We start from the raw sequence: 57,038 nt of genomic DNA, 5'->3' as shown, positions 1-57,038 counted from the left end.
CCTGCCGGACATCACCGAGCTGTCGGTCCGCGTCGCCCTCGCCGAGTCCCGCAAGGACGCCAACGAGAACGACCTGCGCCTGCTCCAGGCCGTCCACCGGCTGCACGAGCAGAACCCGATGCTGGGCCTGCGCGGAGTACGCCTCGGCCTGGTCATCCCCGGTCTGTTCACCATGCAGGTCCGGGCCATCGCCGAGGCCGCGGCCGAGCGCAAGAACGCCAAGGGCGACCCGCGTGCCGAGATCATGATCCCGCTCGTCGGCACCGTCCAGGAGCTGGAGATCGTCCGCGACGAGGCCGACCAGGTCATCGCGGAGGTCGAGGCGGCGACGGGCGTCCGCCTGAAGCTGGCGATCGGCACCATGATCGAGCTGCCGCGTGCCGCGCTGACGGCGGACCAGATCGCGGAGGCGGCGGAGTTCTTCAGCTTCGGCACCAACGACCTGACCCAGACGGTGTGGGGCTTCTCCCGCGACGACGTCGAGGCCTCCTTCTTCACGGCCTACCTGGAGAAGGGCATCTTCGGAGTCTCCCCGTTCGAGACGATCGACAAGGACGGCGTCGGCTCCCTGGTGAAGGCGGCGGCCAAGGCGGGCCGCGAGACCCGCCCCGACCTGAAGCTCGGCGTCTGCGGCGAGCACGGCGGCGACCCCGAGTCGGTCCACTTCTTCCACGAGGTGGGTCTGGACTACGTCTCCTGCTCCCCGTTCCGCATCCCGGTCGCCCGCCTCGAGGCCGGCCGCGCGGCAACCCAGTCGGCGGGCAGCGACCACCGCTAGGCCCAGGCCTTACGGGTCTTCGAAGCTGGGCGGTGCGGGGGCCAACGGCCGGCCGTAGCCGTCACACCGGTCGCCGATTGGCGGATCCGGGCCAGAACCGACGGCGTCTGCCAGGCCACACCGGGGCCGCCGGTGGCCCGGAACTGCCACTTGCCGGCCCTGGACCACGGCCCAACTTCGAAGCCCCGCCTTACGGCCACCAGACCCCGGAGCCGTCGTCGGTCCCCGACCCTCAAGACCGATCGACGACGGCTCCGGCGCTCGAAAAAGAAGGGGCGGCACCCTGTGCGGGGGTGCCGCCCCTTCGCGCATCGTCTGCGGGGACGTCAGCCGACATCAGCCTGAGGTGATCGTCGTGCTCGTGTGGGTGTGCTCGCGTATCGTCCGCGAGGTGATTGATGCGACCGCGGCGGGCCGTGGCGACATCCAGGACGGCGTGCTCGCGGAGCTGATCGACATCTTCGGCATCGGAGAGGTGCGGGAGCGCAGATGCCTCGCTGACGGCTTGATGAATGCCAACTGGAGGCTCGACACCGCGGCCGGTCGGTTCGCTCTGAAGCGGGTCACGGATGTCTCGCTCGATCGGTTGCGACGGAATCTGGGGGTGCTGAGGGCTCTTGCCGCCGACGGTGTCCCGGTGAGTGCCCCCTTCCACACCCTGTCAGGGGCACTGGTGGCACAGGTCGACGGTGGCACCTGGTGTCTGTTTCCGTGGGTGACCGGCTCCCATGTCCGGGGCATTGATCTCAGCCTGCCCCAGGTGGCTTCGCTGGGCGCGCATCTGGGGCGCCTGCATCTGAGCCTGGGCCGCTCTTGCGACCAAGGCCTCCTGCCGGCTGTACCGGAGACGATCACAGCGGAGGTGACATCACCGGAGCGGGCGGTGGAGAAGGCCGAGCGGCTGTCGGCTGCCGTGCTCGACAAAGGAACCGGCAGCGAATTCGACAAGGCGACCGTCGCGGCTCTGGACCGCAGGCGGGCCTCGGTCTTCGAGCACGCCGATCGCCGTCCGCGATCTGTCCCACTCAAGGGCGGTCATGGATGGACGCATGGTGACGTTCAGTACCGGAACCTCCTTTGGGAGGGCGGGAACCTTGCCGCCGTCCTGGACTGGGACCGGGTCGATGTGCGTCCCTATGCGGAAGAGGTCGTACGGACGGCTCAGGTGCAGTTCGGGGTGTGCGGGGTGTTCGACCTCGCCCGGGTGTCGGCGTTCGTCGACGGCTACCGGTCGGTTGTGCCGTTGGAGCCGGCCGCGTTGGTGGACGGTGCCCGGCGGCTGTGGTGGAAGCGGATGACGGACTTCTGGCAGCTGGAGTTCCATTACGGCCGCGGCGATTTCTCCTTCGACGAGCTGTTCACCGCGGACGAGGCGCTTCTGCACTGGTGGTCGGAACGGTTGGATCAGGTCGAGGACGCGTTCTCCGCAGCGTAGATCCAGAGGCGGAGAGTGCAGAACGCAAGGATGCGCAGCCATCACTCAGTCCGGCCGCTCAACTCTGCCCAGGTGTAGCTGTCCATACTGTCGTGAGGGCCGATCCTGGAGAGCTCCGAGCCTTCGCGCCCCACAGCCACGATGAGCGGTCGTATCCCCCCGCGGCCTGTGGACGGGGACTTCCAGACCACGATGAGCCTGCCGTGCCCGGGCACCTCGATCCGTCGGTCGCCGAGCAGGAGGTGATCCACTTCGGCCGCCACCTGAAGTTCGTCGGACCCGACCCACGGGGCCGTCCCGATGCCGTCCGGATGACGATGCCGCAGCCGGTAGGCGCGGCTCAGACCACCTGCGCTCCCGCCGAGCTCGATCATGCCGACCTGTCCCGGCCGGCCCGCCGCCGGCCTCTCCGCAGGCAGGTCACCGTCCGACGTACTGCCACCGCCTGTGTACTGCCATTTCTCGCCGCAGCGCTCAATCAGTACGGTATGCGTCTCCGCCTTCGCGGACCCGGGACGCCAGACGAGCCAGACAGCGCCGACACCCGCGTCCCGGTCGAGGTCACCGGACACCAGGGTCAGCCAGCGGCGAGGCAACCAACCGGGCTGCGCCACCTCGCCGTTGACCACGCGTCGGACCACCCTCGGCAGAATGATCCCCATCCAGCGGTCGATCCTGCGTATCCGACGCAACTCCGCGCGAGTGGACATGTACACACGGTACCCAGCGGCGAAGCCCGCGGCGACAGGGTGCCGCCCCTTGGGTGCGCGTGATGTGGTGGTGGGTCAGATGGTGCCCTCCGTGTTGATCGGGCCGACCTGGAAGAGGTGGGAGCACGTCGTCCAGTGTGTGGGGACGAGGGTGGAGGTGTACGAGCCCGGTGGGTAGATCCGCAGATAGGTGCCGGTGCGCAGGCAGGGGCCGCCGACGGGACCGTTGGTGGTGCGGATGATCGCCGATGCGGAGTGGCCCGGGGCCAGCGTGACCGTGCCGTAGGGCGAGCCGGAGCGGGTGGCGGCCGGGCCGATCTGCTTGTGTGCGGTGTCGAGGACGCTGACGCCCGGGTAGCCGCGCAGGGCGCACTTGCTCGTACTGGTGTTGGTGAACCGGATGGGCTGGTAGAGCGAGCCGGCCGCGCCTTCCCCGCGGCCCATGGACAGGTACAGGTCCTTCACGGCACAGATACGGGTTCCGGCCGACGTCTGAGCCGTAGTTGTTGTCGTTGCCGTCGCGCTCTCCGCGACGCCCGCGGTCGCGAGGGCCGCCGCGGCGGCGGTCAGGGCGGCCGTCAGGCCGCGCCGGGAGAAGAGTCGGGTATGCAGAAACATGGCGCATCCGCCTCCATCGGGCGAATGGGAAGATGCAGGTCGCTATGTTGGATGCACCTTCGAGGGGAAAAGTTGTAGCGCGCGGTCGGACGGCACGGGGTCCGGGTCAGCTGCGGGGTCTCCCTCGGGCGGCTGCTCCGCCGAGGGCATGCGGACCACGGCGTCGAGGCCGCCCGTGGCTGCCGGACGCAGACTCACCTCTCCGCCGCCGGCGTGGGCCAGCCGCTGGACCAGCGAGAGCCCCAGGCCCGTACCGCCCTTGGGTGCGCCCGGGGCACGCCAGAACCGGTCGAAGGCGCGGGCGCGCTGTTCCGCCGTCATGCCCGGACCCTCGTCCGTGACGTGCAGGTCGACCCAGCACGGGCGGCTGTCGCGGAAGGGACGGTGCGCGGGGGTGCGGAGCCGTAGCTCCATGGTGACCGTGCTGCCGGCGGGAGAGGCTCGTAAGGCGTTGGACAGAAGGTTGTCCAGGATCTGTTCGACGGCCCCGGGCACGGCGAGTACCGGACCCACGCTGCCGGCGAACAGGACGAGCGAGACGTCCTCACGCTCGAACAGCGGCGCCCAGGTCCGGTGCCGCTCCGCGCAGACCGCGCCCACGTCGACCGGGCCCGCGACGGCCGAGTCCTCCTCCAGGCGGGCCATGGCCAGCAGGCCCTCGACCAGCCTCGCCATCCGGTCGGTCTCCGTGACGGCGGCGGCGAGGCTGGGCCGGGCACGCCGGGTGATGTCGGGCTCCAGGCTCTCCAGCCTGAGGCGCAGGGCCGCGAGCGGTGTCTTCAGCTGGTGCGAGGCCTCGCCGGCGAAGGCGCGCTGCGACGCCAGCAGATGTTCGAGGCGGGCGGCCGTGCTGTTGAAGGCCGCGGCAAGACTGCGGACCTCCGGCGGGCCCGAGGTGACCCGTACGCAGGTGGGCCGCGCGCCGTCGGCCAGCCGGTGCGTCGCCTCCTCCAGCCTGCGGATGGGACGGCCCGCCCAGCGCGCGAACGCGAACGCCACGGCCGCGACCGCGGTCAGGACCGCGAGGCCCGCGAGGGCCAGCGCCAGCCAGGCCCGGTGGACGCGGTCGTGCACCAACGCCGTCGGAAGGGTGATCTGCACGGCGCCCTGAGCCCGGTCCGCCTCCCGCGTACGGTGCCCGACCGGAGCCGCCACGGACAGATGGCGGACACCGCCGATCGTGGACGCGCGGACATCGGTGCCGGCCCGGCCGCTCAGCGCCGCGACGACCTCGGGACGGGTCGGCAGGGAGCGTTCCTCCAGGTCCGACAGACGGCGCGAGGCGGCCAGCAGATCACCGTCCGCGTCCAGGACGACCACCTCTCCGCCGATGCGCTCGGCGCAGTGCTCGGCCCGCTCGACCAGTTCCTCCCGGCGCCGGGCGGCGAGGGACAGTTCGGCATACGCGGCCACCGACGCCGCCTCGTCATGGGCCGAGTTGACGACCCGGTCCTTCTCGGCCCGCGAGTACACGAAGCCCAGGGGGACCTCCAGACACAGCAGGACCAGGCCCGCGAGGCTCAGATAACTCAGCAGCAGACGGCGGGTCATGACGCCGCGGCATCGGCAGGCCCGGCCTGGGGCCGACCCGGGCTGCGGACGGCGAGCCGGAAGCCGACACCGCGCAGCGTCTGGATCCACGCCGGGTCGCCCAACTTGCGGCGCAGGGTGGCGACATGCACGTCCAGCGTCTTGGTCGGGCCGTCGTAGTGTTCGTCCCAGACCCGGCTGAGGATCTGCTGCCGCGAGTAGACGGCGCCCGGGTCGTCGGAGAGCAGGGCCAGCAGTTCGAACTCCTTCGGCGTCAGCGTGACCGGCGCCTCGCCCACCCACACCTGCCGCGTCCGCCGGTCCACGACGAGGGGTCCCGGCTCGGGACCGTCCCATTCACCCTCGTACGGCTCGTACGGGGCCTCCTGCGGGGACGGATCGGACGGCGTCCGCAGATTGCGCCGGTGCACGGCCCGGATGCGGGCGACCAACTCCCGTACGCGGGCTCGGCATCGTCACGATCGCGCTCAGCGCCCTGTGGAAGAAGGTCCCCGGCCCGGTGAAGAAGATCCCGGCCGCGCTCGTCGCCGTCGGCATCGGCAGCGCGGTCGCCGCCCTGCCCGGCGTGGACGTGCGGACGCTCAGGGTCGGCAGCCTGACGGACGCCGTCAGCGTCCCGGGCCCTGAGCAGTTCGCGGGTCTCGCCGACGCCGGGATCATCACCGCGATCCTCACCTTCACGGTCATCGCCTCGGCGGAGAGTCTGTTCACCGCCGCCGCCGTGGACCGCATGCACAACGGCCCGCGCACTCGCTACAACACCGAGCTCATCGCCCAGGGCGCCGGAAACACGATCGCCGGCATCCTCGGGGCGCTGCCCATCACGGCGGTCGTGGCCCGCAGCTCGGCGAACGTACAGGCGGGGGCCAGGACGCGCCTGTCCCGCACCCTGCACGGCCTGTGGCTGCTCGGCTTCGCCCTGCTGCTGCCCCAGGTCCTCGCGCTGATCCCGATCTCGGTGCTCGCCGGGGTGCTCGTGCACAGCGGCTGGAAGCTGTTCGCGCCCGCGGAGTTCCCGAAGATGTGGCGCCAGGACCGGGGCGAGTTCGTCGTCATGGCGCTCACCACCGTCGTCATCATGGCCAGCGCGCTGCTGGAGGGGGTCCTCGTCGGCCTCGCCGCCGGGGTGGTGCTGGCCGCGCTGCGCATGTCCCAGGCCGTCGTACGGCACCAGGTCGAGGACGACACCGCCAAGGTCGTCGTGGCGGGCAACGCCACCTTCCTGAGGCTGCCGCGCCTGATCGACGCGCTGGAACAGGCCGCCGCCGCGGACCGGCCGCGCATCCGGCTCGACCTGCTCCAGGTCACCCACCTCGACCACGCCTGCCGCACCCAGATCGACGAGTTCGTGGCGCAGCGGCGGGCGGCGGGCAGACGGGTGGAACTGCTGATGCCGGACCCGACGGGGACGGCGGCGGCAGCGGCGGCAGTGGCGGGAGCGGTGGGAGCGGCGGCCGAGGAGCCCTCGTCCGGCCCGGGGCCCGTGGCGACCTCCAGGGCGGAACCGGTACCCGTACCAGGGCCCACGGCCGAGTGGTTCTACCTGGACACACGACCCGTCCCGAGTGCGGCCGAGCCGTGGCCGCCCCTAGGCTGAAGCCTTACGGCCAGGGGCGAGCAGCCGGTGCCGAGCGGTCGAGGAGGAGCCCTCATGACAGGCTGGAACGCGCACGACATCCCCGGCCTCACAGGCCGCACCGCCGTCGTCACCGGCGCCAACAGCGGGCTCGGGTATGTCACCGCGCGGGAGCTCGCTCGTAAGGGTGCCCGGGTGGTCCTCGCGTGCCGCAGCGAGGCGCGGGGGAGAGCGGCGGTGGACCGGCTCCTGGAGGAGGTGCCCGGCGCCGAGGCCCGGTTCGGGCGGCTGGACCTCGGGGACCTGGCGTCGGTGCGGGACTTCGCGGGCGGGCTGTCGTACGACCGTCTCGACCTGCTCGTCAACAACGCCGGGGTGATGGCGCCGCCGTACGGGACGACGGCGGACGGGTTCGAGACGCAGTTCGGGGTCAACCACCTCGGGCACTTCGCCCTCACCGGACTGCTGATGCCCGCGCTGCTCGCCGCGCCCGGCGCCCGCGTGGTGACCCTGGCGAGCGCGATGCACGCGCTCGCCAACATCGACATCCGTGATCTCAACAGCGAGCGCCGGTACCGGCGTTGGATCGCCTACGCCCGCTCCAAGACCGCCAACCTGCTCTTCACCCACGAGCTGGCGCGCAGGCTGGCGGCCACCGGCGCGGACGTGGTCGCGACCGCCGCCCACCCCGGATACGCCGCCACCAACCTCCAGACCGCGGGCCCCCGTGCCGAGGGACGCCGGGGTGCCGAACGGCTCATGGAACTCGCCAACCGCGTCTTCGCCCAGCCGGCGGAGACGGGCGCCCTGCCCACGCTGTACGCGGCCACGGCCCCCGGCGTCCGGCCCGACTCCTTCTTCGGCCCCTCGTTCGCGATGTGGCGCGGCGCCCCGGAACCGTCCTGGCGGGCGCCGTGGACACGCGACGACGAAGCGGCAACGCGGCTCTGGGACGCCTCGGCGCGGCTGACGGGCGTGTACTACGACGCCCTCAAGGGGTGACCCCCCTCACGTCAGGCCGCGTGCACCTCGTACGTCGCCACCCGTACCGTCTCGTCGTCCAGGCACCGCCCGGAGGTCAGGTCGAAGCGCTGCTTGAGCAGCGGGGAGGCGACGAACGGGCGGCCCTGGTGGGTGCCGGTCAGGCCACGGGAGAGGACCGCCGCGCCGCCGAACGGATCGCGGTTGTCGATCGCGTACACCCGGCCCTCGCGGTCCAGGAAGATCGCGGCCTGGCGCCCGTCGGGCAGCAGCGCCGCAACCCCGCGGCCCGGCGTCAGCGCGGTCAGATCACAGATGGTCAACCAGTCCTCGTCCAGCCGCAGCCGGATCTTCAGGGCGGTCGTCTCGGGTGCCAGGGTCATCGCTGGGCGCTTCCTTCCAGGGGACGGTGGCCGATGGTCAGCAGGGGGAGGTCGGGCTTCATCTGGTCGCGCTCGGGGACGAAGCCGACGACCGGGTCGGGGGTGTCGGGCGCGTTCACGAAGGACACGAACCGGGCGAGCTTGTCGGGGTCGTTGATGGTGGTCGCCCACTCGTCGGCGTAGTGCGCCACATGGTCCTTCATCAGGGACTCCAGCTCCTCGCAGATGCCGAGGGAGTCCTCCACGACCACGTCACGCACATGGTCCAGGCCGCCCGGGATCCGCTCCAGCCAGGTCGAGGTGCGCTCCAGACGGTCCGCGGTGCGGATGTAGAACATCAGGAACCGGTCGATCAGGCGGATCAGTTCGGTGTCCGACAGATCCTGGGCCAGCAGGTCCGCGTGGCGCGGGGTGGCGCCGCCGTTGCCGCCGACGTACAGGTTCCAGCCGTTGGAGGTGGCGATGACGCCGAAGTCCTTCGACTGGGCCTCCGCGCACTCGCGGGCGCAGCCGGAGACCGCCGACTTGAGCTTGTGGGGCGACCTGAGTCCCCGGTAGCGCAGCTCCAGGTCGATCGCCATGCGCACGGAGTCCTGGACGCCGTAGCGGCACCAGGTCTGGCCCACACAGGACTTCACCGTGCGCAGCGCCTTGCCGTACGCGTGCCCGGACTCGAAGCCCGCGTCCACCAACCGCGTCCAGATCAACGGGAGTTGCTCGACGCGCGCGCCGAACATGTCGATCCGCTGACCGCCCGTGATCTTCGTGTAGAGGCCGAAGTCGCGGGCGATCTCCCCGATCACGATGAGCCCCTCCGGGGTGATCTCACCGCCCGGGATGCGCGGGACGACCGAATACGAGCCGTTCTTCTGGAGGTTGGCGAGAAAGTGGTCGTTGCTGTCCTGCAGCGCCGCCTGCTCGCCGTCCAGGACATAGCCGCTCGCGCCGATCGTCGGGGCGAGGGACGCGATGATCGATCCCACCGCCGGCTTGCACACCTCGCAGCCGTCGCCGCCCCGGGCGCCCTCACGGCCGTAGCGGTCCAGCAGGCCCTGGTAGGTGTTGATGCGCAGCGCGAGGACGATCTCGTACAGCTCCTCGCGGGTCTGGGAGAAGCAGCCGCACAGGCCCTTGTCGACCTCGACGCCGCTCGCCTCCAGCTCGGCGGTGACCAGCTGGCCGAGCACCTTGACGCAACTGCCGCAGCCCGTACCGGCCTTGGTGCACTTCTTGACCTCGGGCACGGTGGTGCAGGAGTGCTCGGTCACCGCGCCGCGGATCGAGCCCTTCGACACGTTGTGGCAGGAGCAGATGATCGCCTCGTCGGGCAGGGCGGAGGGGCCGAGCTGCGCCGGGGCGCCCGCGCCGGCGGGCAGCACCAGCGACTCCGGCGAGACCGGCGGGACGGAGCCGGTGAAGGCGCGCAGTGTGCCGTACGCCTCCGCGTCACCGACCAGGATGCCGCCGAGCAGCGTGCCGTCCCGGCCGATGACCAGCTTCTTGTACAGGCCCGCGCGCGAGTCGGAGTAGACGACGTCCAGACAGTCCTCGGCCGTGCCGTGCGCGTCACCGAACGACGCCACGTCGACACCGAGAAGCTTGAGCTTGGTGGACAGGTCCGCGCCCGTGAACGCCGCCTCGTCCTTCGCGATGGTCGCCGCGGCCGTCTCCGCCTGCTCGTAACCGGGCGCCACCAGGCCGTACACCCGGCCGTCCGCCGCAAGGGCGCACTCGCCGATCGCGAACACATGCGGGTCGGTGACCGTACGGCACTGCTCGTCGACGGAGATGCCACCGCGCTCGCCGACCGCGAGGCCGCAGTCCCGGGCCAGCTGGTCGCGGGGACGGACTCCGGCGCTGAACACCACCAGGTCGGTGGCGAGTTCGGAGCCGTCCGACAGCTTCATGCCGGTGACCGCGCCGTCGGGGCCGACGGTGACCTCCTGCGTGCCCACACCGGTGTGCACGGCCAGGCCCATGTCCTCGATCGTGCGCAGCAGCGCCGCGCCACCGCCGTCGTCCACCTGCACCGGCATCAGGCGCGGCGCGAACTCCACGATGTGGCTGGTCAGTCCGAGGCCCTTCAGCGCGCCCGCGGCCTCCAGGCCGAGCAGGCCGCCGCCGACCACCGCACCCGTCGTCGCCCGCGACCTGGCGTACTCCTCGATCGCGAGCAGGTCCTCGATGGTCCGGTAGACGAAGCAGCCCTCGGCGTCCTTGCCCGGGACCGGCGGTACGAAGGGATAGGAGCCGGTGGCCAGTACGAGGGTGTCGTACTCGACGACCAGACCGGAGCGGGAGGTCACCCTGCGCGCCTCACGGTCGATCGTCTCCGCCGGGTCGCCCACGTGCAGTTCGATGCCGTGGTCCTTGATGAACTCCATGTCGGTCATGGACAGTTCGTCCGGGGTCTTGCCCGAGAAGTACGAGGTGAGCTGTACACGGTCGTACGCCGGACGCGGCTCCTCGCACAGCACGACCACGCGGTGCGTGGCGGTCAGGCCGCGCTCGGCGAGCGCTTCGAGGAAGCGCTGGCCGACCATGCCATGGCCGACGAGCACGATCGTGGGGTGGGACCGGTCCCCACCGAGTGCGGTCGTGGACATCAGGAGCCTCCATCGTTGGTGAGCAGGTGGAGCAGGGGGCCGCCGTCGGACGGGAGCGGCTCTGCTCCCTCCCAGGCGCGGGCGAGCGCGCCGACGGTGCCGAGTTCGCCGACGAGGACCCCGCCGACCAGGCGGTCGTCGCGGACGACGACCTTGCGGTACGTGCCCCGGGTGGCGTCCGTGAGCTGGACGACGTCGTCGCCGGGGCGTGGCTCGGTCTCGCCGAACGCGGCGATGTCGAAGGGGGAGTCGGGTCCGGTCAGGGTGAGCCGGGTCAGGGAACGGGTGCCGGTGTAGCGGGAGTCGACCCTCCCGGCCAGCAACTCGGCCAGCACATCCGCCTGTTCCAGCGCCGGAGCGGCCAGTCCGTAGACCGTGCCGTCGTGCTGGACGCAGTCGCCGATGGCGTGGATGTACGGGTCGGACGTACGGAGTTCGTCGTCGACGACGATGCCCTTGCGGACGTCGAGTCCCGCGTCCTGGGCCAGGCCGGCGCGCGGGTGGATGCCGCAGGCGAGGACGACCAGGTCGGCGTCGAGCGCGTACCCGTCGGCCATTTCCACCGAGCGGACCGCGCCGCCGACACAGCGCACGTCCCGCACCCGGCACTCGGTGTGCACCTCGACGCCGAGGTCCTTGAGGTGCCGCAGTACGAGCTTCGAGGCGTTCGGGTCGAGCTGGCGCTCCATGAGCCGCTCCGCCTGTTGGGCGAGGACCACCTGGGCACCGCGCACGGCGAGCGCGCGGGCCGCGGACACACCGAGCAGCCCGCCGCCGATGACGACCGCCCGCACACCCGGCCTTACCGCCTTGGAGAGTCCCAGGCAGTCGTCCATGGTGCGGAACGCGTGCACGCCCTCGGGGAGTTCGTGCCCGCCCGCGCTGAACAGCCCGCGCAGGGGCGGGAGCACCGGGTTGGAGCCGGTGGCCAGGACCAGCCGGTCGTATGCGATCACCGAGCCGTCCGCGCACTCGACGGTGCGCCGGGCGCGGTCGATGCCGGTGACCCGGGCGCGGGTCAGCTGAGCGGGCGCCGGGAGGGCGATCACCTCCGGGCTGTACCTGCCGGCCAGCACCTCGGCGAGCAGGACCCGGTTGTACGGGCGGTGCTCCTCCTCGCCGACGAGCAGCGCGGGCGTGCCGAGCTCACCGAGCCGGCGGGCGAGGCGTACGCCCGCGAGGCCGGCGCCGATCACCACCACACGCGTATTCGAGGTCATGCAACGCAGCGTGCGGTGCCGACGTTACCCGGCAGCATCACCGTTGTTTCCCGCGAGGAACGCTGCCCTCAGTGGGGGCGGGGGCGGGGTGTGAGGGTGCTGGGCGCGGGCCGGCGCGGGCTGTGAGGTGGGCGTGGCCGAATCGCTCGGCTGCTGAGCTGCTCAGCGGCTCCCGGTCAGGTGCGCGAACACGACCACGTTCGCCTGGTAGCCGGTGGCCTTCGAGTAGGTGCCGCCGCAGGTGATCACCCGTAGCTCGGGACGCTCGGCCGCGCCGTACACCTTCTCGTCCGGGAAGTTCCGCGCCTGGTAGACCTCGACCGCGTCCACCGTGAACACCGCGACACCCCCGTCGCGCCGGTCCACCTCGATGGTGGCGCCCCGCCTGAGGGCGCCGAGGTCGTAGAAGACGGCGGGTCCCTCGGTGTTGTCGACGTGCCCCGCGACGATCGCGGTGCCCCTCTCACCGGGGGCGGTGCCGGACTCGTACCAGCCGGCGAGGTTCTTCTGGCCGGCGGGCGGGACGTCGAGGCTGCCGGACTTCGTCAGGGCCAGACCCATCAGCGGTGCGTTCACATGGATGGCGGGGATGCGAATGCGGGTGGGCGGCGAGGGTGGCAGCGCGGCGGACGCGAGCCGCTCCTCGGCGGGGTCCGGGCGGCCTTCCGCGACGGACGGCTGGGGCGGGGCGTGCGTGCCGGCGCCGCCTCCCAGCAGGAACACCCCGGAGCCCAGGGCGACCACGGTGACGGCGGCTATCGCGGTGTCGCCGATCCTGCGCATACGAACCCCTCTCCCGGAACTGACCCCCTCCCCCTCCGGGCCGCGAGGGGCGTCGGACCCGGAGGGGGCGGGACTTGCGGTACCGGCGGACGGACAGCGGAGGGTGTCCGTCAGATCCCGTCGCCTCTCGCCCGGCGATGCAGGAGCCAGGTACCGCCCGCGGCGGCGACGGCCAGAGCCGCCACGCCCGCCGCGGTCTGCACGGGGTCGGGGCCCAACGCGCCGCCGACCCCCGTCTTCACACTTCCGCGCGGCTGCGCCCCTTCGTGCGCCGTGCTCAGCGCCACCATGAGGTCGCCCGCCACCTGCCGGCCGCCCACGGCGCACCGCGCGACGATCTCGTACGTCCCCGGCTGCGCGCTCGGCGGCACCCGGAACTGGCCGATCGCGTCGCCCTCGTGCGTGCTGGGCGCCAGCATGAACGCGCCCGCGCCCACCGCGCTCGCGTCACCCGCCGCCGTCCCCTTGTCGCCGCACGCCTTCGTGTTCACCGTGACCTGACTACCGGGGACCACGGTGGAGGGGTACACCTCCAGGCTCTCTGCGACCGAGGACACCCGGGACACCCGGACGCCACCGTGGGCGGGGGCGGCGGCGAGCCCCGCCGCGGCGACGGCGAGCGCGGTACCGGTCAGCATGCGGGCGGTGCGGCGCATGGTGCTCCCTCGAGTTCACGGGGGCACGCCCGCGGCACCCCCATGTGCCGCCGAGTCGGTCGCGTCCCTGCCCTTCCGAGGTAAGTGGCAGTCGCCCGGACCCGCTTCCTGACAAGGCGTCAGAAATGGGATGAACGGGTGTCTCGGGCTAGCCCCGCACGGGCTGCCGGGAGGGTGTTTCGGCAGGTCATGGGCGTGGGTGGGGTCGCCGAGGAAGAGAACACGAACGGCGCGGGCGGCGCGTGTGAACGGGTGACCGGGATACACCGGGCGTCCGGTGGGCCGCTGGGCGGCTAGTCGGGCAGCCGCATCGCCAGACCGTCGAGCACGATCTCCAGGGCGTAGACGAACTTGTCGTCGCGGACCCTGGCCGGGTCCGTGGTCGCCGCGACGGCGTCGGTGTAGGCACCGGAGAGATGGTCGTGGCCGGCCGCGGCCTGCTGGGCGGCGGGCAGCAGCCGGTTGATGAACTCGGCCTCGGTCTCGCCGGAGCGGGCGACCGTGGTGAGCCAGGCGGCCTCCGTGCTGCTCATGCCGATCGTGTACGACAGCACGGCGTCGATCGCCCCGCTGGGGTCGGGGAAGCCGATCGCCGTGAACAGCGCGGCGAGCCGCTCGGAGAAGGCCATCAGGTTGGGGCCGAGATAGGCGAGGCCGGCCTGGCCGAGGACCGAGGACAGCCAGGGGTGCCGCAGCGCGGTGGCGCGGAAGGAGGCCGCGGCCTCGGTGACCGCGGCCCGCCAGTCCGGGCTGTCGGAGGGCGGTACGTGGATCTCGGCGGCGACCTCGTCCACGGCCAGCTCCATCAGCTCGTCCTTGGTGGCGACGTGCCGGTAGAGGGAGGTCGCGCCGGCGTTCAGACGGGCGCCGAGCTTGCGCATGCTGAGCGCCTCGATGCCCTCCGCGTCGAGCATGGCGATCGCCTCGCGGACGATCGCGGCCCGGCTGAGTGCGGGCTGGTCGGGCTCGGACCGGTGCCGGGCCCAGACAGAGGGGATCGGGTTCGGCTTCGCCTTGGCTGCCATGGCGCTCCTCTGGGTGCTCAGGGACGTGTGTGCGTTCCTGCGTACGTCGTGCGCAACCAGCGTACAGCGAGCGGGGTTGCGCACACCATTCCGAGCTGCGTACAGTGTTCGCATCGTCCGGAACGCTGTACGCAACGCAGGAACAGTGTGCGCAGTCGCTTGATCCGTGTGCAGTCGGTGAAGCCCGAAAGGAAGAACCCCGATGGAAACCCGCAACCCACGTCGCTGGTGGATCCTCGTCGTGCTGTGCCTGAGCACGCTGGTCCTGGTGGTCGACAGCATGGCGCTGACCGTCGCGGTGCCCGCGATGACCGAGGACCTCGGCGCGAGCGCCCAGGACGTCCAGTGGATCCTCGACTCCTACATCCTCGTCTTCGCCGGTCTGCTGCTCACCTCGGGCAGCCTCGGTGACCGCTTCGGCCGCCGCAGGGTGATGCTGGCCGGCCTGCTGCTGTTCGGCGCGGCGTCACTGGCAGGCTCGTTCGCCGCCGACCCGGGACAGGTCGTCGCCGTGCGCGTGGCGATGGGGGTCGGCGGGGCGCTGATCATGCCGTCCACCCTCTCCATCCTCATCACGGTCTTCGACGAGGAGGAGCGCGGCAAGGCGATGGCGGCATGGGGCTCGGTGTCGATGCTCGGCCTGGTCGGCAGCCCGGTGCTGGGCGGTGTCCTGGTCGACCACTTCTCCTGGCACTCGATCTTCTTCCTCAACGTCCCGGTCGTCGTCCTGGCCGTCCTCGCCGGTGTGACCCTGATGCCGGAGTCGAAGGCGCCCTGGCAGAAGGCCGACCCGCTGGGTGCGGTGCTGTCCGCGGCCGGGATGACCGCGCTGGTCTGGTGGATCATCGAGATCCCGCAGCACGGCGCGCTCGAGGGCCGTTCCCTGATCAGCCTGACCATCGCGGTCCTCGCCCTCACCGCCTTCGTGATCTGGGAGAACCTGACCTCCTCCCCGATGGTCCCGCTGGTCCTCTTCAAGCACCGCAACTTCAGCGGAGGTTCGCTCTCCCTGGCCCTGGTCCAGATCGGCAACGGCGGCCTGCTGCTGGTCCTCACCCAGTACCTGCAGTTCGTCCTCGGCTACTCGGCCATCAAGGCGGGCCTGGCCTTCCTGCCGCTGGCCGTGACCGCGATCGTCGGCAACACCGCGGGCGTGAAGCTGGCCGCGAAGATCGGCAATCGCTTTGTGATCCTCACCGGCATGCTGATCATGGTGGTCTGCTTCGCCCTGCTCACCACGGTCGACGCCGGCTCCGGCTTCACCGTCCCGGCGATCGCCCTGGGCCTGCTCGGTCTCGGCGCCGGAGCGGCCATGCCGGCGGCGGTCGGCGCGCTGATGGCCACCATCCCGGCGGACAAGGCGGGCGTCGGCTCGGCCCTGAACGACACCGTCCAGCAGGCCGGCACCGCCCTCGGCATCGCGATCCTCGGCTCGCTGCTCTCCAGCGGCTACACGGACCGGATGCCCGCGGCCGCCCCCGACGAGGCCCGTCACTCCATCGCCGGCGCAGTCGCCGCGGCCCACCCGACCCTCCTCCGCCCGGCCCGCGAAGCCTTCACCTCCTCGATGTCCACCACCTTCACCCTGAGCGCCCTCGGAGTCCTCGCCGCGGCGATCCTGGCCACGGTGGTGATGCGGGACGACAAACAGGAACAGCCCGCAGAGTCCCCGAACCAGCAGCCGGAACTGGCCGCCTGACCCCACCCCACACGAGAAGGCCGATGCCCCGACGGGCACCGGCCTTCTCGTGGCAATGCCACGCAAGGCCGGCGCCCGTCATGGAGCGCCGCCTTCACCACGTCAGTTCACGTTGACCGCGCTCCACGCCGCCGCCACCGCGTTGTACTCCGTGCTGCCCGCGCCGTAGAGGTCCTTGGCCGCGTTCAGGGTGGCCGTGCGGGCGGCCTTGTAGTTGGTGGAGGACGTCATGTAGACCGTCAGCGCCCGGTACCAGATCTTGCCGAGCCTGTCCCGGCCGATGCCGGTCACCGTCGAGCCGTTGTACGTGGGCGAGTTGTAGCTGACGCCGTTGATGACCTTCGCGCCGCTGCCCTCCGCGAGGAGGTAGGCGAAGTGGTTGGCGACGCCGGACGAGTAGTGGACGTCGAGGTTGCCGACCGAGGAGCTCCAGTAGTCCGCGGAGTTGCCGTCCTTGGACGGCTGGTCCATGAAGCGCAGGGCGGGCTTGCCGAAGCCGGGACGGACGATCTCCTCGCCGATGAGGTAGTCGCCCTGGTCGGAGGGGTTGTTGGCGTACCACTCGACCAGGGTGCCCGTGATGTCGGAGGTGGCCTCGTTCAGGCCGCCGGACTCGCCCGAGTAGGTCAGCGCCGCCGTCTTGGACGTCACGCCGTGCGACATCTCGTGGCCCGCGACGTCCAGCGCCACCAGCGGGCCGAAGACCGAGCCGTCACCGTCGCCGTACGTCATGCAGAAGCAACTGTCGTCCCAGAAGGCGTTGTTGTAGTTGTTGCCGTAGTGGACGCGGTTGTACGAGCCCTTGCCGTCGTTCGCGATGCCGTTGCGGCCGTGGACGTTCTTGTAGTAGTCCCAGGTCTCGTTGGTGCCGTACTGCGCGTCCACCGCCGCCGAGGAGCGGTCGGTGTTCGCCCCCGTGCCCCAGTGGTTGTCGGCGTCCGTGAACAGCGTCGCGGGGGCGCGGACGAAGCAGATGCCGAAGATGCACAGGTCGGTCTTGTTGGCGGCGTCGCCGGTGTACGTGTTGCCGCGGGTCGGGTCCTTGAGCTGGTACGACGACCCCGACTGCGTCGTCTCCAGCGCCACCGTGCCGCTGTACAGCGACTTTCCGTCGCCCGTCGCCGTCTCGATGCTGTCCCAGGCGTCGATCTGGGCGCCGGTGCGGGCGTCGGTGAGCACCGTGCGGGCCACCGGGTTGCCGAGGGAGTCCTGGCCGACCGCGTCGGTGCGCCAGGCCAGCTTCGGGGTGCCGTGCAGCGCGTCGACGACCAGCTGCGGTTTGGCCTTGACCCGCTTCAGGCTGTCGCCGAGGTTCGCCGCACGCAGCGCGTTCACCGCGAGGTCGGCGGCCTTGGGGGCGGACAGCTTGGGGGTGATGGAGGAGAGGGAAATATGGCTCTTCGTGGCGCGGTTCGCGTTGCGGAACGTGCCGTTCGGGGTCAGATGGACCACGAAGTCACCGCCGAGAACCGGCAGTTGGCGGTAGGTGCGGTCGTAGCGGACGTGCTGGGTACCGTCCTTGTCGACGATCACGTCCCGGACGCTGGTGTCCTGCGAGGAGGTCAGGCCCAGGCTCGTGGCGTGCTGCAGGAGCGCCGAGGCCGCGTTCTCGATCGCGGTGGCCCGGGTCGGTCTGCCGTCGGCGTGGGCGGCGGGGGAGAGAGTGGCGGCCAGCAGGGTCGCCGTGGTGGCGGCTATGCCGGCCGTGGCGAGGCGGGATCCTCGGATGTGCCGTGTCCGACTCATCGGTCTCCTTGGGGAGGCGCCTGGAAGGCGTGGGGGTGGCACTGATGTCGACAGACGATTTAAAGGGCCATGACATGTCATGTCCATAGCGCCTTCAAGGAGATGTGTGAGAGGTCGGAGGGGATGCAGAATCGTTCCTGTGACCCTTCCGTTCTTCGTCTACGGCACCCTCCGCCCCGGCGAGCCCAACCACGACCTGTTCCTTCGCGGCCGTACGCGCTCCGAGGAACCCGGCCGGCTGACGGACGCGGTGCTGTACGACGGCCCCGGATATCCCTACGCCGTCGAGGAACCCGGGGGAGTCGTCCGCGGGGAACTCGTCACCGCGTTGCCCGAGGCGTACCCCGAACTGCTCACCGAGCTCGACCGGCTGGAGGAGTACGTTCCGGGCGACCCGCGCAGCCTTTACGAACGGGTCGACCGGAATGTCGTACGCGGCGACGGAACCACCGTGCGCGCCTGGGTGTACGTGGCCGCGCCGCATGTCGCCGCTCTCCTGTGCGCACGTGGCACGCGCATCGCGGACGGCGACTGGCTGAACCGGGTCCACTGAGGGCAAATCCCGTCCCTTGTCCGGGTATCACCCCTACACTCCAGGCCATGACGGGGCTTGACGGGGTGAACCTGGCGATCGCGGTCGCCGGTCTGCTGCTCACGGTGGCGGGCACGTACTTCGGATTCCACGAATACCGCCAGCGGCGATCGGGCGCCCGTTCCGGCGACGGTGGTGCCGGTGGCGGCGGAGCGTTTGAGCCACCCGAGCGGCAGGGTCCGTACGACGTCTTCGTGTCGTACGCGGACGGTGACGCGGAGGCGGCCGAGCTGCTGGCCGGGCGGCTGCGCGCGGCGGATCTGGAGGTGTTCCTGGTGCGCTGGGTCGCGCCGGGACTGGTCTTGCTCCTGGAGACCGAACGGGCGCTCACCGAGGCCCGGTTGGGGGTGCTGCTGTTCGGCTCCGGTACGACGGCCGACCAGCGCGCCCGGGACGAGTACGCCGCCCTGCTGCACCGCAAGTACGAGGGCGGCCTGCGGTTCGTACCGGCGCGGATCGCGGACGTCCCGCTTCCCCCGCTCGCCGCCATCCACCAGCCGCTCGACCTCACCCGGCCCGGCACCGCCCACTACGACCGCGAGGTCGCCCGCCTGGTCCGGGTCGTCCGCGCGCCTCGGCGCACGGCGGGGACCTGAGATGGTGGTCACCCGGCCGTGGCGACTGCCGCGCTGGACCGAGGTGCGTGAACTGCACACGGGACGGTGCGGGCGCGTCGTACTGGCTTGGCCCGCCTACGAATCCGGGAGCGAGGATGGTGAGCAGGCCGAGTCTCCGGCCGTGGCCCGTGCGACCGGCGCAGGTCTCGGGCCCGCGCGGCCGGCCGTGGTGCGGTACGTGCCCGCCCGGCCGCTGATCCACCGGCCGCGCGAGGCCGCGTTCCGGGCGGACGTCCGGCGGCTGGCCGGACTGCGGATCCCCGAGGCGGCCGTGCCGTACCGGTTCGTGCAGGCCCCCGCGTTCCGGACGGCGTACGAGCGCTCGGCCGTGGCCGCGGGCGGGGCGCTGATCAGTGACGCGGTCGAGGGCGTCACCCTCGCGTGCCTGCTGGACCGGCACGGCGTCCTGTCCGGACCCGCCGCGACGGTGCTCTTCCGGGACGTGCTGCGCGCGTTGGCGGCCGCACACGAGCGGGACACGGCCCACGGTGACCTGCGGCCCGGCAAGGTGATGGTCGGCGCCGACGGGGCGGTCACGGTGACCGGTCTGGGACTCGCGGCGCTCACCACCGGCGCCCCGGAACTGCGCGCCCCCGAGCTGTGGCAGGGCTCCGGGGACGCGACGCACGAGGCCGACGTGTACGCGGCCGCCTGCGTCCTCCACCGCTGTCTGACCGGCCGGCCACCGTTTCCCGTACCGCAGTTGTTCAGCCTGATGGCCCGGCACACCACGGCGCCGGTACCGCTGACGGGGATACCCCGCCCCCTGCGCGAACTGCTGGCCGCCGCCCTGACGAAGGACCCGGAACTGCGCCCGCGCGCCGCCGCCCTGCTGGCCGAGATGCGGCGGTCGAGAAAGACCGACTGGGAGGAGACGGGCAGGGTGGAGTTGGGTGCCCTCGCCGCACCGATGGTCGAGCCGCTGCCGCGCACCCCACCGCCGCAGCCCCCGCTACCGCGGCCACCGCTCCGGCCCACCCGACCCGCCGGGTCCACGGCGGCCCTCGGCCCGCCCTCGCGCCGCAAAGTCCCGTACGCAAAGGAACTGGGTTAGTACGACTTATTCAATGCCTGGGTGGAGGGGTTGGTTCCAGCCCTAGCCTGGTCCCCCTCGCAACCGGCGGCCCGGTCCGGTGGCCGTACGGCCCCAGGCAGCCGTGCCCAGGAGGTCCACGCTGTTGAACGACCGGTCGAGCGACGTGTTCCTCTCCTATGCCGCCGACGACGCCGCCTGGACCGAACGGCTGGCCGAGGAACTCGCCGCGCACGGACTGCGGCCCTTCTTCGCCGAGTGGAGCATCGAGCCGAGCGAGGTCGTCGTCCACCGCCTGGACGCCGAACTGCTCGCCTCCGCCCATGGCATCGCCGTGATCAGCCCGGCCTCCGCACGCTCCGGCCGCGCCATGGACGAGTACGCGGCGCTGGCCACCGCGTCCGGCGAGCGCGGGCTACGGTTCATCCCGGTGCTGCTCGGCCATGTCGCCGTACCGCCGTTCGCCGCCAACCGCGTCTGGCGGGACTTCAGCGACGTGACCGACGAGGAGTTCGCGGAGAAGGCCGCCGAACTCGCCGCCGTCGTCGCGGGCCGCCCCGCCGCACCCGGTGCCGCGGCCGCCCGGGACAACGAGGACGTCGCCAACCCCTCCCCGCCCCGCCCGCTCACCGCACCCGACCGCCCGTCCTTCGTCGTCTGCTACGCCCCCGCCGACGCCGTGTACGGCCGCGCGCTGGCCGGCCGGCTGCGCGAGGCCGGGCTGCCGGTCTGGTCGGTCGGCGATCTGCGGCCCGGGGACGCCCACTTCTGGACCATCCGGCAGCAACTGCGGCACGCCGTCGCCGTCGTCGTCGTGATGACGCCCCGGTCGCAGGACTCCGACGACATCACCCGCATGATCCTGGAAGGCCAGGTGCACGGGCGGCCGTTCGTCCCCGTCCTGCTCGACGGAGAGGTCAACTACCACCTCGCCGCCGCCTGGCACATCGACGCACGCGACGGCGCGCTGCCCGACGACACCCACCTCGACCTGCTGCGCCGGCTGCACGAGGACGCGGCCCGGGGCCGGCCGCCGCGGCTGCCCGAACCGCGCCGGGCACGCGGCGGGCGAGGTCCGTCCCCGGTGCGGCTGACGGCCTCCGCCGGTCTGGAACGGCTGCGCGCCCACCTCGCGGAGGACGAGTACGAGCACGCCGACCTGCTCACCACCCGGCTCGTCATGGAGTCGGCGGGCCGGCTCGGCGAGGGCTGGCTGAGCGCGCGGCACGCCGCCACCGTGCCCCGGGAACTGCTGGCCGGCATCGACGCGTTGTGGGCCCACCGCACCCACGGCCGACAGGGCTTTGGGCGCCAGCTCGCGCTCGCCCCCGCCGGGGGACCGCGGGGGCCACGCTTCCCCGAGCTGGGTGCCGCGCTGGGCTGGCGCGACACGGCCGAGGACGCCGTGCCCCGGCTCTACCGCGACTTCGCACGGCGGGTGGGACCGGGCGGACGGGCCGGCTTCTACCCCACGCTGCGTGACCCGGGTCACGAGAACGACCCGGACTGGTACGACCGTTGGAGTTCGACCGTGCTGGCGCTGCACGCGCGGCTACGGGAATGGGGGACCGACTCGTGATCATTCTGGTGCTCTTGATCCTGATCCTGCTGGCCGTCGCCGGGGCGGCGGCCCTCAGGGGGCGGGTCGTGGTGCCCGCCGACCACGTCGGGATCATCACCCGGCGCTATGTGGCACCGCATCCGGACCGCACGTTCAAGCAGGTCAACCCGGCCGACGCGCGCGGAGTCCTGGCCCGCACACTGCTCCCCGGGACCCACTGGATGTGGCCGGTGGTCAACTCGGTGGACCTCGTGCCCAGGGTGCATGTGCCGACGGACATGATCGGCGTGGTGACGGCCCTGGAGGGGCACAACCGGTCCGACCGCGGCAGGCTCGCCCGGCACGTGGACTGCGACGACTTCCAGGACGGCGAGAAGTTCCTGCTCGGCGACGGCAGGCGCAAGGGCGAACAGGGCGTCCAGGTCACGACCTTGAGCGGCGGTCAGTCGTACTACGTCAATCCCCGGCTGTTCCGCGTCGAGATGAGGCCGCGCACCTTTGTGCCGCCGGGCACGTTCGGCCTGGTCCAGGCGAAGGAGGGCGCCGTACGGCCGCCGGACCGGCGGTTCGGCCGGCACATCGAGTGCGACAGCTTCCAGGACGGGGAGGCCTTCCTCGCGGGCGGCGGCGAACAGGGCAGGCAGCTGGCCCTCCTCGGCGGCGGGGCGTACTACGACATCAATCCGGAGCTCTTCGACGTCGTCACGGTCGACAACGTGAGCGCCGCTCGCGACGGGCTGACCGAGGCCCATCTCCGGGAGATCTCCATCGGGGAGGACTACACCGGAGTGGTCATCACCCTGGACGGCGCCGAGCCCGGCCAGGACGTGGACGGCGCGGTGGCACCGAGGGTGCCGGGGCACAGCAGCTTCCGGCTGCCCTGGGTCTTCCTGGAGAAGGGCGGACAGCGGGGCGTCCAGGAGGAGACCCTGGGCAAGGGCACGACCTGCGCGCTCAACCCGTGGTTCGTACGGGTGATGGTGATCCCCACCCGGGTGCTGATCCTCAAGTGGCACGACAAGCGGGCGTCCGAGGCCGAGAACTACGACGCCGACCTCGGCCGGATCACCGTGAATGTCCAGGGCTTCGACCTGTCCGTGGACCTCTGGCAGAACCTGCAGATCCCGCCGGACGTGGCGCCCAGGCTGGTCAGCCGGTTCGGTGGCGTGAGCACCGCCGGACTGGGCGGACTGGTCGACGACCCCGCGCCGATGAAGCGGTTCGTGCGGGACGTCCTCGGCGCGGCGGTGGCCGGGTACTTCAACGAGATCGTCATGACCAACTCCGTGCTGGAGTTCCTCGCCAGCTACGAGCACGTCCGCAAGGACCTCACCGACCGGGTCAGGCACGCGCTGGAGAAGTGGGGCGTGGAGACGCTGGACACCAGCCTCGGCCGGTTCACGCCGACCGATCCGGCCCTGCTCGACACGCTCAAGGCCAAGTTCATCGAGGAGGGCCGGGGCGAAAAGCTCGGCGTGGCCGTCGAGAACGCCAAGCTGGACGACCTCATCGACGCCTACCGGGCGCGCGCGGAGTCCCGCCGCGCCGGCCTCGAACTGAAGGCCGAGGTGGAGGCGTTGGGCAAGGACAACGTGGCGATGATCCGCATCGTCCGCGAGTTCGCCGGCTTCGACGTCCCGCAGTACATCGGCGGTGGCGGCGACATCTCCGCCTACATCCAGACCCTGCCCCTGCCCGCGATGCAGGACCTCCTGGCCCGCCTGCGCCAGCTCCGCACCGACCAGCAACTGTCCTCGGGCCCGGGACGCCAGGAACTGACCATGGAGGACCAGGGCGGGCGGGAGCACGCGGACACCTCACCCCACCCGGACGACACGTTCTCCGGCATCGAAACGGCGGACCTGATCCCGACACAGGACGCAACGGGGATGGAGGCGGTGCCCGGGGACGACGACGGGGTGCCGGGGGCACGTGAGCCGGAGGATCTGCGTTGAGCGGTTGGACCGGGCGGGCAGTTGCGGGTGGAGTCCCACGAACGGCGGGAGGCGGCCGCGTTCGGTTCGTCCGTGCGGCGGGGTGACGCTGGCATGTAAGCCGGACGGCGTGTGCTGAGGCATCGAGCCGGTCGGCGGCGCGGCCGTCGTCGGGCCGGTCGAGCGGCGTGGAGATCGTGTCGGGGCGGGGACCGGTGGCACGCAAGCTCGACGAGGTGCGCAGAGCGGTTGGACTGGACCCGGCGGCGGTGCGTCCCGTGGTCGGCGCCGTGGGCCGGGGTCACGGCGGGCCCCGTGGCGAGACGGCGGCCACCGGGTTGCCCTCGGCCGCTCCGGGCCGGGTCCCGACCGCGGGCGGAGTCCCACGAACGGGCCGGGGCGGCCGCGTTCAGTTCGTCCGTGCGGCGGGGTGCCGGTGGCAGGTACGCCGGACGACGTGTGCCTGAGGCATCGAACGGGTCGGCGGCGTGGCCCTCGCCGGGCCTATGAGGCGGCGTGGAGATCGTGTCGGGGCGGGTAACGGTGGCACGCATGCTGAACGACGTGCGCTGAGACGTCGGGCCGTGCATTGCCGGCGGCCCGCGTGAGGTCAGGGCCTCACCGGCTCCACGCGTACCGCGCACGCCTTGAACTCCGGCATGCGGGAGGTGGGGTCGAGGGCCGGGTTGGTGAGGGTGTTGGCGCGGCCCTCGCCCGGCCAGTGGAAGGGCATGAAGACGGTGTCGGGGCGGATGGCGGTGGTGATGCGGGCGGGTGCCACGGCCCGGCCGCGCCGGGAGACCACCGCCAGCGGATCGCCCTCGGCCGCCCCGAGCCGGGCGGCCAGGCGCGGGTGCAGCTCCACGAACGGGCCGGGTGCGGCCGCGTTCAGCTCCGCGACCCGCCGCGTCTGCGCGCCCGACTGGTACTGCGACACCACGCGGCCGGTCGTCAGCAGCAGCGGATACTCCGCGTCCGGCTCCTCCGCACTCGCCCGATGCGTCACGGGTACGAACCGCGCCCGGCCGTCCTCGGTGGCGAAACGGTCGAGGAAGAGGCGGGGGGTTCCCGGGTGTACGTCGGGCAGGGCGGCGGGGGAGGCCGGCCCGGCTTCGGCGGCCTCGGCTTCGGGGGCCTCGGCGTCGCCGGCCGGATCCTCCGGCAGCGCGTCGAGCCGCGCGTCCTCGCCGTCGTCGGCGCCGGGGGCGGTCCGGCTGTCGGTGTCCGTCCGGCTGTCGCTGTCCGATCCGGCTTCGCCCTCGCCGGGGCCCGCAGGCCTTGCCGGACACGGCCAGAACACCCCGTTCTCCTCCGCCAGCCGCCGGTAGGTGATCCCCGAGTAGTCCGCCGGGCCGCCCGCGCTGGCCAGGCGCAGCTCCTCGAAGACCTCCTCCGGGTCCGTCGGGAAGCCCTTCTCCACGCCGAGGCGAGCGGCCAGGCCGTGCAGTACCTCCAGGTCGCTGCGGACGCCGACCGGCGGGGCGATCGCCTGCCGGCGCAGCAGCACCCTGCCCTCCAGACTGGTCGTCGTGCCCGTCTCCTCGGCCCACTGGGTGACCGGCAGGACGACGTCCGCCAGCTCCGCCGTCTCCGAGAGCACGACGTCCGCCACCGCGAGGAAGTCCAGCGAACGAAGCCGCTCCTCGACATGGGCCGCGCGCGGCGCCGACACCACCGGGTTGGACCCCATCAGCAGCAGCGTCCGGACGTCCGTGCCGAGCGCGTCCAGCAGCTCGTACGCACTGCGCCCCGGCCCGGGCAGCGAGTCGGGGTGCACGCCCCACACCTCGGCCACGTGCCGCCGCGCCGCCGGGTCGTCCAGCTTGCGGTAGCCGGGCAACTGGTCGGCCTTCTGGCCGTGTTCCCGCCCGCCCTGCCCGTTGCCCTGCCCGGTCAGACAGCCGTACCCGGACAGCGGACGGCCCGCGCGGCCGGTCGCCAGACACAGGTTGATCCACGCGCCCACCGTGTCCGTCCCCTTGGCCTGCTGCTCCGGCCCTCGCGCCGTCAGCACCATCGCCGACTCCGGCTCGCAGAACAGCCGCACCGCCTCCCGCAGCTGTGGCACGGACACCCCCGTGATCCGCTCCACGTACTCCGGCCAGTGCGCCATCGCCGCCGCCCGCGCCTCCTCCCAGCCGGACGTGCGCTCCTGGATGTACGCCTCGTCCGTACGGCCCTCCGCCACCACCAGGTGCAACAGACCGAGCGCCAGCGCCAGATCCGTCCCCGGACGCGGCGCCAGGTGCAGGTCCGCCTGCTCGGCGGTCCGCGTGCGGCGCGGGTCCACGACGATCAGCGTTCCGCCGTTCTCCCGCAACTCGCTGAAGAACCGCAGCGACGGCGGCATGGTCTCGGCGAGGTTGGAACCGACGAGGATCACGCACCCGGTCTTCGGGACGTCCTCCAGCGGGAACGGCAGCCCCCGGTCCAGACCGAACGCCTTCGTCCCGGCGGCCGCCGCCGACGACATGCAGAAGCGGCCGTTGTAGTCGATCTGCGAGGTGCCCAGCACCACCCGCGCGAACTTGCCGAGCGTGTACGCCTTCTCGTTCGTCAGCCCGCCCCCGCCGAACACCCCCAGCGCATCGGGGCCGTACCGCTCCCGCGCGGTCCCGAGCCGCTCGGCGATCAGGTCCAGCGCCTCCTCCCAGGAGGCGGGCACCAGCCGGCCGCCGGACCGCACCAGCGGCGAGGTCAGCCGCACCGCGGACGCCAGCACCGCCGGGGCCGTACGACCCTTGCCGCACAGTGCGCCCCTGTTCACCGGGAAGTCCGCGCGTTCGGTCACCTCGACGCCACCCTGCGGCAGGGGCGTGATGTTCATCCCGCACTGCAGGGCGCAGTACGGGCAGTGGGTGGGCGTCGAGGTGGTCTCCATGCCGACCAGCGTGCTTCGGGCGTGTTACGTCCCGTGACGGCTCCCTGTTACACGGCCGGGAAGCCGACCTCCCCGCCGGGCCGGGTGCGGCGTGAGGTACCGGTTTCCGTTCCTACTGCCGGTTCAGGGAACGGGTGACGCCCGCCGCGATCGTCGTCGCCAGCACCCAGCCGGTGGCGATCAGCAGATACGACAGCCACTGGTACCAGCCGCGCGGCGCGAACGCCGCCTCCTGGCCGAAGTCGATGATCGGCAGCAGCAGGTCGAGAGTGTAGAAGAGCGGGTTGAAGGCGGGCGCCTCGGAGGGCTTGAGCGCGGACGGATGATGCAGGGCGAACGCGAGCGTGCCCGTGCACAGCAGCAAGAGCAGCCAGCCCGCGGCCCGCATCGGGCGGAAGCCGTAGCCGACGGCCGCGTCCTGGAGGTAACCCCACAGCCGGGCGTACGGCGGCAGGGTGCGGCGGTGGCGACGGAACTTGGCCAGCTGGACGGTGCGCGCGGCGGCCTCGTCGCCCACCGTGCGGTACGCCGTGGTCAACTGCTCGTAGGGTTGGGGAAGATACCCGTCCGGCTCGCCTTCCAGCAGCGGAAGACGCTGCTCGGCCGGGAGGTGCGGGGTCAGGACGCGGTAGCTGAGCCCGTCGGTCTGGACCTGCCGGGGCCACACCTCGGGCGGCACATGCAACAGGTCGAACTGGGCACGGCGCAGATTGACCGCCCCTTCGATCGGCGCGGCCTCCCGCAGCCACAGCTCGCCGACGACACTGCTGCTGGCGCGCAGGGCCCTGCCGCCAGGGTTGGAAAGCCGGGCGTGGGCGAGATTGAGCTGACGGGGAATCCTGGCACCGCCCAGGTTGACCCGGCCACGGGTCCGCAGCCGCATGGCGTGCAGGTCGGTGCCGACCGTCAGCACCTCGGCGTGCAACGCGGTGTCTCCGGGGGCGTTCAGCTCCGCGTCGTTGAGGTTCACCTGATTGCGGACGACCGCCCCGTTCAAGTGCACCTTGCCGTGCGCGACCAGCCCGGGAGCCCACACGTCCGTGCCCACCTCGGCGTGGTTGAGCTGGAGCACGGGCTCCTCGGGAACCTCACCGGGCCTGCCGAGCCGCGCACCGTTGGCGAAGAACGCTCCGGCCAGCTTCGCCCCCTGGAGCCGTACCGGCCCCGTGACACGGCAGCAGGTGATCCGCACGACCCCTTCGGCGCGCAGACTCCCGGCCGTCAGCCCCGGCAGCAGCGAGTCGCTCAGGACCAGAGCGACGACCTGCGCCCCGTACAGATCGGGTGCCTCCTCGAAGTGGCAGAAACGCAGCCGGACGGGATGACCGACGGTGCCGTACTTGAGGTCCAGACACCCGGTGATCCGCGCGCCCGTCACCTTCAGACCGGCTATCCGCCCCTCCCGCACCGGCCCGTCCAGCAGCAGCTCCCGCAGCACCTCCGCCCGCAGGGTGCGCTCGGGACCCCACGAGGCGCCCTGCGCGGGGTCCTCGTCGTCGCCCTCCCGGAAGTCGACCCCCTCGCCGAGCGGGAAGGCGTCCCGGACGCGCCGCTCGGCCGGCGTCAGGTCCGTGATCTCCATGCTCAGCCCCGTGCCCCCGCCAGCGCCTTCGTGACCCCGTGCTCCCGTGGCCCCAGGAACGTCGGATCCGGCTCGAACACCGCGTCCAGCGCCGCCTTGCCCGCCGCGAAGATCTCGCGGGTGCCGCCGTAGTACCAGGTGACGTCATGCTTGGCGTCGACCCCGATGCCGTACGACTCGACCCCCGCCGCCTCGCACAGGGCGACCGCGCGGCGGATGTGGAAGCCCTGGCTGATCAGCACGGCCCGGTCGACGCCGAAGATCTTCTTCGCCCGGACACAGGAGTCCCAGGTGTCGAAGCCGGCGTAGTCGCTGACGATCCGGGCATCCGGCACCCCGTGCCTGGTGAGGTAGGTCCGCATCGCGTCGGGCTCGTCGTAGTCCTTGCGGCTGTTGTCCCCGGTGACCAGCACCACCTCGATACGGCCCGCGCGGTACAGCTTCGCCGCCGCGTCCAGCCGGTGCGCGAGGTACGGCGACGGCTTGCCGTCCCCCCACAGGCCCGCCCCGAAGACCATGGCGACCTCGGTACGGGGCGCGTCCGCCGTTGTCCGCAGCCGGTCGGCCGTGGACATGTACAGCCAGGTCATCGGCAGCAGCGCGAGGACGCACCCGGCCATGACCCCCTGCACCAGCCGCCGCCACCCGGCACGAGTGCGCGGCAGGCGTGGTCGACGGATCTTCATGCGGTCCCCCCAGCTCCCCGGTCCCCTTCGACCATGGAGGACGCATACCGCAGTGATCCGGTTCGTCTCACACCGCAGGGGCCCGTGCCGTGAACCCACGGAAAATACCTGTCACCGCGGCGCAACGGGGGTGCAATCTCCGGCCGCCAGGATCCTTCCATGACGGCGTCGAACCCTCCTCTCCCGCTCCACGGCGGGCGCCGCCCCGCGCCGCCCGCCCTCGTGCTGGTGGCGCACGGCAGCCGCGACCCGCGCGCGCTGGACACCGTCCGGCTGCTCATGGAGCGGGTACGGGGACTGCGCCCCGGCGTGCCGGTGCGCCTCGGGCACATCGAGCTCAACGAGCCCCTGCTTCCCGACACCCTCGCCGCCCTCGGTGACGCGCCCGCCGTGCTCGTACCGCTCCTGCTCAGCCGCGGCTACCACGTCAAGCGGGACATCCCCGAGATGGCGGCCGCCGCCGCGGCACGCACGCGCGTGGCCGCCCCGCTCGGCCCGCACCCGCTCCTCGTGGAGACCCTGTACGCCCGCCTCGTCGAGGCCGGCTGGCGCACCGGCGCCGACGACCCCGTGCGCCGCAGTGGAGCCGTCGTCCTGGCCGCGGCTGGTTCCCGCGACCCCGATTCCGCGGCCGACACCCGCCGGACCGCCCGCCTCCTCGCCGAGCGCCTGGGCGTGCCCGTGGTCCCCGCCTACGCCTCCGCCGCGACGCCGACCGTCGAAGCTGCCGTATGCTCCCTGACCGCCCGAGGCCGCCACCGCATAGCCGTGGCCTCCTGCTTCACGGCCCCGGGCCGCTTCGCGACCCAGTGCGCCGAAGCAGCCCCCTGGATCGCCTCGGCCCCCCTCGGCGCCCATGAGGCGATGACCCGCCTGGTCCTGCACCGCTACGACCAGGCATTGTCGACACCGGCAACGACAGCCGCTTGAGGGGGCGCGGGCAGCCCAACTCGACAGACGAGTAGGCACGACAACACCCAATTGTCACTGGCGACGCTTACTGTCGAACCATGGAAGGCACAGGCACCGAACCCGAACCGCTCCCCGGCTACGACCCGACGTCAGCCGACCGCTGGGCGCCCGAGCCGGACAAACGCCCAGGCCGCACCGCCTTCCAGCGAGACCGCGCACGCATCCTGCACTCCGCGGCCCTGCGCCGCCTCGCGGGCAAGACGCAGGTGGTCACCCCGGGAACCAGCAACCAGGCGTGGGACGCCAGTCCCAGAACCCGGCTGACCCACTCCCTGGAGTGCGCCCAGGTCGGCCGTGAGCTGGGCGCGGCCCTCGGCTGCGACCCCGACCTCGTCGAAGCGGCCTGCCTCTCCCACGACCTCGGCCACCCGCCCTTCGGTCACAACGGCGAACAGGCGCTCAACGAGTTCGCCGAGGACTGCGGCGGCTTCGAGGGCAACGCCCAGTCCCTCAGGCTCCTCACCCGCATCGAGCCCAAGCGCTTCACCGCGCAGGGCTCCGTCGGCCTCAACCTCACCCGCGCCGCCCTGGACGCCGCCACCAAGTACCCCTGGCCGCGCGGCGGCCACCCCACCGACCCCAAGTCCCGCAAGTTCGGGGTCTACGAGGAGGACCGGCCCGTCTTCGACTGGGTCCGCAAGGAGGCCCCCGGCACGCGCACATGCTTCGAGGCCCAGGTGATGGACTGGTCCGACGACGTGGCGTACTCGGTGCACGACGTCGAGGACGGCCTGCACGCCGGCCACATCGACCCCAACTGCCTGCACGCCGAGCCCGAGCGGCAGGCGGTCTTCGCGGTCGCCGTCGGCCGGTACGTCCCGGCGGACACCGACCCGGCCGAACTCGCCGAGGCCCTCGACCGGCTCCAGGACCAGGAGTGGTGGCCGCACGGGTACGACGGCACGGCGGTCGCCCAGGCCCGCCTCAAGGACGCCACCAGCCAGCTCATCGGCCGCTTCTGCCTGGCCGCCGAGGGTGCCACGCGCGCCGCGTACGGCAGCGGCGGCCTCACCCGCTACGGCGCCGAACTCGTCGTACCGAGACCGGCCCGCATGGAGTGCGCGGTGCTCAAGGCGGTCGCCGACCGGTACGTCATGCAGCGCGCCGAACAGGAGCGGCTCCGCGCCGACCAGCGGGTCGTCGTCGCCGAACTCGCCGAGGCGCTCACCGCCCGCGCGCCGGACGGACTGGATCCGCAGTTTCGCGCCCTGTTCGACGGGGCACCCGACGATCACGCCCGCAAACGCGTGATCGTCGACCAGATCGCCTCCCTCACCGACGCCTCCGCGCGCTCGCTCCACGCGCGCCTGACGGGGCACGTATGACCGACACGTGAGACTGACGAGGCACGTGTGACAAGGAAGTGACCCTCCGTGGCCTGATCGGGCCACTCCCTCTTCCCGCATCACGCTGCGTGCGGGACGCTCGCATATGGCGGCACCCTTACGAGGAGGCATCAAGTGGTCGACGCGGATCAGACATTCGTCATCGTCGGAGGAGGTCTGGCCGGCGCGAAGGCGGCCGAGACGCTGCGTGCTGAGGGCTTCACCGGCCGGGTGATACTGATCAGCGACGAACGCGACCACCCGTACGAACGCCCGCCCCTGTCCAAGGGTTATCTGCTCGGCAAGGAGGAGCGCGACAGCGTCTTCGTGCACGAGCCCGCCTGGTACGCGCAGAACGACATCGAGCTGCACCTCGGCCAGACCGTCGACGCGATCGACCGCACCGCGAGGACCGTGCGCTTCGGCGACGACGGCACCCTCGTCCACTACGACAAGCTGCTCCTCACCACGGGCGCCGAGCCCCGCCGCCTCGACATCCCCGGCACCGACCTGGTGGGCGTCCACCATCTGCGGCGCCTCGCGCACGCCGAGCGCCTCAAGGGCGTCCTGACCGCCCTCGGCCGGGACAACGGCCATCTGGTGATCGCGGGCGCCGGCTGGATCGGCCTGGAGGTCGCGGCGGCGGCCCGCGAGTACGGCGCGGAGGTGACCGTCATCGAGCCGCTGCCGACCCCGCTGCACAGCGTCCTCGGCCCCGAGCTCGGCAATGTCTTCGAGGAACTGCACCGTGAGCGCGGCGTCCGCTTCCACTTCGGCGTCCGGCTGACGGAGATCGTCGGCCAGGACGGCATGGTGCTGGCCGCGCGGACCGACGACGGCGAGGAGTACCCGGCGCACGACGTGCTGGCGGCCATCGGCGCGGCGCCGCGCATCGGTCTGGCGGAGGCCGCGGGGCTGGAGATCGCCGGCCGTGCCCACGGCGGCGGCGTCGCGGTCGACGAGCGGCTGCGCACCTCCGACCCCGACATCCACGCGGCCGGCGACGTGGCGTCCTTCCCGCACGCCCTGTTCGACACCCGGCTGCGGGTGGAGCACTGGGCCAACGCGCTCAACGGCGGCCCGGCGGCGGCCCGCGCGATGCTGGGCAAGGACGTCCTCTACGACCGCGTGCCCTACTTCTTCTCCGACCAGTACGACCTGGGGATGGAGTACAGCGGGTGGGCGCCCCCGGGGTCGTACGACGAGGTCGTGATCCGGGGCGACGCGGGCAAGCGCGAGTTCATCGCGTTCTGGGTGAAGGAGGGGAGGGTGCTCGCCGGGATGAATGTGAATGTGTGGGACGTCACAGAGCCGATCCAGCGGCTGATCCGCTCCACGACCCCGGTGAACACGGAGGCCCTGGCGGACCCGCACATTCCGCTCGAAAGCCTTGTCCCGTGAGCGTCGGTCCGTGCGGACGCCACGCCCCAGGAGTGTCGGTGCGGCCCCGTAGAATCACCACGTGGCAGGACGGATCAACGACGAGGACGTGAAGGCGGTACGGGACGCGGTCCCGATCGACGCCGTGGTGTCCGAGTACCTCCAGCTGCGCAACGCGGGCGGCGGCAACCTCAAGGGCCTGTGCCCGTTCCACGACGAGAAGTCGCCGTCCTTCCAGGTCAGCCCGAGCAAGGGACTCTTCCACTGCTTCGGCTGCCAGGAGGGCGGCGACACCATCACGTTCGTGATGAAGGTCGACCACCTCTCCTTCTCGGAGGCGGTCGAGCGCCTAGCGGCCCAGGCCGGCATCACCCTGCGCTACGAGGAGGGCGGCTACAACCCGGCCCACCAGCGAGGCGAGCGCATCCGCCTGGTCGAGGCGCACAAGATCGCCGCGCAGTGGTACGCCGAACAGCTCGCCACCGGCCCCGAGGCCGAGACCGGCCGGGCCTTCCTCGCCGAGCGCGGCTTCGACCAGTCCGCCGCCGTCCACTTCGGCGTCGGCTACAGCCCCCAGGGCTGGGACCACCTCACCAGGTACCTCCGAGGCAAGGGCTTCACCGACAAGGAACTGCTCCTGTCCGGCCTCTCCCAGGAGGGCCGCCGCGGCCCCATCGACCGCTTCCGCGGCCGGCTCATGTGGCCGATCCGCGACATCGGCGGCGAGGTGGTGGGCTTCGGCGCCCGCAAGCTGTACGAGGCGGACAACGGACCCAAGTACCTCAACACGCCCGAGACCGCGATCTACAAGAAGTCCCAGGTCCTGTACGGCATCGACCTCGCGAAGAAGGACATCGCGAAGGTCAGCCGCGCGGTCGTGGTCGAGGGCTACACGGACGTCATGGCGTGCCACCTCGCCGGAGTGACGACCGCGATCGCCACGTGCGGTACGGCGTTCGGCGGCGAGCACATCAAGATCCTGCGCCGGCTGCTGATGGACAACGGCAGCGCCCGGGTGATCTTCACCTTCGACGGTGACGCGGCCGGCCAGAAGGCGGCCCTGCGCGCCTTCGAGGACGACCAGAAGTTCGCCGCCGAGACGTACATCGCCATCGCGCCCGACGGCATGGACCCCTGCGAACTGCGCCTGGCCAAGGGCGACGAGGCGGTCGCCGACCTGGCCGAACCGCGCACCCCACTCTTCGAGTTCGCGCTGCGCCAGATCGTGAACCGATACGACCTGGACACCCCGGCGGCCCGGGCGGCCGCCCTGGACGAGGCGGCGCCGATCGTCGCCCGCATCAAGAACAGCGGCGCGCAGCACGAGGTCGCGGTGGAGCTGGCCGGGATGCTGGGCATCCTGGACACCCAGTTCGTGGTCAAGCGGGTCGCCCAGCTGGCGCGTTGGGCCCGCGAACGGGGCGGCGGCAGGGGTCAGGCCCCGGCCTCCCGCGCTCCCCAGCAGTACGAGGCGGCCACCTCCGCCCGCCCCGCAGGACCCGGTCCGGCCCTGAACCTCCGCAACCCGGTGTACGCCACCGAACGCGAGCTCCTCAAACTGGCCCTCCAGCGCCCGGAGCTGGTCTCCCCGGCGTTCGACGCGTACGGCGTGGACGAGTTCACCGCCCCGCCCTACGCCGCCGTACGCCAGGCCGTCCTGGACGCGGGCGGCGCCGAGTACGGCGTACAGGACCCGCAGGAGTATCTGGTCCGGGTCCGTGAGGCGGCCCCCGACGACACGGTCCGCGCGATGGTCACGGAGCTGGCGGTCGAGGCGATCATGCGCCGCACGGTCGACGAGGCGTACGCGGGTGACCAGCTCGTGATGGTCCGCCGCCGCGCCGTGGACCGCCGTATCCACGACATCCAGATCACCCTCACCCGCCTCGGCAGCAACGCCGACCCGGCCCATCTGGCCGCCGTACAGAACGAGTTGTGGGTGTTGCAGCAGTACGGCCAGGCGCTTCGAGAGCAGGGAGCGGCCGCTCTCTGAGCGGTTCGCATACGCCAGGGTTACCACGCGGTCACGACTCGGACGCAAAAAGTCACCGCACGCCCCTCGTGGCGGCGATGTGTCTTACCCCACACTGGGTTCCGGTGCCTGAGTCCTCGGAGCGCGGCCGATCCGTCCCTCACGGGTCCCACACCCCCGCGGTTCCGCTCATCGCGTACGGGACGGACAGCGGCGAGGCCGTCGACTCCGTCCCCGAAGTACCGCTGCCGTACTCCTTGGCAGCGATCATCCTGGAGGTCGCCCCCGTGCAGACCCAGACCCTCACACAGACCGGCGTCGGCACGACCGAGGAGCCGGACGCGGAGACCGAGGTCTTCGCGGCCGTGCCCCCGCAGGGCCGTGTCGCGCTGCACCCCGAGACGGAGCCGGAGGCTCCGTCCGAACCGGCGGAGCCACCCGCCGAGGCGCTGGCCGCGCAGGCCCCCGAGCCCGCCGTACCGCCCGCCGTCCGCCCCGACACCGGCGGGCCCTCGTCGGACCTGTTCCGCCAGTACCTGCGCGAGATCGGCCGTATCCCGCTGCTCACCGCGGCCGAGGAGGTCGAGCTCGCCCGCCGGGTCGAGGCCGGGCTGTTCGCCGAGGAGAAGCTCGGCAGCACCCCCGACCTGGACGAACGGCTCGCCCTCGACCTGGACAAACTGGTCGTCATGGGCCGGATGGCCAAGCGTCGGCTCATCGAGGCCAACCTCCGGCTCGTGGTCTCCGTCGCCAAGCGGTACGTCGGGCGCGGACTGACCATGCTGGACCTGGTCCAGGAGGGGAACCTCGGGCTCATCAGGGCCGTCGAGAAGTTCGACTACGCCCGCGGCTACAAGTTCTCCACCTACGCCACCTGGTGGATCCGGCAGGCCATGTCCCGCGCCCTCGCCGACCAGGCCCGCACCATCCGCGTGCCCGTACACGTCGTCGAGCTCATCAACCGGGTCGTGCGGGTGCAGCGCCGGATGCTCCAGGAGCGCGGCTACGAGCCCACGCCCGACGAGGTCGCCGCCCACCTCGACCTGCCGCCCGAGCGGGTCAGCGAGGTGCTGCGGCTCGCCCAGGAGCCCGTCTCGCTGCACGCGCCCGTGGGCGAGGAGGACGACGTCGCCCTCGGTGACCTGATCGAGGACGGCGACGCCACCAGCCCCGTGGAGTCGGCCGCCTTCCTGCTGCTCAGGGAGCATCTGGAGGCCGTACTGTCGACCCTGGGGGAGCGCGAGCGCAAGGTCGTACAGCTGCGCTACGGACTCGCCGACGGCCGCCCCCGCACCCTGGAGGAGATCGGACGCATCTTCGGCGTCACCCGGGAGCGGATCCGCCAGATCGAGTCGAAGACCCTCAACAAACTCCGCGACCACGCGTTCGCGGACCAGCTGCGGGGTTACCTGGACTGAGAGGGGCCGCTCACCCCACGGCGAGCGGCCCCCTGCGGTACGAACCCGCTCAGTCCACCTCCGCGACCGCCTGCGCGAACTGCGCCTTGTACAGCCGCGCATAGGCACCGTCCGCGGCCAGCAGCTCCGCGTGCGCGCCCTGTTCGACGATCGAGCCGTTCTCCATCACCAGGATCGTGTCGGCGTCCCGGATCGTCGAGAGCCGGTGCGCGATGACGAACGACGTCCGCCCGTGCGCCAGCTTGGCCATCGCCTTCTGGATCAGCACCTCGGTACGGGTGTCGACGGAGCTGGTCGCCTCGTCGAGCACCAGGATCACCGGGTCGGACAGGAACGCCCGCGCGATGGTGATGAGCTGCTTCTCACCGGCGCTGACACCCGTGCCCTCGTCGTCGATCACGGTGTCGTAGCCGTCGGGCAGGGTACGGATGAAACGGTCGGCGTGGGCCGCGCGCGCCGCCTCCTCGATCTCGCCCCGGGTGACCTCGCCCGCCCGTCGCCCGCCACCACCCTGACCGAGTGCGCTGCGCGCACCCCCTTCCACTCCAGCGCCGTACGCGATGTTCTCCGCGATCGTGCCGCCGAACAGCCAGGTGTCCTGGAGCACCATGCCGATTCCGGCCCGGAGTTCGTCACGGGACATCCTGCGGATGTCGACGCCGTCGAGGGTGATCCGCCCGCCGGACACGTCGTAGAACCGCATCAGCAGATTGACCAGCGTGGTCTTGCCCGCGCCCGTCGGACCCACGATCGCGACCGTGTGTCCCGGCTCCACCTTCAGCGACAGGTCCTCGATCAGCGGCTTCTCGGGCTCGTACCGGAACGACACATGCTCCAGCGCCACGCGCCCGGTCGCTTCCGCCGGCCGCTCGCCCGGTACCGGGTCCGCCTCCTGCTCCTCCGCGTCCAGGAGTTCGAAGATCCGCTCGGCCGAGGCGACGCCCGACTGCACCAGGTTGGCCATCGAGGCGACCTGGGTCAGCGGCATCGAGAACTGCCGCGAGTACTGGATGAAGGCCTGCACGTCACCGATCGACAGCGCGCCGGACGCCACCCGCAGACCGCCGACCACGGCGACGAGCACGTAGTTCAGGTTCGACACGAACATCATCAGCGGCTGCATCACCCCGCTGTTGAACTGCGCCTTGAACCCGGCCTCGTACAGCGCGTCGTTCTGCTCGGCGAACTGCTGCGCCGACTCCTGCTGCCGACCGAACACCTTCACCAGGGTGTGCCCGGTGTACATCTCCTCGATGTGCGCGTTCAGCTTGCCGGTGGAGCGCCACTGCTGCACGAAGTGCGGCTGCGAGCGCTTGCCGACCCGGGTCGCCACGACGAACGACAGCGGCACGGTGACCAGCGCGACCAGGGCCAGCAGCCACGACACCCAGAACATCATCACCAGCACACCGATGATGGTGAGCACCGAGTTGATGAGCTGGCCCATCGACTGCTGGAGCGTCTGGCCGATGTTGTCGATGTCGTTGGTGGCCCGGGAGAGCACCTCGCCGCGCTGGCGCTTGTCGAAGTACGACAGCGGCAGCCGCGACAGCTTCGCCTGCACGTCCTCGCGCATCCGGTACATCGTGCGGTTCACCGCCCGGTTGACCAGCCGCGTCGCCACCGCCATCAGCAGACCGGCGACGAGGAAGGTGCCGAGCGCGAACAGCAGCACGTTCCCGACGGCGTCGAAGTCGATGCCCTTGCCGGGGGTGAAGTCGGTGCTCTGCAGCATGTCCGCGACGGAGCCCTGGCCCCCCTCGCGCATGGAGTCGAGGACCTGCTCCTTGGTGGCCCCGGCCGGCATCTGCCGGCCGACGATGCCCGCGAAGACCAGGTCGGTGGCCCGGCCGAGGATCTTCGGGCCGATCACGCTCAGGGTCACGCTGACGACGACGCACAGCAGCAGCGCGTAGATCGTCAGCCGTTCGGGCTTGAACCGGGCGATGAGCCGTTTGCCCGACCCCTTGAAGTCCATCGAGCGCTGGTCGGGGCCGCCCCCGGCCATCATGCGTCCCATGGGCCCTGCCATCAGGCGGCCTCCGCTTCCGTCAGCTGGGAGAGCACGATCTCCCGGTAGGTCTCGTTGCAGGCCATGAGCTCGTGGTGCCGGCCGGTGCCGACGACCAGCCCCTCGTCCAGGACCACGATCCGGTCGGCGTCCCGGATGGTCGCCACGCGCTGGGCCACGATCACCACGGTCGCCTCGGCGGTCTCCCGGGCGAGCGCGGTGCGCAGGGCCGCGTCGGTGGCGTAGTCGAGCGCGGAGAAGGAGTCGTCGAACAGATAGATCTCCGGGCGCTGCACGAGCGTGCGGGCGATGGCCAGGCGCTGGCGCTGACCGCCGGAGACATTGGTGCCGCCCTGCGAGACGGGGGCGTTCAGTCCGCCCTCCAGCTGCCGCACGAAGTCCTCGGCCTGCGCGACCTCCAGCGCGTGCCAGAGCTCCTCGTCGGTGGCGTCCGGATTTCCGTAGCGCAGATTGGTGGCCACCGTGCCGGCGAACAGGTACGGCTTCTGCGGGACGAGCCCGACGGTCTTCGCGAGCAGCACCGGGTCGAGGCCCGACACGTCGACGCCGTCCACGAGCACCTCGCCGTCGGTGGCGTCGAACAGCCGCGGGACCAGTCCGAGCAGGGTCGACTTGCCGCTGCCGGTGGAGCCGATCACGGCGGTCGTCTCACCCGGCCGGGCCACCAGGTCGACGGACTTCAGCACCGGCTCCTCGGCACCCGGGTAGCGGAACCCGGCCCCGCGGATCTCCAGATGGCCGTGTCGGCGCAGCTCGGTGACCGGAGCGGCCGGCGGCACCACGCTGGACTCGGTCTCCAGGACCTCCTGGATCCGCTCGGCGCACACCTCCGCGCGCGGCACCATCATGAACATGAAGGTGGCCATCATCACGGACATCACGATCTGCATCAGATAGGCGAGGAACGCCGTCAGATCGCCGATCGCCATCCCGCCGCTGTCGATGCGGTGCGCGCCGAACCACACGACGGCGATCGACGACAGGTTCACCACCGTCATCACGATCGGGAACATCAGCGCGAGCATCCGGCCGGTCGCCAGCTGCATGTCGGTGAGATCGGCGTTCGCCTTCCCGAAGCGGCCCTGCTCGTACTCGTCACGGACGAAGGCGCGGATCACCCGGTTGCCGGTGATCTGCTCGCGCAGCACCCGGTTCACCGTGTCCAGGCGTACCTGCATGGACCGGAACAGCGGGCGCAGCCGGCGCACGATCAGCGTCACACAGATGCCCAGTACCGGTACGACCGCCACCAGGACCCCGGACAGCGGAACGTCCAGACCGAGGGCCAGGACGATGCCGCCCACGCACATGATGGGCGCCGACACCATCAGCGTGAACGTCATCAGGGCCAGCATCTGGACCTGCTGGACGTCATTGGTCGTACGGGTGATGAGGGAGGGGGCGCCGAAGTGACCGACCTCACGTGCGGAGAAGGACTGCACCCTGTCGAAGACGGCGGCGCGGACGTCCCGGCCGAGCGCCGACGCGGTCTTCGCGCCGTAGTACACGGCACCGATGTTGCACACGACCTGCGCCAGCGAGATGCCGATCATCAGGACACCGAAGGACAGGATGTAGCCGGTGTCACCCTTCACGACACCCTGGTCGATGATGTCCGCGTTCAGGGTGGGCAGGTAGAGGGTGGCGCAGGTCTGCAGGAACTGCAGCAGCACCAGGATGGCGATGGGTTTCTTGTAGGGCCTGAGATAGGTCCGCAGAAGTCGTATGAGCACGCTACGTCTCTCGGAGTCGGCGGTGGGGGGCGAGGTGGTTGCCCGTGGCCCCTATCGTCGGACACTCCACCCGCGTTACCTCAACCGATTAATCCGACAGCCGGGCTCCAGCGGACCTCGTGCGACTCCTTTGGGGACCTTACGACCGAAACTACGGCCCTTACGACCGAAACGCCCCGGGGTGGGTCTGCTCGCGCACCGACATGAACTGCTGCCGCACCGCCTGCCCCACCGCCAGCTGGTCGCCGGGATCCAGGACCTGCGCCGCCGCGCCCTGCCAGGCCGGCGGGGTGCGCGGATCGAGCGTGCCCTGGGAGACGCCGAGCGCCCAGGCCGCCTGGCGGGCGGCGCCGATCGCCGCGTAGTCGGCGGGCTGCGGTACGACGACCTGCGCACCGAACAGCGAGGGCGCCGCGGACTGCACCGCCGGCAGCTCGGCGGCCTGCCCCAGCAGGAAGACCCGCCGCACGTCGACGCCCCGACCGCGCAGCACGTCGAGCGCGTCCGCGAGCCCGCAGAGCATGCCTTCGAAGGAGGCCCGCGCCAGGTGCTCGGGCCTCATGGACTCGCGTCTGAGGCCCGCCAGGGTGCCCGCCGTGTGTGGCAGGTTCGGCGTCCGCTCGCCCTCCAGATAGGGCAGCAGGACCAGCCCGTGGGACCCGGGCGTGGACTTCATCGCCAGGTCGGACAGGCTCTCCAGATCGGGCATCCCGAGGAGTTCGGCGGTGCCGCGCAGGGTCCGTACGGCATTCAGGGTGGTCACGACCGGCAGGTGCATACCGGTGGCGTCGGCCAGCGAGGTGATCATGCCCGTCTGGTCGACGAGGGCCTCGGGGTGCACCGCCATCACGGACCCGGAGGCGCCGAGCGACACCACCGCGTCGCCGAGCCCGAGGCCGAGCCCGAACGCGGCGGCCATCGTCTCGCCGGTCCCCGCGGAGATCAGCAGCCCCTCCGGGGTCGTACCGGCCGCGTCGGAGGGACCGATCACCTCCGGCAGCATGGCCTGGTGACCGAGTGCCAGCTCGACCAGTTCGGGCCGGTAGCCACCGATGGCCGCCGACCAGTACCCGGTGGCGGAGGCCCCGCCGCGGTCGGTGGTCCTTCGCACCGGCCGCCCGAGCAGCTGCCAGACGAGCCAGTCGTGTGCCTGGAGCAGGATCGCCGTCCGCCGGGCGTTCTCGGGTTCGCTCTTGGCGAGCCAACGCAGCTTGGTCACCGACTGCGCCGCCTGTGGCACCGAGCCCACCGCCTGCGCCCACGCCTCGCGGCCGCCGAGCGCGTCGACCAGATCGGCCGCCGCGACCTGCGCCCGCTTGTCACCGCCGACCATGGCGGGCCGCACGGTGTTGCCCTGCGCGTCCAGCGGTACGAGTGCGTTCTGCTGGGCGGAGACCCCGATGGCCCGCACACCCTCCAGGAGCCCGCCGCCGGCGGCCTCGCCGAGGGAGAGCAGCCAGGCCTGCGGATCGATGTCGGAGGGCCGGCCGCTCTCGGGGTTGTCCACCGGGTGCGGCGCATAGCCCTGCCGCAGCACGGCTCCCGTGTCCGTGTCGCAGACGACGATGCGAGTGAAATCGGGCGAACTGTCCAACCCGGCGACTATCCCCATGGGAAAAGTCTGCCGTACCGCGCCGCTGGGTTTGGCCATGGGCGCCGTGGGGGCGCGTGTCCTTTTCCCGGTGCGGGCCGTATGAGGTCCCGCTAGGTGTTGCTTGTGCCCCAGTCGTCCGTGCCTGCGCCGTTCGGGTGGTGGGCTCGCATGGCGCGCATGCGCTGGGTCACCGCGTCGGGTACGTGATCGCTGACCTTCTCGCCCACCGCGTGGGCCGCCCGGCCCGCCAGGACGCGCCCCTGCTGGGCGGCCGACTCCGCGGTGTTGCGGACCGCCGGGTTCTGCGCGACCTGCCGTGCGGACTTCTTCAGTTGCTCGTAGCGCTCGCGCCCGGCCCTCGTGCCGAGGACGTAACCCAGGGCGAGTCCGGCGATGAACGTGAGCCGGTAGCGCATGGCGGCCACCCTTCCCTTGTGTAGGTCTGCGGTGCGGCGTTGGCGCGGGGAGAACCGATTGGCGGAGCACCCCCCTGCTTGCGCTAATGTATGTGTCGCAGCGAGCGCGCGCCCCCTGGCGAATACCCAGGTAGGTACGTTCGATGCAACGAGGCATTCCTCCGTAGCTCAATTGGCAGAGCAGCCGGCTGTTAACCGGCAGGTTACTGGTTCGAGTCCAGTCGGGGGAGCTCGGTCCTCCGTAGCTCAATTGGCAGAGCAGCCGGCTGTTAACCGGCAGGTTACTGGTTCGAGTCCAGTCGGGGGAGCATGCTGAACGAGGACCCCGCCGGGGTCCTTTTTCATGTCCGAGGGAACCACCCGGCTCGGGGCGGAGTCCTCAAGGTCATGTGAAGCCGACCATGCGAAGCAGGAGATCGTATGAGCGGCTATGCTGCGGCAGACGGCGCGCACACATGTACGCGACACGCCGCTATGGGGCGGTAGCTCAGCCGGTTAGAGCAGCGGACTCATAATCCGTCGGCCGTGGGTTCGAGTCCCACCCGCCCCACCCCAAGGTTCTCCCAGAGAACCGTTTCTACCTGTGGAAACGCAAGAGCGGGGGTCACCACTCCAGGGTGGGGGCCCCGTTCATTCGTTCAGATCAAGATCCAGGGACGCATGGGACACGGTCAGGCGACATGCGAGGCATAACCAAAATTGGTCGTATCGCCTGATTGACGCCGTGGATGGAAGGCGTCGAGCTGGCCCCGCTGTGCGAGCCGTTGCTGAACGGTGTCGCTCCAGCATCATGCGTTCTTCGGGAGCGGTGAAGGCTCTTCGGTGTCAGTAGTGATACCGAGCCTGGACAATCATCAACTCATCGTCGGACGGCTTGTACACGAGCCGGTGCGTGTCGTCGATTCTCCGAGACCAGTAGCCCGACAGGTCGCCCTTCAGGGGCTCCGGCTTGCCGATGCCCTTGAAGGGATCGCGCATGGTGTCGTCGATCAGCTTGTTGATGCGCTTGACCATCTTGCGGTCGTTCTCGGCCCAGTAGGTGTAGTCCTCCCAGGCGTGGGACGTGAACGAGATCTTCACGCACGCTCCGCGTCGGGGTCGATCAGCTCGCGATGCTGGGCCTTGCCGGCCTCCGCCTCGGCGATGGAGTCGAGCAGGCGACGGGCGTTCTTGGGGGAGCGCAGGAGGTGCACTGTCTCGGTCCAAGAGCTGAAGTCCTCTTCGGACATGAGGACGGCGTTCCCCTTGCGGGAGGTGATGTGAACCGGAGCGTGGTCCTCGTTGACCTGCTCGATCAGCGGGAACAGGTTCTGGCGCGCCTCGCTGGCGGTGATGGACATGCTTGCTGCCTCCTCTCTCGACTTGTACAAGATATAGTACGAGTCTTGATCGTGTCCACAGTTCCCGGCGCGCACGCTGGAGTGGTGTATCGAAGGCCACTCGGTGGTCTCGTTTGTGGCTATGCGGTGAGTTCGGTGGCCGGGCGGCCTGTCTCGTCGAATTCTGTCTCGATCGGGTAGAGGCGGGCCTTGGCCGGCCAGGTCGAGTCCCATGTAGCAGGGGCCTCGGTCCACTCGTCGTTCAGCTTGGTCGGCACCGCGCCTTCCGCGGTTGAATACCGGTGTGGCACGGAAAGCGGCGGGATTCGACGAGGACGATCTGAGGGCGCTGGCCGGGGCTCGGTCCTTCGAGCGGGGGCTGGGGTATCTGGACGCGGTGAGCGGGCTGGAGGTGGGGGAGGGCTCGGTCACCGCTGTGGTGCACTGTACGGATGTCTACGAGGTGGAGCTCACCCTCGGCGGCGAGGAGGGGATCTCGGGATGGTGCGACTGCCCGTACGGACGGGAGGCCAACTTCTGCAAGCACTGTGTGGCGGTCGGGCTGACCGTGTTGCGGCGGGCGAAGACGATCCCGCATCAGCGAGCCGCGGCACGGGCGCGATCTTCCGGCTTGGAGGCGTGGCTTTCGGCGCTGTCACGTGACGAACTCCTGGCGCTGGTGCGGGAGCAGGTCGCCGAGGACCGGGAACTAAGTCGGCGTTTGGAGCTGCGGCAGCCGCTGCTCGTTCCGACCTCAGTACGGTCCGGGATCGGATCATCGCCCTGATCGATCCACGGCCGTTCGCCCGGTACGGGTACATCGAGTACGCGGATGCCTCCGGGTATGCGCGGCAAGTCGCCGAGGCGGCGAGCGCCCTGCGCGCCTTGACCGCCGACGGGCAGGCGGCGCAGGCGGTCGGTCTGGCCGAGGAGGTGATCGGGGTGCTGGGGGAGGCATACGGGGAGATCGACGACTCCGACGGGGTGGTCGGGGAGGCCGCCGCCGCAGTGGCCGAGGCCCACCTGGAGGCTTGTGGGGTCGCACGCCCCGATCCGGCTCGGCTGGCCGAGTGGCTGGTCGGCACGGTGCTTGACGAAAGCAACGACGTGACAGACCTGGATCCGCTCGACTACGCCGACTCGCTGGGGCCGAGTGGACTGGCCCGCATGCGGCAGCTGGCGGCCGGGGCGCTCAGGCGCAGGCCGTCCGGCTGGGCGGAGCGGGACCTGATGGAGCGCCTGGCCAAGGCGGAGGGCGACGTCGATGCACTGGTCGCCCTGCACGCGCAGGACCTCGACCCGTCCGGTGTCACCCATCTGCTCATCGCCGAGGAACTGGAAACGGCGGGCCGTGCGGACGAGGCACTCGCCTGGGCCGAGCGGGGACTGCGGGACTGCGCCGCCGAGCCGTACATCGACGGCCGTTTGGTCGAGCACGTATGCGTCCAGTACGCGAAGACGGGGCGGGCGGCGGACGCGGTCACGGTGCGCCGGGACCGGTTCCGTGTCGAGCGGTCCCTCGCCGCCTACCGGCAGCTGCGCTCCGCCGCCCGGGCGGCAGACTGCTGGAAGAGCGAACGCGCGGCGGCACTGGCCGCTCTGAGCGAGGGCGCCCGTCGTGAACACGGCGGCCGGTACGGCGGGCCCGTGCTGATGGACGCACTGCTCGACGACGGCGACCTGGACGCCGCCTGGTGCGAGGCGGCCGACCGCGCGGACGACCGGCAGTGGGAGCGACTCGCCGACCTGTCGCGCGAGATGCGTCCGGCCGAGTCACTCGGCGTGTACCTGCGGCTGGTCGGGCGGTCGAAGGAGCCGACCGGTGTCCGTGCCTACGAGCACCTGGCCGGGTTTGCTCCTGGCGGCCCGTCCCGTGACTGCCATCGCGCGCTGGGGACCGAGGACGCGTTCACCGTGTATCTCGGCGGTCTGCGAACGGAGCTGAGACGCAGGCGGAAGCTGATGAGCATCCTTGACCGGCACGGGCTGTGAAAGGGCTTCGGCACAGGCCTCATCGGAGGAACGACAGGGACAGGGGCCGGCTCTCCCCGTCGGAAGGCAATGCCGCTGCCGGAGGGTGACAAAAGGGGCCACCCCCCAGAATGGCAAAGCGCCCCTGAACTGCGGTTACAGGAAGATCGAGACAAGAGCCGGGACGGATCGGAAGGTCCGAAAAGGACTCATGATCCGTCGGCCGTGGGTTCGAGTCCCACCCGCCCCACCATGCAGGTCTGTGACCTGCCGAAACGTCTCAGCAGGGGCGCGGATTCAGGACTTTGGGCCAACGGACTGAATCCGCTGCTCGTGAGTTCAACGGCGGTTGGCCTGCGAGGGTTCACGATCCGTTGACCTGGGCAGATGTGGGTTCATCGTCGAGGGGAACCGTGATCGTCGACCTGTACGAGGTGTGGACGCGCAAGTTGGGACGCTGATGGGACGCAGGGAAAGAGAAGACTCGTCTGTGGACCCACTTGCCACCCTCCTCCGGCCGTGACGGGCGGGGGCGACGGGCGGCTTAGCGGATGAGCGGGACACCTTGATCGCTGGGGGCTCTGCGCCCGTCCGGGATGAGGAAGCGGCGGCCCGTACTGATAACGGCCCGAGGAAACCGCGCGCATGTGGTTGGGTGGCTCACAGAGATTAGCCGGGCTGAACCTGAGAGTGCAGGGCGTCCAGGACCAGAGCTGTCCGGCCGATCATGTGGCATGGTCGCGGAGCCCCTTGCCAGCCCAGCCGGTGGACGAATCGCCGACCGGGCTGGGGCGGGTCGGCATCAGCCAGCGGTGAAGTAGTGGCCGTCTTCGAGGTCGACGATTAGGCCGGGGTGGAACGGCTCCCCGTCCAGCAACAACTGCTGGCGTCCGCGTTGGACTTCGTGATGTCGAGCAAGATGAAGGGGAAGCCCTTGAAGTGGTCCGCGGCCTGCTCGGCTGGGATGCTCACGGCCGGGACGTTCAGATGGCGACCGATGGTCTCCGCGATCTCCTGCACCGTGATGCACTCTTCGGCCGCGGCGTACAGCTGTGAGCCTGCCGGGGCCTTCTCCAACGCCAGCCGGTAGAGGTCGCCGCCTTCAAGCGCGTCGGGCTTGCCAAGGCCATGGTGGACGCACTCCACAAGCGCGGCGTATTGGAACCGACCGCGAGTCTTGTCGCCGAACTCGGCATCCGTGCCTTCTACCACGCCTTCGACCAATGGGTCGATCCAGCCAACCAGCAGACGACGCTCACCGAACTCGCACGCCACGCACTCGACGAACTCCGAGCCGCGGTAACTGTGCTCGAGAAGGGGCTATGACTCCCCAACTATCACGCAGGCCACGGTCTCCACAATGGGAGGGGAGCCTCACCCGGCGAGAACGCACGAGCCGTCGGCACCTCAACCGTCGGCGGCAAGGCGGTTCAGCCACTCCCTCAGCAGATGCTGCTCCGCGCTGCTGAGGGTCGTCTGTTCGGGTAGTGCGGCGTGCAAGGCGCGGGCGGCGCCTGCCGGACCGGCGTCCTGCACGGCCGGCTGTTGGTTGGTGACCGCGGCGACCATGGACTCCCGCAGCGCGGTCAACAGGGACGGATTGCGCCGGTTCTCGGGCAGGGACAGCCAGGTGAGCACCGCGCCGCGGGCCGTGGCGTGGATGATCTGGGCCGCGAGTTCCTCGTCGACGCGGAGCCAGCCGCCGGCGGCGAGGCGCCGGACGCGGCCCATCAGGATCTCCGTGCCAGCCTTGAAGGCGGCCGAGGTGGCCCTCGTGGGTTCGCTGTACATCAGCGTGTACAGCGCGGGATTGGCCAGACCGAACTCGACCGCTGTGTCCCAGCCGGCTCTCAGGTCCTCGATGAGGTCTCGCGGGTCGGGGTCGACGTGCTTGGTGGCGAGGAATGCGGCGAATCCGTGCTCGGCCACTGCGTCGAGCAGTCCGTCCTTGTCGCCGAACAGCCGGTAGAGGGCCGGTGGCTGCAGGCCCGCCGCATCGGCGACGGCGCGGGTGGTGACCGCCTCGCGGCCCCCGCGTGTCAGCAGATCGATGGCGGCCTCGATGACCCGCTGCCGGGTCTGTCGGCGGTCGACGGCCGCAGCGTCGGTGGCGCTGCTCCCGCTCCTTGCATGTGGCGGCATGTATCAACGATACCGCAAGGGCGATTCCATTGTTAGTATCGGTGATACGGTCATGTTGGTTCCACTGGAAACAAAGCGCGGAGGAGCATCGCATGTCCGACCGACTGCGGATCGTTGCCCTGGAAGAGCACGTCGCCCTGCCCGCGATCATGGATGCGTGGTCGCGGTCCGGGGCGCCGGAGCTGCCGAACCTCGGGTTCGGCGACAGCCCCACCGCCCAGCGACTGCGCGACACCGCGGAGACGAGGCTTGCGCACATGGACGACCAGGGGGTCGACGTGGCGGTGCTGTCGATCTCGTCACCGGGCGTGCAGAACCTGCCTGACTCGGATGCGATCGCCGTGGCCCGCGACACCAACGACCAGCTCGCGGAGATTGTGGCCGGCAGGCCCGATCGGTTCCAGGCGTTCGCGGCGATCCCGACACAGTCGCCGTCGGCCGCGGCTGCGGAGCTGGAGCGAGCCGTCACCGAGCTGGGCTTCCCTGGCGCCATGCTCTACGGGCGCACCGGATCCAAACTCGCCGACGACCCCGGATACGACGAGCTGTACGCCGCTGCGGAGCGGCTGCAGGTTCCCCTCCACTTCCACCCGCAGATGCCTGTGCAGGCGGTGATGGACGCCTACTACTCGAACCTCGGTCCCATCGGGACCGCGCTGGCAGGGCCTGCGATTGGCTGGTACTACGACCTGGGAGTGCAGTACCTGCGGATGATCTTCTCCGGCGTCTTCGACCGGTACCCCGATCTCCAGGTGATCGCCGGCCACTGGGGAGAGGTTGTGCTCTTCTATCTCGACCACACCGGGTTCTTCGCCGACGCCGGTGGCCTGGCCCGCCCGCTCGCCGACTACTTCAAGCAGAACTTCTGGGTCGCCGGCAGCGGCACCGTCAGCCCCCGCTATCTCCGCTGGACAGCCGAAGTCGTGGGGACCGAACGGATGCTGTACTCGACCGACTACCCCTTCACCTACGGGTTCCGCCCCGCTGGCTTCCCCTTCGTGGACACCAGCGCCGGCGTCGCCCGGAGCTTCCTGGAGGACGCCCCCTTCACTGGCGAGCAGAAGGCCGACATCGCGCACCGCAACTGGGAACACCTCACGTCCCGCGCCACAAACCACACCCGGTGACCCAGTGTTCCGTGATGCTGATTGTGATTCTGCAGATCTCTCTAAGCGCGCTGTTCAGCGCACCTCTTGAGGGTCAGCCCAGGTGACGCCAAGAGGATCACGAGACACTGGCCAGGCCCTACCATCACGAGGACCACCGCATCCGACGACCAGTTCCGCAAGCAGCAGGTGGGCAACGGCGTCCCCCTCCGAAGCGGCGGACCAGATGCTGGGCATCTTCGCCGCTGGCGACCCGACACTCGTCACCTTGCTTGGTCGCGAGCCCATCGCCTTGGGCGCGGTGCCGCGCGAGATCTGTCCAGCAAGTGAGGTATGGACGGCGCCGAATGCCGACACCCGATCACGGGAGTGTGCCGAGTTCTGATCTCCATTGGAGGTTGCGGAGCCGGATGACTGTGCCTCGTAGGTGGAGTCCGGCGAGGTAGCTCTGGGGCGCCTTGTCGTAGCGGGTGGCCGGCCCGCGCCGATTCCCGGCTGCTGGAGGGCTCCGGCGTCGAGACCGACGAGTAGGCACTCATCGGGTCATGGCGAGGCGATCAGGCTTCCTTCGCGGGTTCGTGGTGGGTGCAGCGGGTCAGTCCGACCGCGGTCAGGGTGAGGTGCTGGGCCAGTACCTCGGCCGCGGTGTGGGCGTCGCGGGCCAGCGCCGCCTCCTCCAGTCGGCGGTGCTCGCCAACGTGGTCCCGGTCGGGGACGCGGTGAGCCGACCAGCGGCGGGCCAGCTCGCTCGAGGTCCACATCCGGTCGAAGGTCTCCAGCAGGACGGGGTTGCCGCAGCCTTCCAGCAGGGTGCGGTGGAAGATTCGGTGGGCTTCGGACCATGCGCCGCTGTAGTGTTCGCCCTCCTCCGGCACGTGCGCCGGGGTGCGGGCCAGGCGGTGGTGGGCGGCTCGTACGCGGGCCTCCCAGTCGACGTCGCCGCGCTCGATGGACATGCGCAGCACGACCGGCTCGATGGTCCGGCGGGCCTCCGCGATCTCCTGCCAGCGGCGGTCGGAGAAGGCCGGGACCGCGAAGCCGCGGTTGGGCAGCCGGTCGGCGAGGCCCTCGCCGACCACCCGCACGAGCGCCTCGCGCACGACGGCCAGGCTCACGCCCTGTTCCTTGGCCAGGTCCTGGGGTTTGAGGGCGTCACCGGGGGCGTAGTCGCCGCGCATGATCGCGTCCCGCAGGTGTGCGTAGACCTGCTCGGAGAGCATCTGCTTCCCCGACGAGGTCGAGGTGTGGGCCGTCTGGGTCATGTCGTCATCATAGACGATCCGGCAGATAATCGATTATTAGTGTTATGGTCGATCTGACGGTCGATGCAAGGGTGCCGGGGGGTGCTTTACGCAACGCTGCGGGCTCCTGTCGGCCGCATCACCGCCACCCCACAGCACGGCATGAAAGGAACCCGACGCGATGAGCGCCAATGACCCCTTCGCCCGCCTCCCCGAGGCGGCCTCCTTCACCGTCACCAGCACCACCGTCCCCGACGGCGCCGCCTGGCCGCCCGAGCAGTTCTCCGGCATCTTCGGCGTCCCCGGCGGGAAGGACGTCTCCCCGCAGCTGTCCTGGAGCCGGGCCCCGGAAGGCACCAAGAGCTACGCCGTCACTGTTTACGATCCCGACGCCCCCACCGGGTCCGGGTTCTGGCACTGGGCGGTCGCCGACATCCCCGCCACCGTCACCGAACTACCCGAGGGTGCCGGCGACGACACCGGCTCGGGCCTGCCCGAGGGCGCCTACCAGCTGCCCAACGACGCCCGCGCAGCCCGCTTCATCGGCGCTGCCCCGCCGGCCGGGCACGGCCCGCACCGCTACTTCATCGTGGTGCACGCCCTCGACGTCTCCTCCATCGGTGTTGCGGCCGACGCCACCCCGGCCGTCCTCGGCTTCACCATGGCCGGCCACATCCTCGGCCGCGCGGTCCTGACCGCCACCGCCGAGACCCCCGCCTGACCAACAGCATGTCCCAACTCATCGACACCACGGAGATGTATCTGCGCACCATCCTCGAGCTGGAGGAGGAAGGTGCGGTCCCCCTGCGCGCCCGGATCGCCGAGCGCCTGAACCAGAGCGGCCCGACGGTCAGCCAGACGGTGGCGCGGATGGAGCGGGACGGCCTGGTGTTCGTCGCCAGAGACCGGCACCTGGAGCTCACCGACGAGGGCCGCCACCTGGCGACACGCGTGATGCGCAAGCACCGCCTCGCCGAGTGCCTGCTCGTCGACGTGATCGGCCTGGAGTGGGAGCAGGTCCCCACGCGCATGCCCGTTGGGTCGAGTCCGAAAAGGAGCGGTGCCGACGTCCCGGTACACGGTCTCCAGCACCGTCCGCCAGCTCGAACCGGGCATCTGCCCGCAGGGTCAGACACGCCGGCAAACCCGGACGGCTGCGCAGACGCCCCGACGCCCTGCTCGGGGACAAGGGATACGACAGCAACCCCAACCGCCGTGAGCTGCGCCAGCGCCGCATCCTGCCGATGATCTCCCGCAAAGGCGCCCGAACATCAAGGGCCTGGGCAAGCTCCGCTACGTTGTCGAGCAGGCTTCTCACTGCTGCACCACTTCAAATGCCTGGGCGTCCGCTGGGAAAGACGCCTCGACCGGCATGACGCCCTGGTCTCCCTCGCCTGCGGCCTCATCTGCTGGAGACGCCTCAAGAAGACCCGCCAGTGATCGTTTTACGTGCCTTTCAGAGACGTGTCGCGGCCCGGACGAGCCCGGCGACGGCTCGGGACCGGCTATGCGGTGGCCATGCGATGACCGTCGTGACCGTCGGCGCGTCCAGTACAGGCACGGCCGCGAGATCGTCGCGTAGCTGGGCCCGGCACGAATCCGGCGCGATCCAGCAAGCACGGCCGAGCGCGATCAGCTGGTGCAGCTGCGCATGGTCCCGAGCCTGCGGACCGGGGCCGTCCGGGTACCTACCGTCGGGGCCGGGCCAGCGCGGCAGCGGCAGGCCGGGCAGCTCGGTGACTTCGGCCATCCGCACATGGGTCCGGCCGGTGAGGGGATGCCCTGCCGGCAGCACCACGACCTGTCCCTCCGTGCGGAGTTCCTCGGTGTCGAACCCGGCCGTGGTGTCGAACGGCCGGTGCAGCAGAGCCACGTCGGCCCGGCCGTCGCGCAGCATTCGTTCCTGCTCGCCGATCCCGCACAGGAGCAGATCGACGGTGACCGCATCGGGTTCGGCGGCGTAGGCGTCGAGCAGTTTCGCCAGCAGTTCGCTGGACGCGCCGGCTTTCGTGGCAAGGACCACGCCGGCGTGGCCGGTCGCGGCGAGGGCGGCGCGGCGGGTGCGACGCTCGGCGGCCTCGACCGCATCCAGCGCCGCCCGGGCCTCCCGCAGGAGCACCGACCCGGCCTCGGTCAGGGTGACCGCACGGCTGCTGCGTTCCAGCAGCGCCGCCCCGAGGCGCCGTTCCAGCTGGCGGATCGCCCGCGACAGCGGGGGCTGCGCGATCCCGAGCCGCTGTGCGGCCCTGCCGAAGTGCAGCTCCTCGGCGACGGCGACGAAGTACCGCAACTCCCGTGTCTCCACGACGCGATGCTACCCGGACCCAACCGGGATCAATACCCGCACGGTATCGCTGCCCACCCAATCGGTGTTGGCCGACTCCCACTGTGCCCGGACAGGATCAGCCGTATGACTGAACAGACGATTGCGCTGGTGACCGGCGCGAACAAGGGAATCGGGTACGAGATCGCGGCCGGTCTGGGCGCCCTGGGCTGGAGGGTCGCGGTCGGCACCCGGAACGAGGAGCGTCGCGAGGCCGCCGTGGCGAAGCTGCGGGCGGCCGGCGTCGACGCGTTCGGCGTACCGCTCGACGTGACCGACGACGTGAGCGTGGCCGCCGCCGCCGGGCTGATCGAGGAGGGCGCGGGACGCCTCGATGTGCTGGTCAACAACGCCGGCATAACCGGCGGCGCGCCGCAGATGCCCACCACGGTCGACATCGCGACGGTGCTGGCGGCCGTGGAGACCAACGTGATCGGCGTCATCCGCGTCACCAACGCGATGCTGCCGCTGCTGCGCCGCTCGGCGTCGCCGCGGATCGTGAACATGTCCAGCAGCGTCGGCTCGCTGACCCTGCAGACCACTCCCGGCGCCGAAACGGGCCCGATCGCCGTGGCTTACGCGCCGTCGAAGACGTTCCTCAATGCCGTCACCGTCCAGTACGCCAAGGAGCTGGGCGACACGAACTTCCTGATCAACGCCGCGTGCCCCGGCTTCTGCGCGACCGACCTCAACGGTTTTCGCGGCATTCGCACCCCGGAACAGGGCGCGGCGATCGCGCTCCGGCTCGCGACCCTGCCCGACGACGGCCCGACCGGCAGGTTCTTCGACGACGCAGGGGAGGTGCCTTGGTGACCCGCATTCCGGTGAACGACATCGACGCACCACCGACCGCAGGGGGTCCGCCATGCGCATCTTCGTGACCGGCGCGTCCGGCTGGATCGGCTCCGCCGTCCCCGAACTGCTCGAGGCAGGCCACGAGGTGGTCGGACTCGCCCGCTCCGACGCCTCGGCCGGCGCCCTGGAGACGGCCGGCGCCGAGGTCCACCCCGGCTCGCTCGACGACCTCGACGCCCTGCGCGGCGCCGCCGCCGCGTCCGACGGTGTCATCCACCTCGCCTTCAAGCACGAGGAGGCTTTCTCCGGCGACTTCGCGACCGCGGTGGACGCGGACCGTCGCGCGATCGAGGCGTTCGGGGAGGTCCTGGCGGGCTCCGACCAGCCGCTGGTCATCGCCTCCGGCCTGGCCGGGCTCCAGCCCGGCGAACTCGTGACGGAGAACGACGTGCCGGACGCCGCCCTGCCCGGCGGCGGGCGCAGCCTCGTGGCGCAGGCGGCGCTCGCCCTCGCGGACCGGGGTGTGCGCTCCTCCTGCGTGCGCCTCCCACCGACGGTGCACGGTGACGGCGACCACGGCTTCGTTGCGAGTCTGGTCGGCCTGGCCCGCGAGCACGGCGCCTCCGGCTACATCGGCGACGGCACCAACCATTGGCCCGCCGTGCACCGGCTCGACGCCGCGCGCCTGTTCCGGCTCGCGGTGGAGGGGAAGGTGCTGGTGCGGGTGATCAGCCGCAGGTAGGGTACGGCGTCGTGCCTGGTCGGCAGTAGCGTGGCCGACGAGGCCAGGGTCCCGGTGACCCCGCCGACCAGCCCCTCGGCGGTGGTATGGGAGCGCCTTGATCCAGGCCCCGCTTGCCGGGGAGGTACGGCTGCTCGCTGCCCTTGACCACGACGCCCAGCGCGTTCTCCTTCTGCTCGGAAGTCGGCTTGCCCCCGCAATCGCCGACCCACCAGGCCCAGGGAGGGGGCACCTCAACACCCCAACCGGCCCGCTGGCCCAGGCCCTACGTGCCGTCCGCAGCTGGTTGACCCCGCGATCGCGCTGCAACGCTGGTGGACCCACTGTCCGAGTCCTTCGGCGGAGGCTTCGCCCCGACGCAGAGGGGCGGAGCCACTGTGCGTTGGAAAGGAAGTCCGCTGCGTGCGGGTTCGAAACCCACCTCCGAGCCGGCGTAATCGCCTGACAGCCCGGTGTCCCTGGCCGTCCGGGGGTAGTGTCGGGACGCATTTGGGCCGCAAGGACAGGAACAGACCGACAAAGACGGAGGGGCGGAGGCGCGGCGCACCCAGTCTGACCAGCAAAAACGTCGTGAACGGACACTGATCGGCAAGGGCCGCCAAGATCCTCGAAGGACTGCGCGAGACCGGCATCGCCGGCGCGGTGCGCGGCAAGAAGGTGATCACCACCATCATCCCGGACCCGGCCGCCGCAAGGTCCCCGGACCGTCTGGACCGTGACTTCGTAGCCCCGGCCCCCGACCGCACCTGGGTGGCCGACTTCACGCACCTCGCCGCCTGGGCGGGCGTCGTCCATGTCGCGTTCGTCGTGGACACCTTCTCCCGCCGCATCGTCGGATGGTCCGAGTCGATGTCTAAGGAGACCCAACTCGTCGTCCCAGGAGACCCAACCCGTCCTGGACGCACTGGACATGGGCTTGTGGCAGCGCGACCGCGAAGGCTGCCCGCCCGTTTCCGGCAAGCTGGTTCACCACTCGGACAGTGAGTATGTGAAGTACCGGATGTCCCGGGCTACGCACTTGGGCTGCCCTAGCTCCTGCCTCCGTCCTCAGCGATTCGAGGAAGGAGAGCTCCTCGGCTGCCTCTCCGCCGAGTACGTGGGGCGCGTGGAACGGGCTGTACGCGCCGTGCTCGACGTGTATCCGCTGCCGGTGGTGTCCTCGTCGAGCCGGTCGACGAGGAGCATCGCCACGTCGTCCGTCAAGCGGCCTCCCGTATGGCGGATCAACGCCTGGTGCAGTTCTTCCAGGAACTCCCGCGGGGTGGTGCTCGCCCGTATCCTCTCCATGGTCTCCGGCAGAGGGAAGAAGTCGTTGTCGCGATTGCGGGCTTCGATCACGCCGTCGGTGTACAGGAGCAGACGGTCGCCGCGTACGAACGGAAAGCTCTCGGCCTTGGCGGTAATGCCGTCCACGAGATCTTCCAGACCCAGCGGCGGCAGTGGCGGGTCGGGCATCAGGGTCTGAACGCTGCCCCGGTGCAGCACCAGCGGAGGTGGATGGCCACGGTTGACCACGAGCACCACCTGTTCGTCCGGCACCTGGGCCATGAGGGTGGTGATGAATCCCTCCGTCAGAACTTCCTGAGAGTACGTACCGGGCACGGCCGTCTCCCGTCGCAGCGTGGCCTCGCAGCAGCGCATGACCTCCGTCAGCTCGTCCTCGTAGTGCACGGACACCCGGAACGCGCCCAGGGTCACCGCGACCGCGCGCATGGCGGTCAGCCCCTTGCCCCTCACGTCCCCCACGATCAGCCGGACGCCGTACGGCGTCTGCACGGCCTCGTACAGATCACCGCCGACCAGCGCACCTGTCCCCGCAGCGAGGCTCAGGCTGGCGGCCCGCACCGGGCCCAGCCGCTCGGGGACGGGCCGCAGGACGACCTCCTGCGCCGCCACAGCGATCCGGCGGACCTGGTCGAGCTCGCACTGCCTGCGCGTACGCATGGCGTTGCTCAGGATGACACTGGCCACGGACACCACGAACAGCCCCAGGAAGTTCCCGGTGATCAGCTGGGTGAGCGTCCCCCACGACTGGTTGTAGGTCGCGGAGGCCGCGTTCACACCTGCGGCGAGGACTGCCGTGGACAGCGTGCCCATCGGCCCCATCGTCAGCGCGGCCAGCGCCGGCGTCGTGGTGAGCACGGGACCGGTGACCAGATAGTGCGCGGGCGAGAGCTCGATGCCCAACACGGCCAGCACGATCGCGAAGGGCACACACTGCCCCAGCCTGAACGGAACCCCGCCGTGACCGCCCGCTCCTGGTCGAGTGGACGCTCCGGGCCGCAGAGAGGGGCGGAGGCGGGAACGCATACGTACAGCCTGCCTCGCCGGAAGGGAGCGTTCCACCCCTCGGCCCGTGCCGGTCTCCCGGATCAGCGGACCGGAGACCGGTGAACGCGTCCGCGCGCGCCGTACCGCCCCAGCCGCCCTTGGGCCTGCCCAGTCCGTAGAGCGCGGCGACCGTCGGGACCACATCCATCGTGCGGCCGGAGCGTCGCTCACCGTCCGTGTCCGTACGACGCCGCTCCCGACGACGAATGGATTGAGGAGGGTGGCCGGGTGCCGGTGGTTGCCCGGAATCGAGTTCGAGAACACGCTCGGGACCGAGAATCGGTAGCCGGGGCGTACCGAAGAACGCCTGGCGCTGGGTGGACACCGCCCAGTACAAGCTCACCCAGCACGGACAGCACCGTGCGGCCGGCTCTATCGATCTCCTTGTCTGCGCGACGGCGGTCCACCACGGCCATACCGTGCTCCATGTGGACAACGACTTCGTCGCGGTGGCGGACCTTGTGTAGGAGGTCCAGCAACGGGATGTCCGCAGTTGATCGCCTTCGTCGGCCCTCGGAGCGCCTTTCGCGGGGTGGCGGGGACGGCATGAGGTGCCCACTGCGACGGGGGCACTCCGCGGGCGGAGTTCCTTTGGGTTGCCGACCGCGAGTTCGCCTTCCAGAAGCCGAGTGCGCGTCCACGCGAGCCGGTCAACGGTGGCGAGGGTGAGCTCGGCGTCGAGCCACGGGTGAAGACGGCCCGACGCCGGCCGGGCGCAGCGCCGAGAGCGTCAGGGACGCACTCCGCCGCGCACTGACCTGGGACCGCGGCAAGGAGCCGGCTCAGCATGCCCAACTCCACATCGACACCTGGCTGCAGGTCTACTTCGCCGGCCCTCACACCCCCTGGCAACGGGGGTATGAACGAAAACACCAACGGACCGCTGCCCCCGACGCCGGAGCCAACTCCTGGATCAGGTCGCGCTCTTACACCGTCTTCACGGCCGCGACCGGGGGCAGGAGAGCGGTCAGCGGCGCGCTTGCTATGGTTTCGGCCTTGACGGTCGGACGCCACCAGCTGCGCAAGAGACGCCGGAGCCCGTGACGCGGCGAGGCGTGGAGCCGGGCACATGGCTCGTGAGGAGCGTCCGACGATGTCCGCCGTGGGTGGTCCGCACCCACGGCGAGCACTCAGGGCGATTTCCCCGTCCCGCTGTCCTGGCGGTCCGCGCTCGTGGCGACAGCGAGCGCGATGGCCCCGACTGCCATCATGATCAGTCCGACGAGCGGCCGGTCGGCGCTGCGCCATTGCCAGTCCACGGCGAAGGTGAGGATGGCGCCGAAACCGATCGAAGTGATGGCGCCGATGGCAAGCAACCCAGCCATGGCACACCCCCTTTGTCTGTGGTCCACAAGGCTCGGTTTCCCGTGCCGTCTTCACTGTTCCGAAGGCTCCGGGGTGCTCCCAGGGGCCTGTTGACCCCCGTGCGCGCCATACGGCCCTCGCCGGCGGCAAGGCGAACTGCACGGGCTTTGCCCCCTTGCCGCTGTTCCCGGGAACGGATCGGATATGAACAGCCCGGTTCCCATGTCGCCGCCGGACCGACGGCCGAGGCATCCCGCGACGTACGACC

47 protein-coding genes, 4 tRNA genes and 5 pseudogenes (2 of these 56 running past the window's edge) are annotated in these 57,038 nt (G+C 70.9%); 29 read left to right on the top strand and 27 right to left on the bottom strand.

Going from position 1 to position 57,038, the window contains the following annotated elements; all coding sequences use genetic code 11:
- Window positions 1–778, top strand: the 3' end of a protein-coding gene (ppdK, locus tag N8I87_RS13080) for a pyruvate, phosphate dikinase (RefSeq protein ID WP_263208496.1). It extends 1,943 nt beyond the left edge of the window; only the last 778 of its 2,721 coding nucleotides appear in the window; its start codon lies off the left edge, out of view; it ends in the stop codon at window positions 776–778.
- A gap of 355 nt (window positions 779–1,133) precedes the next feature.
- The gene (locus N8I87_RS13075) at window positions 1,134–2,213 is read left to right on the top strand and encodes a phosphotransferase (protein ID WP_263216419.1); all 1,080 of its coding nucleotides are present in this window, start codon (window positions 1,134–1,136) and stop codon (window positions 2,211–2,213) included.
- 41 nt (window positions 2,214–2,254) lie between these two features.
- Here the strand turns inward: N8I87_RS13075 and N8I87_RS13070 are convergent, their stop codons facing one another.
- The 4 genes and pseudogenes from N8I87_RS13070 to N8I87_RS13055 form a co-directional block, all read right to left on the bottom strand.
- Window positions 2,255–2,923 (bottom strand): hypothetical protein, encoded by a 669-nt coding sequence (locus N8I87_RS13070; protein WP_263208494.1) that lies wholly within the window; start codon window positions 2,921–2,923, stop codon window positions 2,255–2,257.
- Window positions 2,924–2,998: 75 nt separating this feature from the next.
- Window positions 2,999–3,541 (bottom strand): DUF4232 domain-containing protein, encoded by a 543-nt coding sequence (locus N8I87_RS13065; RefSeq protein ID WP_263208492.1) that lies wholly within the window; start codon window positions 3,539–3,541, stop codon window positions 2,999–3,001.
- A gap of 42 nt (window positions 3,542–3,583) precedes the next feature.
- Window positions 3,584–5,092 (bottom strand): sensor histidine kinase, encoded by a 1,509-nt coding sequence (locus N8I87_RS13060; RefSeq protein ID WP_263208490.1) that lies wholly within the window; start codon window positions 5,090–5,092, stop codon window positions 3,584–3,586.
- A pseudogene (locus N8I87_RS13055) lies at window positions 5,089–5,532 on the bottom strand (winged helix-turn-helix domain-containing protein); the annotation flags it as partial. The pseudogene N8I87_RS13055 and the gene N8I87_RS13060, both read right to left, overlap by 4 nt.
- Window positions 5,533–5,534: 2 nt before the next feature.
- Between N8I87_RS13055 and N8I87_RS13050 the strand changes: the two are divergent.
- Both N8I87_RS13050 and N8I87_RS13045 read left to right on the top strand, forming a co-directional pair.
- A pseudogene (locus N8I87_RS13050) lies at window positions 5,535–6,689 on the top strand (SulP family inorganic anion transporter); the annotation flags it as partial.
- Window positions 6,690–6,743: 54 nt separating this feature from the next.
- Window positions 6,744–7,670: an oxidoreductase gene (locus N8I87_RS13045; RefSeq protein WP_263208488.1), complete on the top strand. Its 927-nt coding sequence runs from the start codon at window positions 6,744–6,746 to the stop codon at window positions 7,668–7,670.
- An 11-nt stretch (window positions 7,671–7,681) separates the two neighbouring features.
- Here the strand turns inward: N8I87_RS13045 and nirD are convergent, their stop codons facing one another.
- The 6 genes from nirD to N8I87_RS13015 form a co-directional block, all read right to left on the bottom strand.
- Window positions 7,682–8,032, bottom strand: a complete 351-nt coding sequence (nirD, locus tag N8I87_RS13040) for a nitrite reductase small subunit NirD (protein ID WP_263208486.1) — start codon at window positions 8,030–8,032, stop codon at window positions 7,682–7,684.
- Window positions 8,029–10,638: a nitrite reductase large subunit NirB gene (gene nirB, locus N8I87_RS13035; protein WP_263208485.1), complete on the bottom strand. Its 2,610-nt coding sequence runs from the start codon at window positions 10,636–10,638 to the stop codon at window positions 8,029–8,031. Before nirB ends, nirD begins: the two co-directional genes overlap by 4 nt.
- Window positions 10,638–11,858 (bottom strand): NAD(P)/FAD-dependent oxidoreductase, encoded by a 1,221-nt coding sequence (locus N8I87_RS13030; RefSeq protein ID WP_263208484.1) that lies wholly within the window; start codon window positions 11,856–11,858, stop codon window positions 10,638–10,640. The genes nirB and N8I87_RS13030 overlap by 1 nt, the downstream gene beginning before the upstream one ends.
- 162 nt (window positions 11,859–12,020) lie before the next feature.
- Window positions 12,021–12,641 carry a class F sortase gene (locus N8I87_RS13025; protein WP_263208482.1) on the bottom strand — a complete coding sequence of 207 codons (621 nt, stop codon included), beginning with the start codon at window positions 12,639–12,641 and terminating at the stop codon, window positions 12,021–12,023.
- 110 nt (window positions 12,642–12,751) lie between these two features.
- Window positions 12,752–13,297 carry a GVDTG sorting domain-containing protein gene (locus N8I87_RS13020; protein WP_263208481.1) on the bottom strand — a complete coding sequence of 182 codons (546 nt, stop codon included), beginning with the start codon at window positions 13,295–13,297 and terminating at the stop codon, window positions 12,752–12,754.
- 293 nt (window positions 13,298–13,590) lie between these two features.
- Entirely contained in the window at window positions 13,591–14,322 is a 732-nt protein-coding gene (locus N8I87_RS13015; protein ID WP_263208479.1) for a TetR/AcrR family transcriptional regulator C-terminal domain-containing protein, read from the bottom strand.
- A 202-nt stretch (window positions 14,323–14,524) separates the two neighbouring features.
- On the opposite strand from N8I87_RS13015, the gene N8I87_RS13010 reads away from it, so the two are divergent.
- Window positions 14,525–16,021 (top strand): MFS transporter, encoded by a 1,497-nt coding sequence (locus tag N8I87_RS13010; protein WP_263208477.1) that lies wholly within the window; start codon window positions 14,525–14,527, stop codon window positions 16,019–16,021.
- A 102-nt stretch (window positions 16,022–16,123) separates the two neighbouring features.
- Here N8I87_RS13010 and N8I87_RS13005 read toward each other — a convergent pair whose 3' ends face one another.
- Window positions 16,124–17,767, bottom strand: a complete 1,644-nt coding sequence (locus N8I87_RS13005) for a M4 family metallopeptidase (protein ID WP_263208476.1) — start codon at window positions 17,765–17,767, stop codon at window positions 16,124–16,126.
- A 139-nt stretch (window positions 17,768–17,906) separates the two neighbouring features.
- Between N8I87_RS13005 and N8I87_RS13000 the strand changes: the two genes are divergently transcribed.
- The 5 genes from N8I87_RS13000 (at window position 17,907) to N8I87_RS12980 (ending at window position 23,525) form a co-directional block, all read left to right on the top strand.
- A complete protein-coding gene (locus tag N8I87_RS13000; RefSeq protein ID WP_263208474.1) occupies window positions 17,907–18,320 on the top strand; it encodes a gamma-glutamylcyclotransferase family protein in 414 nt (137 codons plus the stop codon).
- 47 nt (window positions 18,321–18,367) lie between these two features.
- Window positions 18,368–18,955 (top strand): toll/interleukin-1 receptor domain-containing protein, encoded by a 588-nt coding sequence (locus tag N8I87_RS12995; RefSeq protein WP_263208472.1) that lies wholly within the window; start codon window positions 18,368–18,370, stop codon window positions 18,953–18,955.
- A gap of 1 nt (window position 18,956) precedes the next feature.
- Entirely contained in the window at window positions 18,957–20,030 is a 1,074-nt protein-coding gene (locus tag N8I87_RS12990; protein ID WP_263208470.1) for a protein kinase domain-containing protein, read from the top strand.
- A 124-nt stretch (window positions 20,031–20,154) separates the two neighbouring features.
- Window positions 20,155–21,588: a TIR domain-containing protein gene (locus N8I87_RS12985; RefSeq protein ID WP_263208468.1), complete on the top strand. Its 1,434-nt coding sequence runs from the start codon at window positions 20,155–20,157 to the stop codon at window positions 21,586–21,588.
- Window positions 21,585–23,525, top strand: a complete 1,941-nt coding sequence (locus tag N8I87_RS12980) for an SPFH domain-containing protein (protein WP_263208467.1) — start codon at window positions 21,585–21,587, stop codon at window positions 23,523–23,525. Before N8I87_RS12985 ends, N8I87_RS12980 begins: the two co-directional genes overlap by 4 nt.
- 589 nt (window positions 23,526–24,114) lie before the next feature.
- Here the strand turns inward: N8I87_RS12980 and N8I87_RS12975 are convergent.
- The 3 genes from N8I87_RS12975 to N8I87_RS12965 all read right to left on the bottom strand — a co-directional run bounded on the left by N8I87_RS12975 (window position 24,115) and on the right by N8I87_RS12965 (window position 28,653).
- The gene (locus N8I87_RS12975) at window positions 24,115–26,385 is read right to left on the bottom strand and encodes a molybdopterin oxidoreductase family protein (RefSeq protein ID WP_263208465.1); all 2,271 of its coding nucleotides are present in this window, start codon (window positions 26,383–26,385) and stop codon (window positions 24,115–24,117) included.
- Between the two features lie 112 nt (window positions 26,386–26,497).
- Window positions 26,498–27,967 (bottom strand): membrane-associated oxidoreductase, encoded by a 1,470-nt coding sequence (locus N8I87_RS12970; protein ID WP_263208463.1) that lies wholly within the window; start codon window positions 27,965–27,967, stop codon window positions 26,498–26,500.
- Window positions 27,968–27,969: 2 nt separating this feature from the next.
- Complete coding sequence (locus tag N8I87_RS12965; protein WP_263208462.1) at window positions 27,970–28,653, bottom strand: SanA/YdcF family protein; 684 nt, start codon at window positions 28,651–28,653, stop codon at window positions 27,970–27,972.
- 159 nt (window positions 28,654–28,812) lie between these two features.
- Here N8I87_RS12965 and N8I87_RS12960 point away from each other — a divergent pair, with 159 nt between their 5' ends.
- The 5 genes from N8I87_RS12960 (at window position 28,813) to N8I87_RS12940 (ending at window position 35,720) form a co-directional block, all read left to right on the top strand.
- On the top strand, window positions 28,813–29,583 hold the full coding sequence (locus N8I87_RS12960; protein WP_263208461.1) for a sirohydrochlorin chelatase: 771 nt from the start codon (window positions 28,813–28,815) through the stop codon (window positions 29,581–29,583).
- 80 nt (window positions 29,584–29,663) lie between these two features.
- The gene (locus N8I87_RS12955; RefSeq protein ID WP_263208459.1) at window positions 29,664–30,950 is read left to right on the top strand and encodes a deoxyguanosinetriphosphate triphosphohydrolase; all 1,287 of its coding nucleotides are present in this window, start codon (window positions 29,664–29,666) and stop codon (window positions 30,948–30,950) included.
- Window positions 30,951–31,085: 135 nt separating this feature from the next.
- On the top strand, window positions 31,086–32,351 hold the full coding sequence (locus tag N8I87_RS12950; RefSeq protein ID WP_263208457.1) for an NAD(P)/FAD-dependent oxidoreductase: 1,266 nt from the start codon (window positions 31,086–31,088) through the stop codon (window positions 32,349–32,351).
- A gap of 61 nt (window positions 32,352–32,412) precedes the next feature.
- The gene (gene dnaG / locus N8I87_RS12945; RefSeq protein WP_263208455.1) at window positions 32,413–34,323 is read left to right on the top strand and encodes a DNA primase; all 1,911 of its coding nucleotides are present in this window, start codon (window positions 32,413–32,415) and stop codon (window positions 34,321–34,323) included.
- 104 nt (window positions 34,324–34,427) lie between these two features.
- The gene (locus N8I87_RS12940) at window positions 34,428–35,720 is read left to right on the top strand and encodes an RNA polymerase sigma factor (RefSeq protein ID WP_263208453.1); all 1,293 of its coding nucleotides are present in this window, start codon (window positions 34,428–34,430) and stop codon (window positions 35,718–35,720) included.
- A 49-nt stretch (window positions 35,721–35,769) separates the two neighbouring features.
- On the opposite strand, the gene N8I87_RS12935 is transcribed toward N8I87_RS12940, so the two are convergent.
- The 4 genes from N8I87_RS12935 to N8I87_RS12920 all read right to left on the bottom strand — a co-directional run bounded on the left by N8I87_RS12935 (window position 35,770) and on the right by N8I87_RS12920 (window position 41,495).
- Complete coding sequence (locus N8I87_RS12935) at window positions 35,770–37,752, bottom strand: ABC transporter ATP-binding protein (RefSeq protein WP_263208451.1); 1,983 nt, start codon at window positions 37,750–37,752, stop codon at window positions 35,770–35,772.
- Window positions 37,752–39,485, bottom strand: coding sequence for an ABC transporter ATP-binding protein (locus N8I87_RS12930; protein ID WP_263208449.1), 1,734 nt, complete (start codon window positions 39,483–39,485; stop codon window positions 37,752–37,754). The genes N8I87_RS12935 and N8I87_RS12930 overlap by 1 nt, the downstream gene beginning before the upstream one ends.
- Before the next feature lie 160 nt (window positions 39,486–39,645).
- Window positions 39,646–41,097, bottom strand: coding sequence for an FGGY family carbohydrate kinase (locus N8I87_RS12925; protein ID WP_263208448.1), 1,452 nt, complete (start codon window positions 41,095–41,097; stop codon window positions 39,646–39,648).
- A 92-nt stretch (window positions 41,098–41,189) separates the two neighbouring features.
- Window positions 41,190–41,495 (bottom strand): YtxH domain-containing protein, encoded by a 306-nt coding sequence (locus N8I87_RS12920; RefSeq protein ID WP_263208446.1) that lies wholly within the window; start codon window positions 41,493–41,495, stop codon window positions 41,190–41,192.
- Window positions 41,496–41,652: 157 nt separating this feature from the next.
- Between N8I87_RS12920 and N8I87_RS12915 the strand changes: the two genes are divergently transcribed.
- The 3 genes from N8I87_RS12915 (at window position 41,653) to N8I87_RS12905 (ending at window position 42,045) form a co-directional block, all read left to right on the top strand.
- Window positions 41,653–41,725, top strand: a tRNA-Asn gene (locus N8I87_RS12915).
- A 5-nt stretch (window positions 41,726–41,730) separates the two neighbouring features.
- Window positions 41,731–41,803, top strand: a tRNA-Asn gene (locus N8I87_RS12910).
- A 168-nt stretch (window positions 41,804–41,971) separates the two neighbouring features.
- Window positions 41,972–42,045, top strand: a tRNA-Ile gene (locus N8I87_RS12905).
- 275 nt (window positions 42,046–42,320) lie between these two features.
- On the opposite strand, the gene N8I87_RS12900 is transcribed toward N8I87_RS12905, so the two are convergent.
- From N8I87_RS12900 to N8I87_RS12890, 3 genes are all read right to left on the bottom strand, one after another.
- Entirely contained in the window at window positions 42,321–42,575 is a 255-nt protein-coding gene (locus tag N8I87_RS12900; protein WP_263208444.1) for a Txe/YoeB family addiction module toxin, read from the bottom strand.
- The gene (locus tag N8I87_RS12895; protein WP_142164117.1) at window positions 42,572–42,835 is read right to left on the bottom strand and encodes a type II toxin-antitoxin system Phd/YefM family antitoxin; all 264 of its coding nucleotides are present in this window, start codon (window positions 42,833–42,835) and stop codon (window positions 42,572–42,574) included. Before N8I87_RS12895 ends, N8I87_RS12900 begins: the two co-directional genes overlap by 4 nt.
- Window positions 42,836–42,954: 119 nt before the next feature.
- On the bottom strand, window positions 42,955–43,092 hold the full coding sequence (locus N8I87_RS12890) for a hypothetical protein (protein ID WP_263208441.1): 138 nt from the start codon (window positions 43,090–43,092) through the stop codon (window positions 42,955–42,957).
- Window positions 43,093–43,118: 26 nt separating this feature from the next.
- Between N8I87_RS12890 and N8I87_RS44000 the strand changes: the two genes are divergently transcribed.
- The 3 genes from N8I87_RS44000 (at window position 43,119) to N8I87_RS12880 (ending at window position 45,038) form a co-directional block, all read left to right on the top strand.
- Window positions 43,119–43,601 (top strand): SWIM zinc finger family protein, encoded by a 483-nt coding sequence (locus N8I87_RS44000; protein WP_317633462.1) that lies wholly within the window; start codon window positions 43,119–43,121, stop codon window positions 43,599–43,601.
- Window positions 43,602–43,699: 98 nt separating this feature from the next.
- Complete coding sequence (locus tag N8I87_RS12885) at window positions 43,700–44,806, top strand: DUF6880 family protein (protein WP_317633461.1); 1,107 nt, start codon at window positions 43,700–43,702, stop codon at window positions 44,804–44,806.
- A 160-nt stretch (window positions 44,807–44,966) separates the two neighbouring features.
- A tRNA-Ile gene (locus N8I87_RS12880) sits at window positions 44,967–45,038 on the top strand.
- 590 nt (window positions 45,039–45,628) lie between these two features.
- Here N8I87_RS12880 and N8I87_RS12875 read toward each other — a convergent pair.
- Together N8I87_RS12875 and N8I87_RS12870 are read right to left on the bottom strand one after the other, a co-directional pair.
- Window positions 45,629–46,060, bottom strand: coding sequence for a Rossmann-fold NAD(P)-binding domain-containing protein (locus N8I87_RS12875; protein WP_263208439.1), 432 nt, complete (start codon window positions 46,058–46,060; stop codon window positions 45,629–45,631).
- 132 nt (window positions 46,061–46,192) lie between these two features.
- Window positions 46,193–46,927 carry a TetR/AcrR family transcriptional regulator gene (locus N8I87_RS12870; protein ID WP_263208438.1) on the bottom strand — a complete coding sequence of 245 codons (735 nt, stop codon included), beginning with the start codon at window positions 46,925–46,927 and terminating at the stop codon, window positions 46,193–46,195.
- Window positions 46,928–47,019: 92 nt separating this feature from the next.
- Between N8I87_RS12870 and N8I87_RS12865 the strand changes: the two genes are divergently transcribed.
- The gene (locus tag N8I87_RS12865; protein ID WP_263208437.1) at window positions 47,020–48,054 is read left to right on the top strand and encodes an amidohydrolase family protein; all 1,035 of its coding nucleotides are present in this window, start codon (window positions 47,020–47,022) and stop codon (window positions 48,052–48,054) included.
- 536 nt (window positions 48,055–48,590) lie between these two features.
- Here N8I87_RS12865 and N8I87_RS12860 read toward each other — a convergent pair.
- Window positions 48,591–49,295, bottom strand: a complete 705-nt coding sequence (locus N8I87_RS12860; protein ID WP_263208436.1) for a GntR family transcriptional regulator — start codon at window positions 49,293–49,295, stop codon at window positions 48,591–48,593.
- Window positions 49,296–49,455: 160 nt separating this feature from the next.
- On the opposite strand from N8I87_RS12860, the gene N8I87_RS12855 reads away from it, so the two are divergent.
- Complete coding sequence (locus N8I87_RS12855) at window positions 49,456–49,995, top strand: YbhB/YbcL family Raf kinase inhibitor-like protein (protein WP_263208434.1); 540 nt, start codon at window positions 49,456–49,458, stop codon at window positions 49,993–49,995.
- A gap of 8 nt (window positions 49,996–50,003) precedes the next feature.
- Window positions 50,004–50,294 (top strand): annotated as a pseudogene (locus tag N8I87_RS12850) (metal-dependent transcriptional regulator); the annotation flags it as partial.
- Window positions 50,295–50,730: 436 nt separating this feature from the next.
- Here N8I87_RS12850 and N8I87_RS12845 read toward each other — a convergent pair.
- Window positions 50,731–51,579, bottom strand: coding sequence for a LysR family transcriptional regulator (locus N8I87_RS12845; protein WP_263208433.1), 849 nt, complete (start codon window positions 51,577–51,579; stop codon window positions 50,731–50,733).
- 105 nt (window positions 51,580–51,684) lie between these two features.
- On the opposite strand from N8I87_RS12845, the gene N8I87_RS12840 reads away from it, so the two are divergent.
- From N8I87_RS12840 to N8I87_RS44340, 3 genes and pseudogenes are all read left to right on the top strand, one after another.
- Entirely contained in the window at window positions 51,685–52,410 is a 726-nt protein-coding gene (locus N8I87_RS12840) for an SDR family oxidoreductase (RefSeq protein ID WP_263208432.1), read from the top strand.
- Window positions 52,411–52,462: 52 nt separating this feature from the next.
- Window positions 52,463–53,098 (top strand): annotated as a pseudogene (locus N8I87_RS12835) (NAD-dependent epimerase/dehydratase family protein); the annotation flags it as partial.
- Window positions 53,099–53,776: 678 nt separating this feature from the next.
- Window positions 53,777–54,118 carry a DDE-type integrase/transposase/recombinase gene (locus N8I87_RS44340; RefSeq protein WP_411577221.1) on the top strand — a complete coding sequence of 114 codons (342 nt, stop codon included), beginning with the start codon at window positions 53,777–53,779 and terminating at the stop codon, window positions 54,116–54,118.
- Window positions 54,119–54,181: 63 nt separating this feature from the next.
- Here the strand turns inward: N8I87_RS44340 and N8I87_RS12830 are convergent, their stop codons facing one another.
- The gene (locus N8I87_RS12830; RefSeq protein ID WP_263208430.1) at window positions 54,182–55,348 is read right to left on the bottom strand and encodes a PP2C family protein-serine/threonine phosphatase; all 1,167 of its coding nucleotides are present in this window, start codon (window positions 55,346–55,348) and stop codon (window positions 54,182–54,184) included.
- Window positions 55,349–55,758: 410 nt separating this feature from the next.
- Here N8I87_RS12830 and N8I87_RS12825 point away from each other — a divergent pair.
- A pseudogene (locus N8I87_RS12825) lies at window positions 55,759–55,932 on the top strand (PIN domain-containing protein); the annotation flags it as partial.
- A gap of 663 nt (window positions 55,933–56,595) precedes the next feature.
- Here N8I87_RS12825 and N8I87_RS12815 read toward each other — a convergent pair.
- Window positions 56,596–56,790, bottom strand: a complete 195-nt coding sequence (locus N8I87_RS12815; RefSeq protein ID WP_263208428.1) for a hypothetical protein — start codon at window positions 56,788–56,790, stop codon at window positions 56,596–56,598.
- Window positions 56,791–56,974: 184 nt separating this feature from the next.
- Here N8I87_RS12815 and N8I87_RS12810 point away from each other — a divergent pair, with 184 nt between their 5' ends.
- Window positions 56,975–57,038, top strand: partial view of an RHS repeat domain-containing protein gene (locus tag N8I87_RS12810; protein ID WP_317633460.1) — the 5' end (the start) only. It continues 845 nt past the right edge of the window; the window shows 64 of its 909 coding nt (coding positions 1–64); its start codon is at window positions 56,975–56,977; its stop codon lies beyond the right edge, outside the window.

Source organism: Streptomyces sp. HUAS 15-9, from assembly GCF_025642155.1.
Taxonomy (GTDB): domain Bacteria; phylum Actinomycetota; class Actinomycetes; order Streptomycetales; family Streptomycetaceae; genus Streptomyces.
This window is presented reverse-complemented; position numbering and strand designations above follow the sequence as displayed.

Coding starts and splice junctions, on each gene's coding strand:
- N8I87_RS13070 (WP_263208494.1), bottom strand. CDS start 2,923: ATGTCCACTCGCGCGGAGTTGCGTCGGATACGCAGGATCGACCGCTGG.
- N8I87_RS13065 (WP_263208492.1), bottom strand. CDS start 3,541: ATGTTTCTGCATACCCGACTCTTCTCCCGGCGCGGCCTGACGGCCGCC.
- N8I87_RS13060 (WP_263208490.1), bottom strand. CDS start 5,092: ATGACCCGCCGTCTGCTGCTGAGTTATCTGAGCCTCGCGGGCCTGGTC.
- N8I87_RS13045 (WP_263208488.1), top strand. CDS start 6,744: ATGACAGGCTGGAACGCGCACGACATCCCCGGCCTCACAGGCCGCACC.
- nirD (WP_263208486.1), bottom strand. CDS start 8,032: ATGACCCTGGCACCCGAGACGACCGCCCTGAAGATCCGGCTGCGGCTG.
- nirB (WP_263208485.1), bottom strand. CDS start 10,638: ATGTCCACGACCGCACTCGGTGGGGACCGGTCCCACCCCACGATCGTG.
- N8I87_RS13030 (WP_263208484.1), bottom strand. CDS start 11,858: ATGACCTCGAATACGCGTGTGGTGGTGATCGGCGCCGGCCTCGCGGGC.
- N8I87_RS13025 (WP_263208482.1), bottom strand. CDS start 12,641: ATGCGCAGGATCGGCGACACCGCGATAGCCGCCGTCACCGTGGTCGCC.
- N8I87_RS13020 (WP_263208481.1), bottom strand. CDS start 13,297: ATGCGCCGCACCGCCCGCATGCTGACCGGTACCGCGCTCGCCGTCGCC.
- N8I87_RS13015 (WP_263208479.1), bottom strand. CDS start 14,322: ATGGCAGCCAAGGCGAAGCCGAACCCGATCCCCTCTGTCTGGGCCCGG.
- N8I87_RS13010 (WP_263208477.1), top strand. CDS start 14,525: ATGGAAACCCGCAACCCACGTCGCTGGTGGATCCTCGTCGTGCTGTGC.
- N8I87_RS13005 (WP_263208476.1), bottom strand. CDS start 17,767: ATGAGTCGGACACGGCACATCCGAGGATCCCGCCTCGCCACGGCCGGC.
- N8I87_RS12995 (WP_263208472.1), top strand. CDS start 18,368: ATGACGGGGCTTGACGGGGTGAACCTGGCGATCGCGGTCGCCGGTCTG.
- N8I87_RS12990 (WP_263208470.1), top strand. CDS start 18,957: ATGGTGGTCACCCGGCCGTGGCGACTGCCGCGCTGGACCGAGGTGCGT.
- N8I87_RS12975 (WP_263208465.1), bottom strand. CDS start 26,385: ATGGAGACCACCTCGACGCCCACCCACTGCCCGTACTGCGCCCTGCAG.
- N8I87_RS12970 (WP_263208463.1), bottom strand. CDS start 27,967: ATGGAGATCACGGACCTGACGCCGGCCGAGCGGCGCGTCCGGGACGCC.
- N8I87_RS12965 (WP_263208462.1), bottom strand. CDS start 28,653: ATGAAGATCCGTCGACCACGCCTGCCGCGCACTCGTGCCGGGTGGCGG.
- N8I87_RS12960 (WP_263208461.1), top strand. CDS start 28,813: ATGACGGCGTCGAACCCTCCTCTCCCGCTCCACGGCGGGCGCCGCCCC.
- N8I87_RS12955 (WP_263208459.1), top strand. CDS start 29,664: ATGGAAGGCACAGGCACCGAACCCGAACCGCTCCCCGGCTACGACCCG.
- N8I87_RS12935 (WP_263208451.1), bottom strand. CDS start 37,752: ATGGCAGGGCCCATGGGACGCATGATGGCCGGGGGCGGCCCCGACCAG.
- N8I87_RS12925 (WP_263208448.1), bottom strand. CDS start 41,097: ATGGGGATAGTCGCCGGGTTGGACAGTTCGCCCGATTTCACTCGCATC.
- N8I87_RS12920 (WP_263208446.1), bottom strand. CDS start 41,495: ATGCGCTACCGGCTCACGTTCATCGCCGGACTCGCCCTGGGTTACGTC.
- N8I87_RS12895 (WP_142164117.1), bottom strand. CDS start 42,835: ATGTCCATCACCGCCAGCGAGGCGCGCCAGAACCTGTTCCCGCTGATC.
- N8I87_RS12870 (WP_263208438.1), bottom strand. CDS start 46,927: ATGCCGCCACATGCAAGGAGCGGGAGCAGCGCCACCGACGCTGCGGCC.
- N8I87_RS12865 (WP_263208437.1), top strand. CDS start 47,020: ATGTCCGACCGACTGCGGATCGTTGCCCTGGAAGAGCACGTCGCCCTG.
- N8I87_RS12860 (WP_263208436.1), bottom strand. CDS start 49,295: ATGACCCAGACGGCCCACACCTCGACCTCGTCGGGGAAGCAGATGCTC.
- N8I87_RS12855 (WP_263208434.1), top strand. CDS start 49,456: ATGAGCGCCAATGACCCCTTCGCCCGCCTCCCCGAGGCGGCCTCCTTC.
- N8I87_RS12840 (WP_263208432.1), top strand. CDS start 51,685: ATGACTGAACAGACGATTGCGCTGGTGACCGGCGCGAACAAGGGAATC.
- N8I87_RS12815 (WP_263208428.1), bottom strand. CDS start 56,790: ATGGCTGGGTTGCTTGCCATCGGCGCCATCACTTCGATCGGTTTCGGC.